This is a genomic window from Selenomonas sp. oral taxon 138 str. F0429, from assembly GCF_000318175.2.
Classification (GTDB): Bacteria; Bacillota; Negativicutes; order Selenomonadales; family Selenomonadaceae; genus Centipeda; species Centipeda timonae.
This window is the reverse complement of record NZ_KB290930.1, coordinates 210,631-254,580: the sequence shown is the minus strand read 5'-3', so window position 1 is coordinate 254,580 and position 43,950 is coordinate 210,631. Positions and strand designations below refer to the sequence as shown.

Annotated in this window: 37 protein-coding genes and 1 pseudogene; 6 read left to right on the top strand and 32 right to left on the bottom strand. The window is 55.3% G+C overall.

Features of this window, described 5'->3' with window-relative positions; translation table 11 throughout:
* From HMPREF9163_RS02730 to smc, 11 genes are all read right to left on the bottom strand, one after another.
* Positions 1-530 (bottom strand): YebC/PmpR family DNA-binding transcriptional regulator (locus HMPREF9163_RS02730; protein WP_009440118.1); only part of this gene is annotated, 530 nt, incomplete at its 3' end.
* A 39-nt stretch (positions 531-569) separates the two neighbouring features.
* The gene (gene tyrS / locus HMPREF9163_RS02725) at positions 570-1,775 is read right to left on the bottom strand and encodes a tyrosine--tRNA ligase (RefSeq protein ID WP_009440117.1); all 1,206 of its coding nucleotides are present in this window, start codon (positions 1,773-1,775) and stop codon (positions 570-572) included.
* A gap of 15 nt (positions 1,776-1,790) precedes the next feature.
* A complete protein-coding gene (locus tag HMPREF9163_RS02720) occupies positions 1,791-3,881 on the bottom strand; it encodes a transglycosylase domain-containing protein (RefSeq protein ID WP_009440116.1) in 2,091 nt (696 codons plus the stop codon).
* Between the two features lie 126 nt (positions 3,882-4,007).
* Complete coding sequence (locus tag HMPREF9163_RS02715) at positions 4,008-6,365, bottom strand: endonuclease MutS2 (RefSeq protein ID WP_009440115.1); 2,358 nt, start codon at positions 6,363-6,365, stop codon at positions 4,008-4,010.
* Positions 6,366-6,374: 9 nt separating this feature from the next.
* Positions 6,375-8,873: a DUF3656 domain-containing protein gene (locus tag HMPREF9163_RS02710; RefSeq protein WP_037345772.1), complete on the bottom strand. Its 2,499-nt coding sequence runs from the start codon at positions 8,871-8,873 to the stop codon at positions 6,375-6,377.
* Between the two features lie 5 nt (positions 8,874-8,878).
* On the bottom strand, positions 8,879-9,538 hold the full coding sequence (gene scpB / locus HMPREF9163_RS02705) for an SMC-Scp complex subunit ScpB (protein ID WP_009440113.1): 660 nt from the start codon (positions 9,536-9,538) through the stop codon (positions 8,879-8,881).
* On the bottom strand, positions 9,525-10,253 hold the full coding sequence (locus tag HMPREF9163_RS02700) for a ScpA family protein (RefSeq protein ID WP_009440111.1): 729 nt from the start codon (positions 10,251-10,253) through the stop codon (positions 9,525-9,527). The genes scpB and HMPREF9163_RS02700 overlap by 14 nt, the downstream gene beginning before the upstream one ends.
* 8 nt (positions 10,254-10,261) lie before the next feature.
* On the bottom strand, positions 10,262-10,891 hold the full coding sequence (locus HMPREF9163_RS02695; protein ID WP_009440110.1) for a site-2 protease family protein: 630 nt from the start codon (positions 10,889-10,891) through the stop codon (positions 10,262-10,264).
* A gap of 16 nt (positions 10,892-10,907) precedes the next feature.
* Entirely contained in the window at positions 10,908-11,453 is a 546-nt protein-coding gene (locus HMPREF9163_RS02690; protein ID WP_037345770.1) for an NUDIX domain-containing protein, read from the bottom strand.
* A 34-nt stretch (positions 11,454-11,487) separates the two neighbouring features.
* Positions 11,488-12,423, bottom strand: coding sequence for a signal recognition particle-docking protein FtsY (gene ftsY / locus HMPREF9163_RS02685; RefSeq protein ID WP_037345767.1), 936 nt, complete (start codon positions 12,421-12,423; stop codon positions 11,488-11,490).
* A 19-nt stretch (positions 12,424-12,442) separates the two neighbouring features.
* A complete protein-coding gene (smc, locus tag HMPREF9163_RS02680) occupies positions 12,443-16,003 on the bottom strand; it encodes a chromosome segregation protein SMC (protein ID WP_009440107.1) in 3,561 nt (1,186 codons plus the stop codon).
* A 143-nt stretch (positions 16,004-16,146) separates the two neighbouring features.
* Here smc and fba point away from each other — a divergent pair, with 143 nt between their 5' ends.
* The 6 genes from fba (at position 16,147) to HMPREF9163_RS02650 (ending at position 21,513) form a co-directional block, all read left to right on the top strand.
* Positions 16,147-17,139, top strand: a complete 993-nt coding sequence (fba, locus tag HMPREF9163_RS02675; protein WP_009440106.1) for a class II fructose-1,6-bisphosphate aldolase — start codon at positions 16,147-16,149, stop codon at positions 17,137-17,139.
* Positions 17,140-17,333: 194 nt separating this feature from the next.
* The gene (locus tag HMPREF9163_RS02670; RefSeq protein ID WP_009440105.1) at positions 17,334-18,563 is read left to right on the top strand and encodes an aspartate kinase; all 1,230 of its coding nucleotides are present in this window, start codon (positions 17,334-17,336) and stop codon (positions 18,561-18,563) included.
* 155 nt (positions 18,564-18,718) lie between these two features.
* Positions 18,719-19,960: an aminotransferase class I/II-fold pyridoxal phosphate-dependent enzyme gene (locus HMPREF9163_RS02665; RefSeq protein WP_037345764.1), complete on the top strand. Its 1,242-nt coding sequence runs from the start codon at positions 18,719-18,721 to the stop codon at positions 19,958-19,960.
* Positions 19,961-20,105: 145 nt separating this feature from the next.
* The gene (rplM, locus tag HMPREF9163_RS02660) at positions 20,106-20,531 is read left to right on the top strand and encodes a 50S ribosomal protein L13 (RefSeq protein WP_009440103.1); all 426 of its coding nucleotides are present in this window, start codon (positions 20,106-20,108) and stop codon (positions 20,529-20,531) included.
* Positions 20,532-20,557: 26 nt separating this feature from the next.
* Entirely contained in the window at positions 20,558-20,950 is a 393-nt protein-coding gene (gene rpsI, locus HMPREF9163_RS02655) for a 30S ribosomal protein S9 (RefSeq protein ID WP_009440102.1), read from the top strand.
* A gap of 119 nt (positions 20,951-21,069) precedes the next feature.
* The gene (locus HMPREF9163_RS02650) at positions 21,070-21,513 is read left to right on the top strand and encodes an Rrf2 family transcriptional regulator (protein WP_009440101.1); all 444 of its coding nucleotides are present in this window, start codon (positions 21,070-21,072) and stop codon (positions 21,511-21,513) included.
* Here the strand turns inward: HMPREF9163_RS02650 and HMPREF9163_RS02645 are convergent.
* The 21 genes and pseudogenes from HMPREF9163_RS02645 to argC form a co-directional block, all read right to left on the bottom strand.
* The gene (locus HMPREF9163_RS02645) at positions 21,506-22,795 is read right to left on the bottom strand and encodes a DUF445 domain-containing protein (RefSeq protein WP_009440100.1); all 1,290 of its coding nucleotides are present in this window, start codon (positions 22,793-22,795) and stop codon (positions 21,506-21,508) included. The genes HMPREF9163_RS02650 and HMPREF9163_RS02645 overlap by 8 nt on opposite strands.
* Positions 22,792-24,021 (bottom strand): DUF445 domain-containing protein, encoded by a 1,230-nt coding sequence (locus HMPREF9163_RS02640; protein ID WP_009440099.1) that lies wholly within the window; start codon positions 24,019-24,021, stop codon positions 22,792-22,794. Before HMPREF9163_RS02640 ends, HMPREF9163_RS02645 begins: the two co-directional genes overlap by 4 nt.
* Positions 24,022-24,031: 10 nt before the next feature.
* The gene (gene galU, locus HMPREF9163_RS02635; protein ID WP_037345758.1) at positions 24,032-24,916 is read right to left on the bottom strand and encodes a UTP--glucose-1-phosphate uridylyltransferase GalU; all 885 of its coding nucleotides are present in this window, start codon (positions 24,914-24,916) and stop codon (positions 24,032-24,034) included.
* Positions 24,917-24,998: 82 nt separating this feature from the next.
* A pseudogene (locus HMPREF9163_RS12720) lies at positions 24,999-25,106 on the bottom strand (secretion protein HlyD); the annotation flags it as partial.
* Between the two features lie 47 nt (positions 25,107-25,153).
* On the bottom strand, positions 25,154-26,221 hold the full coding sequence (locus tag HMPREF9163_RS02630) for a tartrate dehydrogenase (RefSeq protein WP_009440097.1): 1,068 nt from the start codon (positions 26,219-26,221) through the stop codon (positions 25,154-25,156).
* Between the two features lie 34 nt (positions 26,222-26,255).
* Positions 26,256-27,461, bottom strand: a complete 1,206-nt coding sequence (locus HMPREF9163_RS02625; RefSeq protein WP_009440096.1) for a hypothetical protein — start codon at positions 27,459-27,461, stop codon at positions 26,256-26,258.
* 43 nt (positions 27,462-27,504) lie between these two features.
* The gene (locus HMPREF9163_RS02620) at positions 27,505-28,152 is read right to left on the bottom strand and encodes a hypothetical protein (protein ID WP_009440095.1); all 648 of its coding nucleotides are present in this window, start codon (positions 28,150-28,152) and stop codon (positions 27,505-27,507) included.
* Positions 28,149-28,640: a CinA family protein gene (locus HMPREF9163_RS02615; protein WP_009440094.1), complete on the bottom strand. Its 492-nt coding sequence runs from the start codon at positions 28,638-28,640 to the stop codon at positions 28,149-28,151. The genes HMPREF9163_RS02620 and HMPREF9163_RS02615 overlap by 4 nt, the downstream gene beginning before the upstream one ends.
* Entirely contained in the window at positions 28,640-29,968 is a 1,329-nt protein-coding gene (gene rimO / locus HMPREF9163_RS02610; protein ID WP_009440093.1) for a 30S ribosomal protein S12 methylthiotransferase RimO, read from the bottom strand. The genes HMPREF9163_RS02615 and rimO overlap by 1 nt, the downstream gene beginning before the upstream one ends.
* Positions 29,969-29,995: 27 nt before the next feature.
* The gene (locus tag HMPREF9163_RS02605) at positions 29,996-31,042 is read right to left on the bottom strand and encodes an ABC transporter substrate-binding protein (RefSeq protein WP_009440092.1); all 1,047 of its coding nucleotides are present in this window, start codon (positions 31,040-31,042) and stop codon (positions 29,996-29,998) included.
* Between the two features lie 157 nt (positions 31,043-31,199).
* On the bottom strand, positions 31,200-32,141 hold the full coding sequence (locus HMPREF9163_RS02600) for a transketolase family protein (protein WP_037345755.1): 942 nt from the start codon (positions 32,139-32,141) through the stop codon (positions 31,200-31,202).
* Positions 32,142-32,143: 2 nt separating this feature from the next.
* Positions 32,144-32,995, bottom strand: a complete 852-nt coding sequence (locus HMPREF9163_RS02595; protein ID WP_037345753.1) for a transketolase — start codon at positions 32,993-32,995, stop codon at positions 32,144-32,146.
* Positions 32,996-33,149: 154 nt separating this feature from the next.
* A complete protein-coding gene (locus HMPREF9163_RS02590) occupies positions 33,150-34,853 on the bottom strand; it encodes a ribonuclease J (RefSeq protein ID WP_037345751.1) in 1,704 nt (567 codons plus the stop codon).
* Between the two features lie 321 nt (positions 34,854-35,174).
* On the bottom strand, positions 35,175-35,678 hold the full coding sequence (locus HMPREF9163_RS02585) for a hypothetical protein (protein WP_009440087.1): 504 nt from the start codon (positions 35,676-35,678) through the stop codon (positions 35,175-35,177).
* Between the two features lie 112 nt (positions 35,679-35,790).
* Positions 35,791-37,215 carry an argininosuccinate lyase gene (gene argH / locus HMPREF9163_RS02580; RefSeq protein WP_009440086.1) on the bottom strand — a complete coding sequence of 475 codons (1,425 nt, stop codon included), beginning with the start codon at positions 37,213-37,215 and terminating at the stop codon, positions 35,791-35,793.
* Entirely contained in the window at positions 37,215-38,426 is a 1,212-nt protein-coding gene (locus tag HMPREF9163_RS02575; protein WP_009440085.1) for an argininosuccinate synthase, read from the bottom strand. The genes argH and HMPREF9163_RS02575 overlap by 1 nt, the downstream gene beginning before the upstream one ends.
* A gap of 24 nt (positions 38,427-38,450) precedes the next feature.
* Positions 38,451-39,386 carry an ornithine carbamoyltransferase gene (gene argF, locus HMPREF9163_RS02570; RefSeq protein ID WP_037345749.1) on the bottom strand — a complete coding sequence of 312 codons (936 nt, stop codon included), beginning with the start codon at positions 39,384-39,386 and terminating at the stop codon, positions 38,451-38,453.
* On the bottom strand, positions 39,386-40,603 hold the full coding sequence (locus tag HMPREF9163_RS02565) for an acetylornithine transaminase (protein ID WP_037345747.1): 1,218 nt from the start codon (positions 40,601-40,603) through the stop codon (positions 39,386-39,388). Before HMPREF9163_RS02565 ends, argF begins: the two co-directional genes overlap by 1 nt.
* A gap of 12 nt (positions 40,604-40,615) precedes the next feature.
* Entirely contained in the window at positions 40,616-41,500 is an 885-nt protein-coding gene (gene argB, locus HMPREF9163_RS02560) for an acetylglutamate kinase (RefSeq protein ID WP_009440082.1), read from the bottom strand.
* A 13-nt stretch (positions 41,501-41,513) separates the two neighbouring features.
* On the bottom strand, positions 41,514-42,725 hold the full coding sequence (argJ, locus tag HMPREF9163_RS02555; RefSeq protein ID WP_009440081.1) for a bifunctional glutamate N-acetyltransferase/amino-acid acetyltransferase ArgJ: 1,212 nt from the start codon (positions 42,723-42,725) through the stop codon (positions 41,514-41,516).
* 26 nt (positions 42,726-42,751) lie between these two features.
* Complete coding sequence (gene argC / locus HMPREF9163_RS02550) at positions 42,752-43,786, bottom strand: N-acetyl-gamma-glutamyl-phosphate reductase (RefSeq protein ID WP_009440080.1); 1,035 nt, start codon at positions 43,784-43,786, stop codon at positions 42,752-42,754.
* Positions 43,787-43,950: the final 164 nt, after the last annotated feature.

The following is a 43,950-nucleotide window of genomic DNA, read 5'->3' as shown; positions in this document are numbered from 1 at the left end:
TCGGCAATGATCTCAAAGACATCATCCTCCGCGCGCATATCCTCTGCGCCGGCCTCCAATACGATCTCAAGGAGGGCATCCTCATCGTCGAATGCCTCACACTCTACAATAAAGACCGCCTTCTTCTTGAACATCCATGCAACGCAGCCATCCTGACCGAGGTTTCCGCCATACTTGGAAAAGAGGTGGCGCACATCCGCCGCCGTACGGTTGCGGTTGTCCGTCAGGATATCGAGCATGACCGCAGTACCGCCCGGGCCGTAGCCCTCGTAGAGAACCTCCTCGTAATTGCTACCCTCTGTCGCACCAAGTCCCTTCTGGATCGCGCGATTGATATTGTCCTTTGGGATATTGTTCGCCTTGGCCTTGGAAAGCGCCAGTTTCAGGCGCATATTGCCCGTCGGATCACCACCGCCCATACGGACGGCAATCGTGATCTCACGTCCAATCTTCGTTGTGATCTTTCCGCGAATGGCGTCATTTGCGCCCTTCTTACGCTTTATATTTGCCCATTTTGAATGTCCTGACATCGTTCGATCTCCTTCCAGACCTGCTCCGCATGGAGGAGGTCATCTATATACAAGCTGATAGTGCTTTTTCTTTCCCTTTTTGACAAGTGCGGTGCCGTCGGTGAAATCCGACTCCTGCAATACGTAGTGTTCGTCCGCAACACGGACATCATTCAGCGTAAGCCCGCCCTGCTGAATCATACGGCGTGCCTCAGCCTTCGAGGGGAATACGCCGCCGCACGTGAGCGCATCCACGAGTTTTTCGCCGATCTCCACATGAATCTGCGGGAGCTCAGCCGTCATGCCGCCGCCAAAGAGGGTCTTCGCGGTCTCCTGCGCCTTCCGCGCCTCCTCTTCGCCATGAACGATCTTGGTCGCCTCATAGGCAAGGATTTCCTTGGAGCGGTTGATCTCCCGCCCCTCGGCAGCCGCAAGACGGCGCACTTCCTCCATTGGGAGATAGGTGAGCAGGGAGAGACAGATCTCTACATCGGCATCATCGATATTGCGCCAGTACTGGTAGAAGTCATAGGGCGAGGTCTTTTCTGCGTCGAGCCAAAGCGCGCCGCCTGCCGTCTTGCCCATCTTCGTACCGTCGCTCTTCGTGAGCAGCTTGTTCGTGAGTCCGAATACCGTGAGATTTTTCTTGCGGCGGCAGAGCTCCACCCCAGCGATGATATTCGACCACTGATCATCTCCGCCCATTTGCAGCTTGCAGCCATAGCGTTTGTTGAGCTCGAGGAAGTCATACGCCTGCATGATCATATAGTTGAACTCGAGGAAGGTCAGCCCCTTCTCCCAGCGCTGCTTATAACTCTCGGCAGCAAGCATGCGGTTGACGGTAAAATGTGCGCCGACATCACGCAGCAGCTCGATGTAGTTGAGCTTGCGCAGCCAGTCCCCATTGTCCACCATGATTGCACGATCATCCGAGAAGTCAATGAAGCGAGAGATCTGTTTACGGAAGCAGTCGCAATTATGGCGGATGGTCTCGTCCGTCATCACCTTGCGCATGTCCGTGCGCCCCGAGGGATCACCAACGGTTCCGGTGCCGCCTCCCACGAGACAGATCGGACGGTGTCCCGCGCGCTGCATGTGGGACATCGCCATGAGCGCGATCAAATGGCCTGCATGGAGACTGTCTGCCGTCGGATCGAATCCCGTGTAAAAGGAAATGTGTTCCTGACCGAGCAGCTCGCGCAGCCCGTCCTCATCGGTACATTGTGCAAGAAATCCGCGCTCTTTGAGTATATCAATAGCATTCAATCTATTACCTCTTTCTCAGTTCTGCCCTTTTTCTACGCCCATCCCGGGTTCTGGTGCTTCTGCAGACGCAGGAGATGCTGTGCGCGACGGTGCAGATGTGGAGCGATCCGCTCCGCTCTTATTTGAGTTTGAAGACGTCGACTTCCCTGCATCCTTCCCCTTATCATCTGTTTTCTTCTTCACGTCTTTGTCTTTTTCCGGATCTTCAATCGAAACATCCGAATCAGACGAGGCGGAAAATGCGGGTGAACCCTCGAAATTTCGTATGGGAAGTCCCGCATGGGCTTTCAGCATGAAGGCCTGCCATATAACGGCGGGTGTGGTTCCGCCTGCCATGCCGTGCAAATCTCCTACGCTGTCATTGCCGATCCAGACACCTGCCACGAGATCCGGCGTATAGCCGACGAACCATGCGTCATGATAATCGCTCGTCGTTCCTGTCTTGCCCGCCGCAGGTCTCCCGATGTTGGCGCGCGTTCCCGTACCGCGTCGGATGACCTCTTCCATCATCGCCGTCATTGTGGCGGCATTCGCTGCAGAGATGACACTTTTTTCCTTCCGCTCCGCCTCCTCGAGCACCTTGCCCGTGCGCGAGATGACGCGGAGGATGGCAACCGGCTGGACATGAATGCCGCGATTCGCAAACGTACCATATGCGCTCGTGAGCTCCAGCGGTGTGACACCGCGCGTCATACCCCCCAGTGCGATGGCAAGATTGCGGTCATTCGTCGCGCCGTCGAGCACAAACGTCGATATACCCATCTCCTGTGCATAATAGATTGCCTTATCGATGCCGATGTCCTGTGCGATGCGCACCGTCGGGACATTCAGCGACCAACGCACGACATCGCGCAGCCGCACCTTGCCCGAGAAGTTGCGGCTGTAGTTCTGCGGTTCCCATCCACCAATCTTCAGTGGCTTGTCGTCAATGATGGAATCCGGCGTATACTTATTCTCGAGTGCCGCAGCAAAGACAAAAGGCTTGAACGCAGAACCGGGCTGACGCACTGCTTGCGTCGCACGATTGAACTGATCCGTGCCGCGTCCGCCGACCATTGCGCGAATATATCCCGTATGCGGATCGATGGCGACCAAAGCCCCCTGCGGCTGAACGATGCCATTTGCATCCGTAAAGTACGTAGGAAGATTCTGCATGGCGCTTTCCGCAGCGGCTTGGAGATCCATATCGATCGTGGTATAGATCTTGAGGCCATCCTTATAGATGGCATCATCGCCATATTTCTCCGCAAGCTGCTGCAGCACATAGTCGACAAAATATGAGGGTCCGTTTCCGCCGTCGTTATTGCTCTTTGCGATGGAGAGCGATTCCTTCTTTGCAGTGTTTGCTTCGCTCTCCGTGATATAGCCATACTTGACCATCTGATCGAGAACCACAGCTTTGCGCTCGGTTGCGGCTTCGATGTTGTTGATCGGAGAATAGTAGTTCGGACTCTTGGGAATGCCCGCCAGCATGGCGCATTCATTCAGCGTCAGATCCTTGACGTCCTTGCCGAAATACGTGCGTGCCGCAGCCTGAACACCATACGCTCCCTGACCGAAATAGATCTGGTTCATATAGAGCTCGAGGATTTCCTGCTTGGTATACTGACGTTCGAGCTGGAGTGCAAGAAACACTTCCTGAATCTTTCGTTTCAGCGTCCTATCCTGAGTCAGATAGGCATTCTTGGCAAGCTGCTGCGTGATCGTAGAGCCGCCTTCCGTGACCGTGCGGCCACGAATATTTGCCCAAACGGCGCGGACAATGCCGCGGGGATCGATGCCGATGTGCTCGTAGAACCGATTATCCTCAACGGCAATGAACGCATTCTGAAGATCCTTCGGAATCTCATTGATCCCGACTGGTCTGCGGTTCTCAGCCGCATGGATATTGGCGATTTCATTGCCATGGATATCGTAGATCTGAGACGATGCCGGCGGCATAATATCCTCCGCGAGATTTGGTCTGGTATTCAGACTTGCCGTGAGGAATCCGCAGCCGACGCCGATGATCATGACAAACAGGATCAGACCCATGGCGAGAATTGCTTTTCCAAGAACGGAGCCGTTATTTGACTTCTTTGTTGCTTTTTTTTCGCTTTTCTGCATAGATACCTTCCTGTCTGGATGTCTCTCCACTGCGCATACTGTGTCCAATTCTCCTTATTTTAACACAAACCGCAAATTTTGTAAGGATATTTTGTCAAAAATGGAGCTGCACGCTGTCAGAATCGCCTATTTCAGTTCCACAACAGTCGCTCCGGTGCCACCTTCGGAAATATCCGCAAACGCAAATGACAGTACGGAGCGATGATGTTTCAGATACTCCTGCAGCCCTTGCCGCAGGGCACCCGTACCCTTCCCGTGAATCAGAAGGATCTTGGAGAGCCCCGTGAAAACAGCGTCATCGATAAATTTTCCAAGCACGGATTCCGCTTCGGACACGGTCATGCCGCGCACATCGATCTGCGGTCGGATCTCCGCCGCTTTTCTGGAAATCGATGCCGCAATGCGCACCTTCTCCACACGCGGCTTTGGTGCTTTCCGTTTGACAAATCTGCATGCGCTCATCTTGACAATCGTGCGCAGTCCGCCCACTTGAACAGCAAGCTCGTGCCCCTGAACGGAGAGCACCGTCCCCTCCTGTGCGAGGCTGTCAATATAGACAATATCGCCGGTCTGAATGTCATCGGGGCGCACGGGTTTGCCGACCGGAGTACTGCGCACTGTATGTGCCGGAACGTACGCCTCATCCAGTCTGTTTCGGGCTTCCTGAATCGCCTTGCGGCGCTCCTTGACACCGTGATCATCGAACTGATCCTTGAGTGACTTGATCGTTTCCTCTGCGCTGCGCCGTGCCTCGCGCACGATGTTATTTGCCTCCTCGCGCGCCTTGTGCAGGAGCTCCTGCCGAGAAGCGGCAAGTGTTTCACGTTCGCTGCGCAGGCGTGCCTCGACAGCTGTTATTTCACGCTCTTTGTCATACAGTACACGATTCCTTGCCTCATAGTCCTTCTTTTCCTGTTCGAGTTCATTGACAACACGTTCGAAATGCGTATGCTCCTCATTGACATAGATTTCTGCACGCGCAACAATCTCCTGCGGCAAACCGAGCTGCCGACTGATCGAAAAGGCATTGCTTGCTCCCGGAATTCCAATCAGGAGGCGATAGGTCGGACGCAGCGTCTTTAAGTCGAATTCCACCGAGGCATTCTCCACGCCCGTTTGTGTGTAGGCGTAGGTCTTCAGCGCCGCATAATGCGTCGTTGCAAGAACTGCAATATCACGCTGCAAGAAGTGCTCGATAATGCTGCGCGCAAGAGCAGCACCCTCATCGGGATCGGTGCCCGCCCCGACCTCATCCAGCAGGATCAGGTCGCCCTGCTGCGCCTTGTCGATGATGCGGACGATGTTCCTCGTATGCGCCGAGAAGGTGGAAAGGCTCTGTTCAATGCTCTGCTCGTCTCCGATATCCGCATAGATATTGGGATAGACGGGAAGTTCCGAATCCGGCGCCGTCGGCAGGAAGCAGCCGGACTGCGCCAGAAGTGCCAAGAGTCCGAGCGTCTTCATGCTCACGGTTTTGCCGCCCGTATTTGGTCCCGTAATGAGGAGTATGGAAAAGTTCTTGCCGAGCTCGATATCAATTGGTACGACCTTATCCTTTGAAAGCAGCGGATGCCGCGCCCGCTTTAATCGGACAACACCGTCCCGATTCAGCGTCGGCTGATATGCCTCCATCTCGCGCGCAAGACCCGCACGGGCAAAGATAAGGTCAATCTCCGCGAGAATCTCACAATTTTCCGCGAGAATCGCGGCGGACTGTGCAATCTCCCCCGAGAGCTTCTGCAAGATGCGCTGAATCTCCTGCTCTCGTGCAAGCCCCATCTGCCGCACGGTATTATTCAGCTCTACCGTCGCCAACGGCTCCACGAAAAGCGTTGCACCGCTTGACGATTGATCGTGAATCACACCAGGGAAATAATTGCGGTATTCCTGTTTGACGGGAATAACGTAGCGCTCATCGCGCACGGTGACAATCGCTTCCTGAAAATATTTCTGATTCGCCGCATCGTGCAGGATGGCGGACAGCCGATCCTTTACACGTGCCTGCGCCGTATGGAGTTCGCGCGTGATCCTGCGCAGCTCAGGGCTGGCATCATCGCGAAAATTCCCGTGCTCATCAATCGTATCCTTGAGATGACGCTCCAATGTGCCAAGGATTTCAATCGGTCTTGCCATATCCTTGAGGAGCGAAACATCCTGCACGAGATCGCGAAAAAAATATTTCACATTCCGCATGCCGCCCATTGTACTCATAATGGAACGAAGTTCATCGAGCTCGAGAACGGAGCTCATTGTCGCCTTTTTCAAGATTGCACGCAGATCGTAGATCCCGCCGAAGGGCGGCGACTGCATCTGCTGAATCTGTACCGCCTCCGCCGTTTCCGCATGGAGTCGCACGACCGCATCGTAGTCGCCGGACGGTATGACGCTGCGGCAGCGCTCCTTACCGCGTACGGAGGCGGCAAATGATGCCAGCCAATTTGTGATTTTCTCGTACTCCAAGACCTTGAATGACTCAGTGTCCATAGATACCTCTTATAAGATTCCACGGAAATAGTGACCGCGTGTAATATCATTGCCCTCCTGCATACGCAGATACTGCTCATCTTCTTCCCTGAGCGGGCCTTTGTGCCGCATTGCAGCCCGATACATCCGAATAATGCCCGCCAGCTCATTGACCGGCATCCCGCGCCCCTCAATCCGCAGCGTTGCCACGCCCATATGGAGAAGCTGATGCACATAGGGCAGCAGGGATAATTGCTTGCTGTTCAAGATGTGCATACGGCAAAATTGATCGGTCTTCACGGGGAAATCCACGCCCTTGCGGTCACGGAGGTAAAAGTCCTGTCTACGGCAGGGCATCGAGCATTTCCCCGTATCGAGATTCCCAAGAAAACTGCCCAGGACGCAGTACTCCGAGATCATAAGCGGGAGACGTCCGCTGACAAGAGCCGTGAGGGGCATGGGACTTGCCTTTACAAGGCGCTCCATCTGTCTGCCGTTGAGTTCGGGCGAGAGCGTTGCTTCGCCGAATCCATATGAATAGAGAAAATCCAGTGCAGACGGATTATAGGAGATCATCGAATAATCCGCATGGAGCGTAACGTGAACGCGCTCGCGTGCAAGGAATGCCGTACCGATGTGATGGACGTGCAGCGCCGACGGCAGCTTCTCTCCAAAGCCCTCAAAGATACGGATCAGAGCCGCCTGCTCGTCCCCGCGCACAATGCGGGGCGTATTGTAGTCGATCCGCACACCGCACTCCTGTGCATAATCCCAAGCAGCCTCATAGTCCTTCGACTGCAATGAAATACCGCGGAGAGATTCTCCTCCATAGAGAATGCCGTCCGCACCAGCGGCAACAGCCGCCTTCATCGCCGCCAGATCATCGACCGCAATCATCAGCGCGGCAGGAGGCGGCAGCTCTGTTTTGTGTCTTACCGACATTGCACTATTTTTCGCGGCAAGTCGCACGATATCGCTTCGCTTTTGCTGAAAACGCTGTGTGCGAAGCTCCTCAAGCGAGGCAATGGCAGAGCGGCGCAGATTATTCAATTCGCTGACAGGCACCATCACAGCATCGTCCATCTCACAGGACAGTTCCGCAAGGGAAAACAGTGTTGTTCCAAGTCGTCCCATCTGTTTCTGCACAGTCTCGATGGTGAGAGGGCGGTTATTCGCTCGCGCGACAACATAGTCACTCTCGCTGTCCACAGCATTCCCCGCATCATCCTCGACATGGAGACGCAGCTTTTCTCCGAGCCTTGCATAAAGAACAGCACAAAGCGGGATTTTTTCGCTGTGCACGGGATCATAGGAATGTCTTGCCGTATCCATGAGGTTCGCATCATAGACCTTGAATACGCGGTCATTCATATGCACCTTGCCGCGGATGACGAATGACACTGTATCTCCCGCAGCCGCTTCACTGCACTCTTTTCCCTGTGCATCGTATAGATGCTCGATCTCAGCACTGACACGGCCGCCGACCTTCACCCAAAAATCCACCTGATCTCCGATGGCGAGTTTTCTGGACAGCTTCACCGTGACGCGGTGCGAACTGCGGTCATACCCAGAAACGCGCCCGATCAGGAGACCGCGGTTGTTCGGTCGCCGATCGCTCATCATATATTTGCCTTGGCGTTTTTCCATATAGGCCGTTGTAAAGTCACGGTTGAACACCTGCGCCAGATGATCGAGATCCTCCGCGTCAACGGGGGCACTCTCGCGATGGAGATAATGGTCGATCGCCTTGCGATAGGTATGCACAATCGTTGCGACATACTCGGGGCGCTTCATGCGTCCCTCGATTTTCAGCGAATCAATGCCCGCATCAAGCAGCTCAGGGATGAGTTCGATCGTATTCAGATCGCGCGGCGAGAGAAGGAAGTTCCCTGCCGACTCCCCAAGTACATCCTTTCCATGGGCATCGACCAATGTATAGGGCAGACGACAGGGCTGCGCACAGCGCCCGCGATTGCCGCTGCGGCCGCCGATCATGCTGCTCATCAGACATTGCCCCGAGTAGCAGACGCAGAGCGCGCCATGCACGAACGACTCAATCTCAGCGCGGCTCTCTGCGCAGATGTGGCGAATCTCTGCAATGGAAAGCTCGCGCGCCAGTACGACACGCGAAAATCCAAGTTCCTCCAGCGCCCGAACACCAGCGAGATTATGTACCGTCATCTGGGTACTCGCATGCAGCGGAAGCTGCGGAACGACCTCCTTCGCGACGCGTACAGCACCGAGATCCTGTAATAGCACAGCATCTGCGCCCACATCGTAGAGAAAGGCGAGATATTCTTTTAACCGCGGAAGTTCATCACTGTCGACAATCGTATTGACAGCAACATGTACCTGCACATTTTTGAGATGTGCGTGCCGAATGACCTCCGCCATCTCATCCTCATCAAAATTAGAGGCATGGGCGCGTGCGCCGAACATCTTTCCGGCAAGATAAACTGCATTTGCTCCGTTTTCTACGGCAGCGAGAAATGCTTCCTTCGTTCCCGCAGGAGCGAGTAATTCAACCAATGACTTCAATCCTTTGCATCGTGTGAGAACACAGAGACATTCTCTCCATCCGTCCCGCCATCGTCGTCCCCGTCTTCATGCTCGATGACATCCGCTGCAGCGCGCATTTCCTCGAAGAGGCGCAGCTGGTCATCGTCCAGCGTATCCTTGACATCGTCCATCTCCGGGAGTTCAGGAAGATCCGCAATCTGCTCGAGCCCGAATGCGCGCAGGAACAAATCCGTCGTTCCGTAGAGAATCGGACGCCCGATCACCTGCTTGCGCCCCATTTCACAGATCAGCTCGAGTTCGAGCAGCCGTCCAATGGAACGCTCAGCGCGCACCCCACGGATATGCTCCACTTCCTGCTTTGTGATCGGCTGCTTATACGCAATGATGGAAAGCGTCTCCATTGCCGAAGACGAGAGTGTCGGCTGCACCTTTTCGGACAGCTTCTTCACCCACGGAAAGGCGTTTGGATGTGTCACGAGCTGATAGCCACCTGCCGATCTGCGCAGAAAGATGCCGCTCCCGCGCTCCGAAAGGATATGTTCCAGCTCGGTTAGTGTTTCCTGCACTTCCCACTCGGGTGTCTCTATGATTTCAGCGAGTTTCGGTACGGAGAGCGGAATTCCAGCAGCGAACAGAACGGCTTCCAATATGCCCGCCCGATTAAGAGACTGCACGGCTCCCCTCCTTTGCCGAAATGACGATTTCATAGTAGAGATGTTCCTGGGAGATATAGACCATCTGCATTTTTGCAAGTTCCAAAAGTGCCAAAAAGGCGGACAGAAGCTCCTCGCGCGTTCCCGTTGGAAACGCCTCATTCAATTTGATTCTGCCGTTCCTGTGCCTGAGCAGCTCGAGAATATCCGTCATCTTGTCCTGCACGCGATATTCCTCTGCGGATACAACAACGGCGGGAATTACAGGCTCTTCTCGTACGCGCTGCACATCCGCAAAGATGCGCATAAGAGCCTCTGCTGAAAGCCCCATAATCGGCAGCCGATGTGCGGGGAGCGGCATTGGCGCGCGCTCCACATACGAGCTCTGGGCATCGTTCAGGGAGAATAGTATGGACGAGACCTCCTTGAACCGACGATATTCAAGCAGCCGCTCCACAAGCTCCATGCGCGGATCTTCCTCCTGATCTTCCGCTGCATCGCTCTTCGGCAGCAGCATACGCGATTTGATCCGCAGGAGCGTCGCCGCCATCACGAGAAATTCGCTTGCATATTCAATATCAAATTGATACAACGTATCGATGTGGTCCAGATATTGACGCGTCAAATCCGCAATAGGGATGTCATAGAGATCAATTTTATTCTTTTCGATCAGATGCATGAGCAGATCCATCGGTCCCTCAAACGCATCCAATTTGACAAGATAATCTGCCGCCATAGACAGTCCTAGAACAAGAGCGCACTGCCGATCGCACTGTATACGCCGTATACCAGCCGAAACAGCGGCATCAGGACAACACTCAGCAGAGGTGTTGCAATGAACACAATCATAATGAGCAGACTGTAGCGCTCGATCGCCTGATAGCGATAGGCGAGATCCGGCGGCAGAAGGTTGCGCACAATATGCGAGCCGTCCAGCGGCGGAATCGGAAGCATATTGAAGATTGCAAAGTTGACGTTGTAGACAAAGATCATCTGTATGATCCCGTATGTAATCGGTGAAACATCGATATTATGCGAGCGAATGAAGAGGATCATATAGAAGGCAATAAATCCAAGCAGCAGATTCATCGCAGGCCCGGCAACAGACACCAGAATATCATCCCGACGCGGCTGACGAAAATTGCTTGGATTCACCATGACAGGCTTTGCCCATCCAAAACGGACGAGAAAGAGCATGATGAGGCCAATGGGATCGATATGTGCGCGTGGGTCGAGTGTCAGACGCCCCATCAGGCGCGGTGTGAAGTCTCCGAGTGAGACGGCAGCACGCGCATGCGCATACTCGTGAAAGGTCATGGCAATGATGAGCCCGGGGATTCCGAGCAACATCTCTTCAAAGTTAAATCCGAACATATATTTCTCCCACTCGTCAGATGCTCAGGTGTTCTTCTGCCATCAACAAGGAAATGATGGTCTTGGAGTCGATGATCTCCCCCGTCTTCACCATTGAAAGAGCCTCGGTAAACGGCATTTGAACGACATTGACAAACTCATCCTCATCTGTATGCTGCTGTCCGACCGACAGCCCGTGCGCGAGATAGAGATGAATGTACTCGTTGGAAAAGCCGACCGTTGTTGCAATGGTCGTCAGCTTCTCATACTGCTCTGCCGTATAGCCTGTCTCCTCCGACAGCTCGCGGCGTGCACAGTGCAGGGGATCCTCCCCCTCCATATCGAGCTTTCCTGCGGGCACCTCGAGCGTGACCTTCCCGATGGGATAGCGAAACTGCCGCACCAGAATCACATTGCCGTTCGGCAGCACGGGGAGCACCGCCGCCGCGCCGGGGTGGTGAATCCACTCGCGTACGGACTCCTTCCCGTTCGGCAAACGCACCATATCACGGCGCACATGGAGCAGTGTGCCGTCAAAGATATGCTCACCGCTGCACTTTGTTTCTATAAGATCCTCATACATGGCGGATCCCCCTTTCATCCACATACCACCTGCGTTATTCTTCCGTCTCATCCGCACGCTTGACAAACAGTGCGCTCACAAAATCCTCCGCATGGAAGGGGCGCAGATCGTCCATCCCCTCTCCAACGCCGATCCACTTGATCGGGATGGACAGCTGGGACTTGATGCCGATGGTTACGCCGCCCTTTGCCGTTCCGTCGAGTTTCGTGAGCACGACGCCGGAAACAGGTGCAGCCTGCGTGAAGAGCTCTGCCTGACTAATCGCGTTCTGCCCCGTGCCGGCGTCGAGTACGAGCAGCGTCTCATGCGGTGCCCCCGGGATCTCACGTCTAATAACACGATAGATTTTCTCGAGTTCCTGCATGAGGTTGGACTTTGTCTGAAGCCTCCCCGCCGTATCAACGATGACAATGTCAATATTGCGCGCCTTTGCCGCCTGCAACGCATCAAAGACAACAGCAGCAGGATCCGATCCTTCGCCGTGCTTTATCACCTGTGCGTCCGCACGCTTGCCCCAGATCTCGAGCTGATCGATGGCGGCGGCGCGGAAGGTGTCCGCTGCCGCGAGCAGCACCGATTTCCCTTGTCTGCGGTAGTAGGCGCTCAGCTTCCCGATGGTCGTCGTCTTACCGACGCCATTCGTTCCAACAACGAGCAGCACCGTCGTCCCCTGCTCCGCCATATGGAATGTATTCTCTCCTGATTCCAGGATCTGTACGATCTCCTTTTCCAAAAAGGGGATCAGATCCTCGGGCGTGCGTATTTTCTTCTGCTTGATCCCCCTACGCACTGCTGCAATGAGCGTCTCCGTCGTCTTAACGCCGACATCCGCCATCAGCAGCGTCTCCTCGAGATCGTCGATCAGCTCATCGTCAATATCGGCATATCCGATGATGAGGCGTTCAATATTATGCGTGAAGTTCTCCCGCGTCTTCGTCAGACCTTTTTTCAGTCGATCAAAGAATCCCACAATAGCTCCTTTCTGCTTTTCAGACGGACTGCTCCGCTTCATAATCCTTCAGGCGTATGGACAGCACCTTTGATACGCCGGCATCCTCTACCGTAACGCCATACATGGTATCCGCCGCACGCATGGTTCCCTTGCGGTGTGTGACGACGATAAACTGCGTGTTCTTTGCAAACTCCTGCAGGAATTCACCGAAACGCGAGACATTCGCCTCATCGAGTGGTGCGTCGATCTCATCCAGAATGGAGAACGGCGAGGGACGATAGCGCAGGAAGGAAAAGAGCAGAGCAATGACGGTGAGTGCGCGCTCGCCACCAGAAAGCGCCGAGAGATTCTGCCGCTTCTTGTCGGGCAGGGTCACGAGGATCTCAACGCCACTGCTTAGTATATCCTCTTTGTCCGTCAGACGCAATTCCGCAATGCCGCCGCCAAAGAGACGCACGAAGATTTCGTTAAAGTATTCCTGAATCTGATGGAACGCATCGCGAAATGTGCGCGTCATATCCTGATCGATTTTCTGAATGATTTGCTCTATATCCTGTTTGGCAGCACTCAAGTCGGCAATCTGTGCCTCTTCCTCCTCGTAACGTGCCTTCTTCTCGGCATACTCCTCGACAGCATTCGGGTTCACAGAGCCGAGCGCCTGAATGTCATTCTCCAATGTGCGCAGACGCTTCTCCAACGATTCCTCGTCCACGTCCAGAATATCTGCTGCCGCCGCCTCCGGCGTCAGGCCAAAGTCGGATAGGAGACGCGTACGGCAGTCCTCCATGCGTATATGAATGCGCTCCAACTGCTTATCACAGTCATGTTGCTTTGTGCGGATGGCTTCTATGCGCGAAACGGCGCTCTTGACGGCAGCGTCAAGGACACGGCTCTCCGCCTCATGTGCCAGTCGCTGATCCTTGAGTACGGCGCTGCGCTTTTCATGTTCTTGGAACGCGGTATCCTGGTGCTCAATATTGCCCTCGAGTTCCGAGAGCCGCTGATCATCGACTCGCAGTTCATCCGCAAGCTGCGTCGCCTGATCCATGACTGCGTTCAGTGAACGGTGCGCCTCCGCATGTTCGAGTTCGCGCGATTTGCGATTGCGCTCTCCCGTCTCGATCTCTGCGGAGAGCGCAGCGACTGCAACATCCAGTGTATGCAGGCGCTCGTGCTGCTCCCTGCGCGCGCCGCGCAGCTCTTCGCAGCGTTCATTCAGCTGCGCGATCGCCTCGTTAAAGCGCACCTCGTGATCTGTGCATACGGCAATATGGCGCTCGATCCGCGTGCGTCTCGCAGCGAGCTGCGCTCCGCGCGCCAGACGCGCATCCTCCGCCCGCTCCATCTCCTGCAGCGTCGCCATCTGATCTGCGATGCGCTCCTCTAACACACGGCGTTTCCCGCGCTCATCCACGAGCTCCTGTGAGAGCCGATCTGCTGCCGTCCGATTCTCTGTATAACGATTGCTCGTCTCCTTGAGCTCCTGTTTCTTCTGCTCCAACGAGACGCGCATTTCCCTATGGGCTTCCTCCTGCGCGCGCAGAGTGTCGCTCAACGTCTCGATCTCCGCACGCCGATTCAGCAGTGCGGACGACTGCTTGCACCGTCCGCCGCCTGACAGTGAGCCGCCGGGATTCAACAGTTCGCCCGTCAGTGTCACGATGCGTAGGCGATACCCCTCCTGTTTTGCAACAATCAGGGCATCATCCAAATTCTCCATCACGAGCGTGTGTGCAAGCAGATGATCGGCGACCTTCTGAAATCTCCCCTCCGCCTGCACGAGTGTATTCGCCCAGCCGATTACCCCGTGACACCTCCGCAGGTCGACTGCTCGCGGTTGGCGCACCGTGATCGTCGTCAGCGGCAGGAATGTGACACGTCCGCCATTTTTGCGCTTCAAATAGGAGATGGCAGCCTTTGCTGTATCCGTATCCTCCGTGACGATATTGCGCACGCTCCCGCCGAGCGCTACGTCGATTGCCGTGAGATAGCGCTCAGGGATGCGGATGAGGTCGGCGACCGTTCCGGAGACATTTTTGCGCCAACCCTCCTGTGCCTGCAGGACAATCTGCACATCCCGCCCGAAGCCTTCATAGCTGTCCTGCATGCGCCGCTGAAAATCAAGGCTCTGCCGTATGCGCAGGAGCTCCGCATCCGACTGCCGCAGCTGCGCCTCATCACGATCAATCGTACGACGAAGGTCTCCAATCTCTGTATGAAGCTGATCTCCTTCCTGAGAGAACTGCTGCATCTTCTTCTCAGAGAGGTCGATAGCGTGATTGATGTGCGCGAGTTCGCCCTGCGCCGCCGCAAGGAGATCCTGACGCCGTGCACGCTCCTCCTCTTGCTGCCTGTTCTCCTCCTCCGTATGTGCCGCATTCCGAGCGACGGCAAGCTCCTCCCGCAGACGAGCCAGTACCCGCTGTACAGCATGACGGAAGTGCTCCTCCTGCGCCATGTGCTGCTCCTCGCCCGCAATGATCTCATCCAGCCGCTCGGACGCGACCTGAGCCGCCGTCTGCTGCGCATTTTTTTCCGCAATCTCAGCGCGTTTGCGTTCTAACTGTGCTTGGATCTGGACGATTTCCTGATCGGTCGCGTCAATCTTGGCAGACGCAGATACACGCATGCGCTCGATATCCTCTTCGCGCTTCTTCCCCTGATCCTGCCGCCCCTTGATGAGCGCCGCCTCCTGTCGGAGTGTGTCCAGCTTCTCCTGCACACTGCGCCCCACCTGCTCCTCGGCTTGCATACGGTGGTCGATGGCGCTGATGTCAGCCTCAAGCGCGTTCTTTTTCCCCTCTGCATCCATACGCGCACGCATTTCGCGCGCCTCTTCATCACGATGTGTGCGCAGCGTCTGATCCAAAGCATCCTGTTCCTGCATGAGACGCCCGTGCTGCTGTACGAGCGCCGTCATCTGATACTGGCGCCGCTCGGCATCGAGACTGCGGAACTTCATGGTCTTTTCCGACTGCACGGCGAGCGGCTCAAGCTCTGCCGCATGAGCGTACATGATATCATTCAGACGTACGAGGTCGCCCTCATTTTCACGCAGCTTGCGCAGAGCCTCCTGCTTGCGCGTGCGGTACTTCGTGATGCCCGCAGTTTCCTCAAAGAATACGCGGCGATCCTCGGGGCGACTGTCGAGGATATCGTTCAATCGGTTCTGTCCGATGATGCTCATGCCGTCATGGCCGATGCCCGTATCCGCAAAGAGCTGGTAGATGTCCTTGATGCGGCAGCGAGAATCATTGAGATACACCTCGCTGTCGCCATTGCGGTACAGGCGGCGCTTGACAACGACCTCGTCATAGTCAATCGGCAGCATCTTGTCCGTATTGTCAAAGACAAGCACAACCTCTGCCACACTCAGCGCACGACGCGCGACAGAGCCGGCAAAGATGATGTCCTCGGAGCGCAGGCCGCGCAGCATGCGAATATTCTGCTCGCCGAGCACCCAGCGAACAGCGTCCGTGATATTGCTTTTGCCACTGCCATTCGGCCCCACTACGGCGGTAATCCCCTGATCGAACTGCACAACAATCCGCTCTGCGAATGACTTGAATCCGTACGCTTCCAAGCGCTTTAGCTGCACGCAACGCACCAGCCTTTCCCCATTAGTTTACCCATTATAACAGAACGGATGGGAAATTTCAAAAAACGGTATCTTCCGTAAATAAACTATGCTATAATGAAATCGTTCGTGGAATATTTTTAGCTTTAATAGGGGGTAATCACATGCCACTTGTCGGAACCAAGGAAATGTTTAAGAAAGCCTATGAGGGCGGCTACGCCATCGGTGCTTTCAACGTCAACAACATGGAGATCGTTCAGGGCATTACGGATGCTGCGGGAGAGCTCAAGTCCCCTCTGATCCTGCAGGTCTCCGCAGGCGCACGCAAGTATGCGCGCCATGAGTACCTTGTCCATCTTGTCAAAGCTGCACTCGAAATCAACGATATTCCCATTGCTCTGCACCTCGACCACGGCGCAGACTTCGATATCTGCAAGTCCTGCATCGACGGCGGCTTCACCTCCGTCATGATCGACGGCTCGCATCTGCCGTACGATGAGAACGTCGCTCTTGCAAAGCGCGTCGCAGAGTATGCGCACGCACATGGCGTCGTCGTTGAGGCAGAGCTCGGGCAGCTCGCCGGCATTGAGGACGATGTCAACGTCTCTGCAGAGGATGCATCCTATACGAAGCCCGAGGAGGTTCAGGACTTCGTCGAAAAGACGGGCGTTGACTCCCTCGCGATTGCAATCGGCACCTCGCACGGCGCGTTCAAGTTCACGCCGGAGCAGTGCACCCGCAATGCAGACGGTGTCCTCGTACCGCCGCCGCTCCGCTTCGACATCCTCGAGGAGATTGAGAAGCGCATTCCGGGCTTCCCCATCGTGCTGCACGGCGCTTCTTCCGTCATTCCGAAGTATGTGAAGATCATCAACGAGAACGGCGGACATATGCCGGATGCAGTCGGCATTCCCGAGGATCAGCTGCGCCGCGCGGCAAAGTCCTCCGTCTGCAAGATCAACATCGACTCCGACCTCCGTCTTGCAATGACGGCCGGCATCCGCGAGCACTTCAAGAAGGAGCCGTCCCACTTCGACCCGCGTCAGTATCTGACCGACGGCCGCAGCTACATCAAGGAGCTCGTCACCCACAAGATCAAAGAGGTGCTCGGCTCTGACGGCAAGGCTTCTGAAATCCAGGCGCTCCTCAACAAGTAAGATCGCCTCGTTCGCATAACGGAGTGAAAGCAATATGACCTTATTTCGTGTATGACATGAGATAAGGTCATATTTTTATTCCCGTATCCTCCCCATTCGGCTTCTGCTGTCTGGACAGTGCTCTGTTTTTACGCTATAATGCGTTCAGCATTCACCGTTATGGGAATCATATCAATACCATAGGGGGACATTATATGGCACTAATTGTAAAGAAATTTGGCGGAAGCTCCGTAGCGACGCCTGAAAAGATCAAGAATGTAGCAAAGCGGATTCTGAGCGAGAAAGCCCCCGACGACCGCATTGTCATGGTGGTATCGGCCATGGGCGATACGACGGACGATCTCATTGCGCTCGCGGGAGAAGTGGCAGAGAGCCCCTATCAGTACGCACGCGAGATGGATATGCTCATGACGACGGGTGAGCAGGTTTCCATCGCCCTCCTTGCGATGGCATTCCGCTCGATGGGGCAGCCTGCTGTCTCCCTCACGGGCGCGATGGCGGGCATGAAAACCGACAGTGCCCACACGAAGGGACGCATCCTCGGACTTCATCCGGAGCGAGTCCACGAGGAGCTTGACAAGGGCAATATCGTCGTGATCGCAGGATTTCAGGGAACGGATGAAAAGGGCAATCCCGTAACCCTCGGGCGCGGCGGCTCGGATACATCTGCGGTCGCAATTGCAGGCGCAATCGGCGCAGATGCCTGCGAGATCTATACAGATGTTGACGGCATATACTCTGCCGACCCGCGTATTGCGAAGGGCGCACGCCGCATGCGCGAGATCACCTACAACGAGATGCTCGAGATGGCACGCCTCGGCGCCGGCGTCATGCAGCCGCGTTCCGTGGAGATGGGACAGCTCTACGGCATCCCCATCCACGTCCGCTCGACCTTTACTTCGGAACCGGGAACCATCATTAGGGAGGAATACACAGTGGAAGAAAAGTCCTTTATCATTCGCGGCGTTACCCATGACGAGCATGTCTCGAAGATCACCGTACTCGGCGTATCCAATATCCCCGGTGTTGCGCACAAGATTTTCTCCGCGCTTGCAGAGGCAAACATTGACGTGGACATGATCGTGCAGAGCATTCGCAGCGCAGAGTCGAATATGACGGATATGGTCTTCACCGTCGCCACGATTGATGCCGAGGAGGCACGTCAGGTGGTCGAGGGGATCTCGGCTGAGATCAAGGCTTCTGCGGTTGCCATCGACAACGATGTGGCAAAGATCTCCATCGTCGGTGCGGGCATGCTCGGCAATCCTGGGATTGCCTCACGTATGTTCGGCGCACTCTCGCGTGCCGACATCAACATCGAGATCATCAGCACGTCTGAGATCAGTATTTCCTGCCTCATCAAGGGCGGCAGTGTAAAGGATGCAGTCAACCGCATTCACGACGAGTTCTTCCCCGAAGGCTAAGAATACTTGTATACACCCGCCCCTTCGGTGGACAGGGGCGGAACAAAACGATATCATCATAATGAATCCAAAGAAAGCACGGATGAATGAAGATCTGCCGCTTGGCGGACTTCATGATGTCCGTGCTTTCAAAACGAAAAGGAGAGCGTATTACAATGGCAATTCAGATGGCGGCATCCCACGCGGCTTCGAGGAGACTGAAGGACGCGATTTTCGGTGCCAATGCAGCGTGCCGCGCTGCAATCGCAGAGCATGGTGCGGAACGTGTGACGAATGCAACAATCGGCGCAGTCATGGATGACGAGGGCAAACTCGCCCACCTCCCCACTGTCGAGCGCGTCTTTCGCTCGCTGCCCGTTGAGGACTATATTGCCTATGCACCGATCTCGGGACTTCCGGAGTATCTGGAGGCGGCAATCGACATCACGTTTGCAGGCAATCGCCCGGACGGCTACCTCGCTGCGATTGCCACTGCAGGCGGAACAGGTGCGCTACGCACAGCCATAGACAACTATGTGGAAAAGGGCGATCAGGTACTCACCTCGGACTGGTTCTGGGGGACGTACAATGTCATCTGTCAGGAGCTCGGCTGCTCCGTGACGAATTTCCAGCTCTTTGACGCGGCAAACAATTTCAACCATGCGGCATTTTCCACAGCGGTCGATGCCCTCTTCAAGAAGCAGGACAGCCTCCTCATCATCCTCAACACACCGGCACACAACCCGACGGGCTACAGCCTCTCCTCGGAGGACTGGGCTCATGTACTCGACTGCGTGAAGAAGCACGCAGCCGCGGGCAAGAAGGTACACCTGCTCGTCGACATTGCCTACATCGACTTCGCAGGAGAAAAGCATGAAACGCGCGCCTTCATGCAGAAATTCGCCAATCTACCTGAAAATATCCTGACGCTTTTTGCCTTCTCCATGTCCAAGGCGTATACGTTCTACGGACAGCGCTGCGGCGCTCTCATTGCACTCTCTGCGAGTAAAGCGGTCATCGATGAGTTCGGCGAGATCAGCAAATATGCGGCACGCGCCACATGGTCAAACATCAACCGCGGCGCAATGACCCTCCTGACGCGCATTCAGCAGGATGCGGCCGCCTATGCCTCCTACGAGGCGGAGCGCAATGCCCTCTATCGTCTCGTCCAGGAACGTGGCGACATCTTCATGAAAGAGGCAGCGGCATGCGGTCTCCCCGCCCTCCCCTACAAGGGCGGCTTCTTCCTCGCCATCCCGGCAGCAGATCCGCAGGCAGTCTGCGATCTGCTCCACGAGGATCTGATCTTTGCCGTACCGCTCAAAATGGGCGTGCGCATTGCAGCGTGCTCCGTCCCAAGCACAAAAATGCACGGGATTGCAGAAAAAGTCAAGCGCGCAATGGATAAAATGCCTTGACATTCCGCTCAAAATCTCATAGAATAGCGACGTGTGATATTTTTCATGTAGCCATTAGCCCCGGAGACATGAGTGGATATTGCATCAACTCATAATCATTGAATGCTCTTACTCTCTAGGGGGGAATTACGTGAAAACCACGGTTATGGCAAAAGCCGCCGATATTGAACGCAAGTGGTATGTTGTAGACGCCGAGAACCAGACGGTCGGACGTCTTGCAGCAGAGATCGCGAAAATTCTACGCGGCAAGAATAAGCCCATCTATACGCCGCACGTCGATACTGGCGATTACGTCATTGTTATCAATGCTGAGAAAGTGAAGTTCACGGGAAAGAAGCTGACGGACAAGACCTACTTCCGTCATTCCGGCTATCAGGGCGGCACGACCTTTACGACCGCCGGCGATATGCTCCGCCGCTTCCCGACCCGTGTCATCGAGCACGCTGTCAAGGGTATGCTGCCGAAGAACAGCCTCGGCGCTCAGATCTTCCGTAAGCTCAATGTCTACGTTGGCCCGGAGCATCCCCACGCAGCACAGAAGCCTGAACCGCTGGCGTTTGATATTCGCTGAGTTTCATAAAAGGAGGAATCTGTTCGATGGCACAAGTCACTTACTACGGCACAGGTCGCCGCAAGACCTCAGTCGCACGCGTCCGCCTCGTCCCCGGCGACGGCAAGGTTACGATCAACGGTCGTGAGATGGCGGAATACTTCGGTCTCAAGACGCTCGAGCTGATTGTTCGTCAGCCGCTCAACCTGACCGAAACGGTTGATAAATACGATGTCATTGCCAATGTATCCGGCGGCGGTGCATCCGGTCAGGCCGGTGCAATCCGTCACGGCATCACGCGCGCACTCATCGAGATGGATGTAGAGCTGCGCCCTGCCCTCAAGAAGGCAGGCTTCGTCACGCGTGACCCGCGTGAGAAGGAGCGCCGCAAGTACGGTCTCAAGAAGGCACGTAAGGCGTCCCAGTTCTCGAAGCGCTAATATCGCATTGCAATACAAAATCCCTTCTTCAGCGAAGAAGGGATTTTTATTTGACATTTTCTCAGTTTTAACATATTATATTGCTATAAAAACTATGTTTTACTGAAAGAAGTGAGTTCATGAAAATCTCTGCAAAAGGTCGCTACGGAATCGCGGCCATGGTATTTCTCGCACGCAACTACGATGCGTCCTCCCCCATCACGATCATCAGTATATCGGATCATCTCGGTATCTCAAAGATCTACCTTGAGCAGGTCTTTTCCCTGCTCAAGCGCAGCAAGCTCGTCAACTCAATCAAAGGCTCTCAGGGCGGCTATCAGCTCTCGCGTCATCCGCGCGAGATCACGGCATACGACGTTCTCTCCTCCATCGAAATCTCTCTCATCGAAAAGACCGGATTGGCTTCTGAGAAAATGGATCAGCTGAATCATGTTCTCTCGCGCAATGTCTTCGATGTGTTGGATAAGAGCATTTACGAGACACTGAACGCGATCACATTGGAGGAACTCCTTACCGCTCTGAACCACGAGGAGAGCAGCGAAAACCTCATGTACTTTATCTGAGAATGTTCATGCAGACAAAGAGCAAAAGTCCGATACATCCACCCACGAGAGAGCCGTTGACGCGAATCCAAAGAAGATCCTCCTCCAACTTGTCGTAGATGAGATGATTGAGCTCATCGTCTGTGAGACGGGACAACACGTTATTGACAATGACACCAACGAGGGTCTGCGCATGGAGCGCAGAGCGCGCCAAGAGATCATAGAGTACCTTGGCGATGATCTTCTGCAGCTCCGTCCGCTCCTCTACGAGGAAGAGCATGTGCTGATATTCGAGGTGAAGGATGTTCTGCAGTTGTGTGTAAAAGGCGGGCATATGTTCCTCGATTGGATCGACCGCCCGATTCAAATCCATCTGAAAGTGCCTGCGCATCCCCTGAAAGAGTCGCGCGAGCGTTTCGTCAATCGGAAGCTCCTGTGCCAATCGCTCCTGCAGTTCGCGGGCAAGGTGCAACAGTTCATCATCCTGACGCAGGTCTGATATGCAATCGTGGAGAAGTGCCACGGCATTTTTCTGCAGGGGTGAGCCATCTCGCCCAAGCTCCTCCAGAACATTGCAGGTATGCCGCTGGATCAGCTCTGCTCCCTCGTCGAGGTTGACCGTATTCGTCACCTCAAGCAGACGTGATAAGAAGCCATCGCCGATCTTCTCGCGCTCGAGCTCTGCCAATGTCTCCCGAATCGAATGACGCGTTTCCTCCGCAGATACCTCTCGTGCAAGAAGCTGCGCGATCCGTGAGAGCGCCTGCCGATCCCATCCATTCTCTGCAGACAGCGTATCAAATCGGCGCATCGACTCCGACGGATCTTCACGCAGAATCAAAGCCTTGAGGCGCTCCGATAAATAGGCAATCGCTTTCTTATTGTTCTTCCGCAGAAATGAGGCGCGGATAAAATGCATGACTGTTCCTGTCAGCTGCTCCTCGGTTTCTTTTTTATGCAGAAATTCCTGCAGCATCGGGAGCAGATGAATCTTTTCGATGTGGCGGAAAATCTTGCGCCGCGAGAAGAACTCCTTCTGCACCATGACAACGATTGCATGGATGAAGCTGTCCCGCCTGCGCGGCAGGATTGCCGTGTGATACGGAAATCCGAGGGGCTTGCGAAAGAGCGCCGTGACAGCAAACCAGTCTGCAACGCCGCCGACCAGAGCCGCCTCACTGACCATGAGCAGCCCCTCCGTCCAAAGCGTCTGCGGGAAATGCAGATGCAATCCGAGGGAGAGCAGAAAGAACAGAAAAGAGCCCAAAAGAGCCGTATCGGCCTTGTTCCATGTGCGCGTCACAGGCCCCACATCCTTTCTGCAAATGTCACAATGAGCGACAGCCCCATACCGACGAATGCACCGACGATGGCGCCGTTCACGCGGATCATCTGCAGATCAGTATGCACCTTCCCTTCGACGAAGGTGATGAGCTCATCATCCGACTTCTGATTCAGATACTCCCGCACAAAGTCCGCAATCATCGCGTGATGCTTTTCCACCTCTCCGGCCGCGAGATCCTTCATCCAGCGATCTGCACGATTCTGCCACGCCTCCGAATGGACAAAGATGTCTATTTTTTCATTGAGGAGTTCCTTGACATACGGAACCCAAAAGGGATGGCTGCCCTTCATGCGATGTTCGATAAAGTCGGTGAGAATGGTCTCAATCTCGAGCTGCTCGATCACGTGAATCTTGTACCGATGAAGCTCCTCATACAGCTTCGGATTCGCACGCAGCCCGGTCACAAAGGAGACCAGAGCCTGAACACCATCCCGATGGCGGCGGTCATCCAACGCCGTTGCACAGGTCAGAATCTCCTCCAAGCGTACGGTCAGCCACTCCGCAATCATTGCATCGTCGAAAAAGAACAGGACAAAGGCACGTATCATCCCATCGCGTTCATATTCCGTGCGTATGGATGCGATGTTCTCATGGAGCATATCCTGAAAGACCTGCGTCCGCACGAGCCGCAGCCCCATGCGGATCAGCATATTGAAAATGCGATCTGCATGGGGCTCTTCTGTCAGCACGTCAAGGAGCTCTGCAAAGCTCTCCTCCAAAGGAAGTGCATGGAGTGCCTGAATCACGTATGGAGTCAGTTCCTTTGCGATGCTGCGACTGTCCACATCCGAGGAAACATGGCGGAGAATGTCCACTGCAGCCTCGACGAGGCGCTCACGTCCACCGCGATGCTGCAGATACTCTACGAGGAGCGCCCCGATTTTCTCGCGCTCAACAACATCCATGATATTCTCTTTGCTGAGCAGATCATCGGCAGAGAACCGCACAAGAGAGTCCATGATACGGGCGCGGTTGCGCCGAAGAATATCCGTGCGATGGGAGATGCCGAGCGGACGGCCGAAGATCGCCTTGACTGCAAACCAATCCGCCAGCCCGCCGATCGTCGCCGCCAGAAAACCGTGATGAATGGTTGTCAGTGCGAGCGAGCCTCCCTGCCCTGCCGTCCCGATGGCACCGATGACACTCAGCGCAAGCGCAAGATTTGCCTGATTTTCCTTCTGCAAGCCAATCGCCTCACAGTGTCTTTACGAGATCTTGCAGATAAGACTTAAAATCCGCACCGAGATCTTCGCGGCGCAGTGCAAATTCAACGGTCGCCTGCAAAAACCCCAGCTTATCTCCGAGATCGTAGCGCTTCCCTTTGAAATCGTAGGCATAGACAGCTTCTCGCTGCGCCAGCACCTTGAGCGCATCCGTCAGCTGGATCTCCCCGCCCTTGCCCGGCTTCGTTTCGCCGAGAATAGAAAATATCTCCGGGCTGATGATATAGCGCCCAAGCACAGCCATGCGGCTTGGCGCCTCCTCCAGAGACGGTTTCTCCACCATGTCGGAAACGCGCATGAGGCGCGGATTCTCCAAAGTCTCCCCCGCAACAATACCATATGATGAGACCTGCTCATCCGAAACCACCTGACAGCCCAGAACAGAGGCGCCGGTCTCCTCATAGACATCAATCAGCTGTCCCAGAGCCGAACGCTCGGGATGGTAGACAACATCATCACCGAGCAGGACAGCAAAAGGCTCATGCCCAACAAAACTGCGCGCGCAGAGGATGGCGTCGCCCAATCCGCGCATATATTTCTGCCGTACATAGTGAACGTTCACATCGGTGGTCTCGCGAACGAGGTTCAACAGATCATCTTTTCCCTTGCGCGCCAGCTCGTGCTCGAGTGCAGGCGCGGAGTCGAAGTGATCCTCGATGGCACGCTTTCCATGACCACTGATGATGAGGATGTCCTCGATACCGCTCGCGAGTGCCTCCTCCACAATATACTGGATGGTCGGCTTGTCTACAATGGGCAGCATTTCCTTCGGCGTTGCCTTCGTCGCAGGGAGGAACCGCGTTCCGTAGCCTGCGGCGGGAATAACGGCTTTGCGTATGCGCTGTTTCTCTTTCATCTTATGTACTCCATCCATCATGTAAATAGAGCGCGAGGCGCACAGCTCCCCGCGCTTTTCATACAAATTTTCAATTAGCGTTTTAAGGAAGCACTGATAAATTCAGCACCGTCATCTTAACGCATCTTTTTTGCCCGCACTTCGTCGGCAAATCCTCCACATAGCCCTCGCTATGCGTCCGGTTTGCCTCCTAGTTCGGACGAAAAAATCTACGCCAATCTGACGGACTTCATTTTATCAGCAATTCCTTAATATCTCAAGGACGGCGTCGCCGATCTCCGCGGTCTTGGCATGCCCACCAAGATCGGGCGTCAATATCCTTCGCTCCACGAGCAGTGTCTCAATCGCAGTGAGCAGACGCTCTGCCCATACTGGCTCTCCAAGGAATTCCAACATCTGACTGACCGACCAGATGGATGCCAGAGGGTTTGCAATCCCCTGTCCCGCAATATCCGGTGCACTTCCGTGGATCGGCTCGAACATCGACGGATACTTCCGTTCGGGATTGAGATTCGCACCAGCTGCGAGTCCCATGCCGCCTGCAATCGCCGCACCGAGATCCGTCAGGATGTCGCCAAAGAGATTGCTTGTCACGACAATCTCGAAGCGCCCCGGATCTTTGACAAAGAACATACTCGCCGCATCGACAAGAAGACTGTGTATCTCAACATCGGAATACTCTTTGCCGATCTCCGCGAAAATTTCATCCCAGAACACCATGGAGTAACGGAGTGCATTCCCCTTGGAGATCGAGGTAAGCGAGCGTTTTTCACGACGTGCGAGCTCGTAGGCATAACGTATGACACGTTCGCAGCCATGACGTGAGAAGACGCCTGTCTGCAGTGCCACCTCACGCTCCGTTCCCGTGTAGAGATGTGCGCCAACATTCGCATACTCCCCCTCGCTGTTCTCGCGCACAACAATCATATTGATGTCATCCGCTGAGACATCGGCAAGCGGACACGGAGCTCCCTTCAGGAGACGTACGGGACGAAGGTTGATGTATTCATCGAATCCACGGCGAATCCGAAGTAGGAGGTCCCCTAGGGATATGTGATCCGGTACCCCGGGGTAGCCAACGGCTCCAAGATAGATGGCATCAAAATCCTTGAGGCGATCCAGACCATCCTCCGGCATCATTTCTCCCGTCTTCAGATAGTATTCACAGCCCCACGGGAAATCCTCAAAGGAAACGGAGAATCCCCCATCCATCTGAGCGATGCCGGAAAACACCTTCTTCCCTTCAGCAATGACCTCGGGGCCTATGCCATCCCCCGCAATGACTGCGATATCAAAGTACTTCATGGATTTCCCTCCCGATCAATTTCCATAAAATTGATTAGAACGCGTCCGCAATCGTCTTGATCAGCAGAGCTTCCTGCTGGCGCGGCAACCCACTCTGATGCAGTGCACGTCCGAAACCAATGAGGAAGTCGATCTTCTGAAGCCGCGTCAGCGTTGTATTCTCACGCAGCACCTTCGTAATCGCCCGCATTCCCGCAACGCTCGGATCCCGCTGCAGCTGAACCTCCATCGCAAGCTGACCTGCAAGGATGTGGCGGCGTACCTCATCCGAAATACCCGCGAGATCTGCCTCCGAGTTCTGAGGAATCTGTCTTGGTGCCAGCTCCGGAATCCCATCGGGACGCACAGAGTGCTCCACGGCAGGTGTGTGATCCTTTACGGGGGCGACGGCAGGACGCTGTGCATTTGTACTGTCCAGAGCCTCGAAGCGCTCCGGCTGTTTCGCTGCAGCTCCGTTCTCGGCGGGAGGTGTCAGAGAGAATTCCCTATGAGGAAGCTGTGGATAGCGCTGACGCTCGGGACGCTGTTCTGCCTCGGGCGCAGAGACAGGGGGGCTTGTCGGCAATACAGAGGCATTCTGCCCTGTCTTTTCTGCCTGCCGCTCCATGACGGGAGGCGGCGCAATCGGCTGTACGGCGGCAGAGTCTTGCCGCATCGCATGCTGCTGCCCCGACGCAGGCGGCACATTCGTCTGTGGAGGCACGGATGCATCTGCTGCGTGGGGATTCATCACAGGCCGCTCACTGCTTGGGACAAGCAGTCTTTTCGGCTTTAGCGGCGGCGTCGGACGATTCATATTCACGTCCCCAACCAGCTCCTGCACAGGGCGCCCTTCTTTTGCCGCCAGCTTCTCCTCGCGCTTGATGTCCTCCGCCGTAATGATGACAGGCTTCGCCTTTTGTGCGGAAAGACTAAAGGACGGATCCCCATTTCGTGCGGCAAGACGTGCATCTACGCTGTCCCAACGAAGGCGTGCCGGCTGGGATGCCGCTTTTGCCACAGGCGGTGCCGTCGCGGCAGTCACCGATTCTTTCTTCTGCGCCGATATGGATGCTTCATAGCGATTCGGAGCCGCGGTCTCCTCGACCGCAGGCTTTTGTGCAGGATCTGTCACCAATCGATTGGCGTGAAATAGTTCCTGCGAATCCACAGTACCCGGTGTAGCAGCATATGCCGTACCCGATGAGAGCGTAAGAAGCACCGCAGCGGTGAGCATTGTTCTCTTCGATGACATCTTCATTGATATTTCTCCTTCAATTCTCTCACTCTATGAAAGCAACTGCTTACTGCAGTGCCTGCATCGTACGTGCGCCCGCCAAAAAGGCAGAGACAGAGGAGGCACGCAGCTCCGGATTGTCGATGAGCTCGAGTCCATAACGCATACCGTTTGCACCGCGGAAGAAGAGCACCGCCATCTGGCTGTCCGCCTTTGCCGTTGCATCCGGTGTGCCATCGCCATCCTCATCAATCTCGATCTCCTTGGCAGTCGTTGCAAAGATCGCCTTGTTATCCTCTGTCAGATTGATGAGCATAATCCCTTCATATCCGTTGCTGCCCATAATCCCCTTGAGAAGCTCTACCGACTCCTCCGGGCTGATCGCATTGAGGTTAGGGACGCCGTCCTCCGGGAATGCATTCACGTGAATAACCCACGCGTGTTTGATATAGTAATCCTCGTTCTCGAAAATCAAAACCTCACCTTCGTGCCCATCAAGCTCGACTGAGGGGATAACGAAAGCAGGTTGTTTGGGGCACATAATGCGATAGCCGTATGATCTGCTCTCATATGCATAGGGCAGTTCGGAAGGCGCGGTCTCGCCTGCGCTCTCTTGAACAGCCTGCACCGTCTCTTCCGCAAAGGCATGAGGTACAGCAGAGAGAACTACCATGGCACCAATGGCTACGGCTATTTTTCGGTATCTCTTTATCATAGGAAACTCCTTATCAGATCGTGTATCATAGAAAGTGCTTTTTCGACAGCTGCACGCTTATTCTCTAGCCGTGTTCCGGAGAAATTGTTTTTTGCGACAATCGTATGCATTCGATCGGCTATGGCAATATAAACTAGACCGACCGGCTTTTCCTCCGATCCGCCGTCGGGGCCTGCAATGCCCGTAATGCCGACGCCAATATCAGTCTGCATGAGCTGTCGCACCCCCTCCGCCATCTCCCGTGCCGTCTCCTCAGAGACAGCACCGTATTGTGAAAGAGTCTCCTCGGAAACACCAAGAACACGCGACTTCACATCATTTGAGTAGGAAACGACGCTGCCCATGACGTAGTAGGAGCTGCCTGGAATATCCGTCAGCGTACTCGTGAGGAGTCCTCCGGTACAGGACTCAGCACAGGCAATCGTAAGTCCGCGCGCGTACAGATCCCTCCCCAACTTATCAGAGAGCATTTCATATGCAGACTCCATCAATGCACCCTCTCACCCACAATATCGTAGGTAAATCCCTGCAGCAGACGGACGCGGACAATCTCACCAACTTGGCTCTCGGCATCTCCCTCGATATAGATCTGTCCGTCCACCTCGGGTGCCTCCCGATAGGAGCGTCCGACAGCGATCGCCTGCTGCTCCGCATCGCGCCCTTCGATCAGAACATCCATCTCCTGATCTTCAAGGCCGATATTGATCTCTTCGGAGATCTTGCTCTGCAGGCTCATGAGGTCATGATAACGCTCCTGCATGACCTCCTCGGAGACCTTCTGCGCCATCGTGGCTGCAGGCGTATCCTCCTCCTCGGAGTAGGTAAAGATTCCCACCTTATCAAAGCGCTGCTCCTCCACAAAGGAGCGGAGTGCTTGATAGTGCGTGTCCGTCTCTCCGGGGAATCCGACGATGAACGTCGAGCGGATTGCAACGCCGGGGATGCGCTCACGCAGCTTTTTAATCAGCTTCTCTACGCCCTCACGCGTATCGGGGCGATTCATTGAACGCAGCAATGCATTATGTGCGTGCTGCAGAGGGAGGTCGACGTATTTTACAACCTTGGGCTCGCTTGCAAACACTTCAATGAGCTCATCCGTGAAGTACTTTGGATAGCTGTAGAGTACGCGAATCCATGCAATTTTCTCAATCTTCGCCAGCTCCCGCAAAAGTGCAGGAAGCATCGGCTTTCGATAGCGATCGAGACCATAGTTTGCGCTGTCCTGCGCGATCAGGACGATCTCACGCACGCCACTCTCTGCGAGTCCGCGTGCCTCTGAGAGAATATCCTCCATCTCCCTACTGCGAAAGCTGCCACGAATGAGTGGAATCGCACAGAACGCACAGCGATGATCGCAGCCCTCGGCGATCTTGACATAGGCGGTATATTGGGGCGTCGTGCGCAGACGCGGCGTCTTGGCATCATAGATGGTCTCGTCCTTGCCTGAGATCAGAAGACGCCGCCCTTTCAGCGTCTCTTGGATGACCTCCATGATACGCCCCCATGCCCCTGTCCCAATGATGGCGTTCGCCTCTGGGATCTCATCGAGCAACTGCTGTCCATAGCGCTGCCCGAGGCATCCTGCAACAATCAGGCTCCGACAGCGCCCCGTCTCCTTATAGTCCGCCATGCCAAGCACGGTTGTGATGGATTCTTCCTTCGCGGACTGGATGAAGGCGCAGGTGTTGACGATCAGGATATCCGCCTCCGCAGGCTCATTGGTGATCTCAATCCCGTGCTCCTGCATGATGCCGAGCATGACCTCCGTATCAACGAGATTCTTTGCACAACCGAGACTGATAAAACCTGCTTTCACTGATAAACTCTCCTCCGGCTTTCGTTATTATTCGTAGAACCGCACCTCTTTGATCCAGCGATCCAGGAGGATCTCCTTTTCCTCCTTGCTGAAATACGGCCTGTTTCTAAAAATGTTGATATTCTTCCCTGCAAACATCTGATAGGAAAGCGTCATTGGATTCGTGGTGAGGAAGTAGAACCGATGCTGTTCCAGCGAGAGCTGCGCCTCATCCGTCAGCAGCCAGTCTGCAAAGACCTCTGCCGCGCGTGCATCGCGCTCCGACGCACGAAAGGCAATGCCCGTCCCATAGATGACCGCCGACGTGCCGTCCACGGGATAGAGAATGCGGATGGGGTACTCGTCATGCACATAACGGAGTGTCTCGCTCAGAACCGCCACCGAGAGATCTACCTCCCCCATCCCCGCCTGCCGTACCGGCGTGTGCAGGTATTTGGAATACTGTATGATCTTCGGCTGAATCCTGCGCCAAATCTCAAATGCGCGCTGATCACCGTACTCGGCAATCATGCTGTAGAGCAGATTCGACGAGGCATCTGCCGCCATGAAATCCGTGGTTCCGATGCGGATGTCACGCTGCTGTGTGAGCTGCTGCCAAGAGTTCGGCAGATCGAGATGCGTCCGCAGATAGTCCTGATTTACGGCAAAGACGACAGGATCATACCAGACTCCTGTCCAATAGCGGTTCGGATGGCGGAATGAGTCCGCAACCTGATCGCTCTTCTCCGAGATATAGGGTACAAGATAGCCTGCTGCAGCAGCGCGGTCAAGCGTCTCACGATCCGTCAGGACAAGCGCAGCCTTTCCATCCCCCTCCTCACGGGATTGGTCATTGAGACGCTTTAGAATCTGTTCGGAGGACAGCTGAACGAAATTGACACGGATATTATGCTCTTTTTCATACTCCTCGGACAGAACCGCCGCAATCTCTGCGGGGAGTGATGTATATGCTGTCAGTTCCTGCATGGGATGGCGTTTCACCGTAGGCGAACCGGACGAGAGAAATGCCGACCCTGCAGCAATTATTGTCACGAGAAGAGCAATCACGACAATAAATAGCGTATACCGCTTCATGAGGCTTCTCTTTCTTTACATTGAAGAATCTAAACTCTCTCCATTATAAACAATTCGCCGAAAATCCACAAGGTATTTTATCCATCCCCCACTGCGGCGTTATTTTCGAAATAAAAAAGACGCCTCTACAAATGTAAAAGCGTCTTCCCATGTTCGTTTACTTCCCGACAAAGGTCTTCGTCTGCGCCACAATGTGCTCTGCCGTCAGTCCGAACTGCTTGAGCAGCTCCGCCGCAGGGCCAGAGTGCCCGAACTCGTCACGAACGCCGATGCGGTGGACGGGAACGGGGGCATGCTCGGTAACAACGCCTGCAACTGCCTCGCCAAGTCCGCCGAGGATATTGTGCTCCTCGACGGTCACAATCCTGCCGCATTCCTGCGCCGCACGAATGACAAGCTCCTCATCGAGCGGCTTGATTGTCGCCATATTGATGACGCGCGCCTTGATCCCCTCAGCAGCGAGGAGCTTGCCTGCCTTGATTGCCTCGGGGACGAGAATGCCCGTCGCGATGATGGCGACATCTGTACCGTCCTGAGTGACCTCGCCCTTTCCAATGGCGAATTCATATGACTCGTCATGATAGACCGGCGTCGCCGCACGCCCGAAGCGGATGTATACAGGGCCCTCCATCTCGTACGCGGCGCGCACCATCTTGCGTGCCTCCACATCATCCGAGGGGCACATGACCGTCATGCCCGGAATCGTACGCATGAGGGCAAAGTCCTCACAGCACTGATGGGATGCACCGTCCTCACCGACGGAGATGCCGCCGTGCGTCGCACAGATCTTGACGTTCAGATGCGGATAGCCGATCGTGTTGCGCACCTGCTCGTAGGCACGCCCCGCCGCAAACATGGCAAAGGTGGACACGAACGGCACGAGCCCCATCGTCGAGAGTCCCGCACCGACGCCGACCATATCACACTCTGCAATGCCGCAGTTAAAGTGACGGTCAGGAAATGCCTTCTTGAATGTTCCGCTCTTCGTCGCCCCTGCGAGATCCGCATCCAGAACAACAATATTTTCATGTTCTTTGCCGAGCTCTACAAGTCCGTTTCCGTAGCTGTCACGTGTTGCAACTTTCTTTACGTCTGCCATGCTCATGCCTCCTCAATCTGCTTGCGAATCGCAGCCAGTTCCTCAAGGCCTCGTGCGAGTTCGTCATCATTGGGTGCCTTGCCATGCCAGCCAGCATTGTTCTCCATAAAGGAGATGTCCTTGCCCTTCACCGTCTTCATAAGGATCGCGGTTGGCTTTCCTGTCCCCTTGTTTGCATGGAACGCCTTGAACGCCTCTTCCAGTGCATTGTAGTCATGCCCGTCAATCCAAATAACCGCACAGCCGAACGCCTCAAACTTCGCGTCGATCGGTGCTGTATTCATGACATCTGCCGTTGCGCCGTCGATCTGGAGGCCGTTGACATCCACTGCGATGCAGAGGTTATCCAGCTTGTAGTGCGCCGAGAACATGAGCGCCTCCCAGACCTGCCCCTCGGCAAGCTCACCGTCGCCGAGCAGCGTGTAGACATTGATGTCCTTGCCGAGATACTTTGCACCCTTTGCCATGCCCGCCGCCGTCGAAATGCCCTGCCCGAGCGAGCCCGTAGACATATCCACGCCCGGCGTAAGGTTCATATTCGGATGTCCCTGCAGACGTGAGCCGATATGGCGCAGTGTCAGCAGCTCCTCCACGGGAAAGAAACCGCGATTGGCAAGCGTCGCATAGAGTCCGGGTGCGACATGTCCCTTCGAGAGAACGAAGCGATCGCGGATCGGATCGTTCGGATTCTTCGGGTCAACGCGGATTTCCTTATTGTAGAGATAGGTAAAATACTCCGTCGATGAAAGTGAGCCGCCAGGATGCCCGCTCTTTGCTGCATGTGTGCTGCGCAAAATACCCTCGCGTACCTTCACCGCGAAAAGCTGGAGCTCCTTCTCTTCAGCTGCCGTCATAAAACTCCTCCTCGCCCCAATCAATACATTACCATACGGGTTCATTCTACCCCTTTTTCTACTTGCCCGCAATATACACAAGGCTACAATTTTTCCGATATATTTACAAATAAAAAAGTCACCCTAAATGGGCGACCTCTTTGTATCCGCTTTGTCAGATCTCCATAATGATGGGCAGTATCATCGGGCGGCGGCGCGTCTTATCGAAGAGATAGCGGCTGAGTGCGTCGCGCACATTCGACTTGATCGCCGACCACTCGCGCACATTCTCATCCTCACAGCGATCGAGCGCCTGCTGGACACGCGCACGTGCCTCCTCCATCAGCGCCTCCGACTCACGCACGTAGACAAAGCCGCGTGAGACGATGTCGGGTCCCGATACAACGCGGTTGTTCTGGCGATCCATCGTCACAACGATGATGAGGATGCCGTCCTGCGACAGCTGACGGCGGTCACGCAGGACGATATTGCCCACATCGCCGACACCGAGACCATCGACCATGACCATGCCGGACTGCACGCGTCCGACAACCTGTCCCTTCTCCTTCGTGAACTCGAGAATCTGTCCGTTCTCACTGATGAAGATATTTTCCTTCGGCATACCGAGTTCGCGTGCAAGGCTTGCGTGCTGCACGAGGTGATGGTATTCGCCGTGCACGGGCATAAAAAACTTCGGACGCACGAGATTGTGCATGAGCTTGAGTTCCTCGCGGCTGCCGTGCCCCGAGACGTGAATGCCCTTGTCACGCCCATAGATGACGTTCGCACCGAGCTTCATCAGATTGTCCACCGTCTTAGAGACGAGCTTCTCGTTGCCCGGGATCGGCGTCGCCGAGATAATAACTGTATCGCCCGGCACAATCGTAATCTTACGGTGATCGGATGCCGCCATGCGCGAGAGCGCAGACATCGGCTCACCCTGACTGCCCGTCGTCACGATGACGATCTGCTCGGGACGGAAGTTGTTCACCTCATCGATGCCGATGATCGTCCCCTCGGGTGCTGTCAGATAGCCCAAATCGAGAGAGATACCAACGACATTCTCCATGCTGCGCCCGAGGACGGCAACGCGCCGCTTGTATTTCACCGCCGTGTCGATGACCTGCTGGATGCGGTGGACATTCGAAGAGAACGTCGCGACGATAATGCGCCCGCGCACATTATGGAAGGCCTTGTCGAATGCCGCGCCGACCGTGCGCTCGCTCGCCGTATGCCCCTCCCTCTCCGCATTCGTGCTGTCGGCGAGGAGGAGCAGAACCCCCTTGTTGCCGAGATCGGAGAAGCGGCGGAAATCCGTCATCTGTCCGTCGACCGGCGTATAGTCCAGCTTGAAATCCCCCGTGTGGACAATCATGCCCACAGGCGTCTTGATCGAGAGTCCGACCGCGTCGGGAATCGAGTGGTTCACGCGGATGAATCCGACGCTGAAGCAGCCGATGTTGATGATGTCTCCCGCCATCACGGAGTGCAGATTGCTTGAATCCACCCCGTTTTCCTTCAGGCGCCCCTCAAGAATACCAAGCGTCAGCCGCGTCCCATAGACAGGTACGGGAATCTGCTTCATCACATAGGGCAACGCGCCGATGTGATCCTCATGACCATGCGTCAGGACGATTGCCTTGACCTTGTCCCTGTTTTCGATCAGATAGGTAATATCGGGAATGACGAGGTCGATGCCGAGCATGTCCTCCTCCGGGAACATGAGCCCGGAGTCCACAACGAGAATCTCATCATCCACACGGATGGCAGTCATGTTCTTTCCGATCTCGCCAAGACCGCCAAGCGGTATGACCTGTACCTTCTGCACATTTTTCCCATGATTGCCATTACGATTTAACGACAAAAAACACACCTCCATAGATATGGGACATCTTCACCGTGTCCCTATTCCTTAAATAATTGCTCATCCATTCGATCATGAAATCAGAATTCATCCACACGAAAATACAGCGACCGGAGGAGATTCCCTCCATCGTCGCCATATGGGAAAGCGCCGTCTTCGCTGTCATTGCTGTGAAAAAATACGACCGCACAGCAACGCGAAAACCGCAAGAAAAATGATCCGATCCATTCACTTGAGGCTATTTTACCATTCCATTACCAACAATGCAAATAAATTTTGTGCAGATACACAAAAGGCACTCCCAACCGAGTGCAGGGAGTGCCTTATATCGTGCGCTCAGAAGCGCATGGTGAGACCGACACCGACGCCGTTCTCACGGCTGCCGTGATCCGGCTTGAAGTTGTGATAGTTTACATTGAGATCCAGATTTGCGATCAGGGACTTGTTCAGCCCGACCTGCGACTCGTTGAAATCCTTGCCCGCAATATAGGACGCATAGGCATTGAAGCCGAGTACTGTCGGTGTGCTGAGCGCCAAACCACCATAGAGATTGTTCTCGTCTGTCTGCCCCATATCCCAACGATAACCGCCGAGGAGGCGAACGTTCTGTCCAACAACATTGTACTGCATGTAGACATCCTTTGGATTGCCGTACTCATTGCGGTCATTCCGCCCTATGCCAACGGCGATCTCGTCCGTTGCCTTGTACTCGATATAGGCCTCTTTCGTACCGATGCCGACAGCCGTATCATGTGTGCTGAGATGGTTGATCGGCGCTGCCGAAGCCGCCGTCGAAATGGAAAGACCAAGCACAGCAGCCAGAATTGCAATTTTCTTCATCGTAATTTCTCCTTTCCGATGTGGGTATATTATCCCTGTGCAGCGTTTGATATAACTTAACACGGGATTATTCTTTGATAAATCTTTAGCACCTGACGCTAAAAGAAGTGGCTCACAGGATCTGCTGCTTCGTCTCCAACGCCGAGAGTATGCGCTTCTCCTCCGCCATCAGTTCCTCTGCCGCAGTGAGCTGCATTGCGACCTGCTCGTACGAGGTACCGCCATAGGAGTTCCGTCCCGCAACGCAGGTCTCGGGGCGAATCGCCTCGTATACATCCTCTGCAAAGAGGTTCGACAGCTTCTGATAGTCCGCAAGCGGCAGATCTATAAGCCAGATGCCACGCTCGATGCAGAGTGCGACCGCCTGTCCGGAGACGCTATGTGCCTGACGGAAGGGCATTCCCTTCCGAACGAGGTAGTCTGCAAGATCTGTTGCATTCGAGAAGTCCGCCTCGACGGCGTGGCGCATGACATCCGCGCGCACCTTCATCCCACGGATCAGCTGCGCGTAGACGGCAAGGCTGAAGTTCACCGTGTCGATGGCGTCAAACAACCCCTCTTTGTCCTCCTGCAGATCCTTGTTGTACGCAAGCGGAAGTCCCTTGACCGCAGTGAGCATCGCCATGAGATGACCGACCACGCGCCCCGTCTTACCGCGCACGAGCTCGGAGACATCGGGATTCTTCTTCTGCGGCATCATGGACGAGCCTGTGCAGTGCGCGTCGTCCAGTTCCACAAAGGAGAACTCACGCGAGCACCAGAGGATGATCTCCTCCGAGAGCCGCGAGAGATGCACCATGAGGATGGACGCCGCCGAGAGGAATTCGAGGATGTAGTCACGGTCACTGACCGCATCCAAACTGTTCGTATAGATGCGCTCAAAGTTCAGCTTCTGCGCGACAAATGCACGATCAATCGGCAGCGTCGTGCCCGCGAGTGCCCCTGCGCCGAGCGGCATGATGTCCGTCCGCGCATAGACGCCTTGAAAGCGCTCAAAGTCGCGCGTAAGCATACCGAAGTATGCCATAAGATGATGCGCGAAAAGGATGGGCTGGGCGCGCTGCAAATGCGTGTAGCCCGGCATGATGACATCCTTATTGGCTTGTGCGGATTCCACCAGCGCGTGTTGGAGCTCGGCGATGTGACCGAGCACCTCCACGACGGAGCGGCGCACGAACATATGGGTATCGAGCGCCACCTGATCATTGCGGCTGCGCGCCGTATGCAGACGGCTGCCCGCATCTCCAATCGCATCGGTCAGACGCTTTTCGATATTCATATGAATATCTTCGAGCTCGACGCTGAATTCAAATGCGCCGCTCTCGATCTGTCCGAGGATATCTCGCAGCCCCTTGTCGATTGCCGCACGATCCTCCTCCGAGAGAATCCCCACCTTTGCAAGCATAGCAGAGTGCGCAAGCGATCCTGCAATATCCTCGCGGTACATGCGCCGATCAAAGGCGATGGACGCCTGAAACTCGTTGATCATCTCGTCCGTCGTCTTGGAGAAGCGTCCGCCCCAGAGCTTTTCGCTCATTACTTCTGCCCCTCCTGCATGAGTGCGCGCACCTTGAGCGGCAGGCCAAAGAGGTTGATGAAGCCCGTTGCATCCGCCTGGTTGTAGACATCGTCATGCTCGAAGGTGACGAACTCCTGACTGTAGAGCGAATATGGCGACGTTGCGCCCGCAGAGATGATGTTGCCCTTGTAGAGCTTGAGGCGCACCTCACCCGTCACAGTCTCCTGCGTGCTGTCCACGAATGCGGCAAGCGCCTCGCGCAGCTGGCAGAACCACATGCCATCGTAGACGAGCTCGCCGTAGCGGATGGCAAGGCCTTCCTTGTAGTGGAAGGTGGCGCGGTCGAGGCAGAGATACTCGAGCTCACGGTGCGCGTAGTAGAGGATCGATCCGCCCGGATTCTCGTAGACGCCGCGCGACTTCATGCCGACGAGGCGGTTCTCGCAGATGTCGACGATACCGACGCCGTTGCGTGCACCGATCTCGTTGAGCTTCGTCAGTAGTTCGACCGCCCCCAGCTTCTCCCCGTTGACAGCGACAGGAACACCCTGCTCGAACGAGATGGAGACATACTCGGGTGCATCCGGCGCATCCTCAGGCGCACAGGAGATAAGGAACATGGAGTTCTTCGGCTCATTCGCGGGATCCTCGAGATCGGAGCCCTCATGCGAGAGATGCCAGATATTGCGATCCATGCTGTAGGTCTTGTTCTCCGTTGCAACGGGGATGCCATGCTTCTTTGCATACTCGATCTCCGCCGTACGGGAGTCGAGATCCCACTCGCGCCACGGCGCAATGATCTGGAGATTTGGTGCAAGCGCCTTGACCGTCAGCTCAAAGCGCACCTGATCGTTGCCCTTTCCCGTCGCGCCGTGTGCAATCGCATCTGCACCCTCGCTCTTTGCGATGTCGACGAGAGCCTTTGCAATCACAGGGCGCGCAAACGATGTGCCGAGCAGATACTTCCCCTCGTAGACTGCGCCCGCCTTGAGTGTCGGCCAGACGTACTCCTCAAGGAATTCCTTCGTCAGATCGACGATATGCACCTTCGATGCGCCTGAGGCAAGAGCCTTGTCATGTACGGGCTCAAGCTCCTCGCCCTGCCCGACATCCGCGCAGACGGCGATGACCTCGCAGTTGTCATAGTGCTCCTTCAGCCACGGAATGATGACCGAGGTATCCAGACCGCCGGAATACGCAAGGACTACTTTTTTGATCTGCTTTGCCATGTTTGAAACAACTCCTTAGTAAATTCAGTCGCCCATTACGAGCGCCATGATTGCCTTTTGGACGTGGAGACGGTTCTCCGCCTCGTCAAAGATCACATCGGCGAAGTTCTCAAAGACCTCCTCCGTGATCTCCTCACCGCGATACGCGGGCAGACAGTGCATGACAATGCAGCGTGCCTCCCCCGAGGCGGCAACGAGTTCGCGGTTGACCTGATAGGGACGGAAACATGCAATCCGCGCATCGTGCTCATCCTCCTGCCCCATACTCGCCCACGTGTCCGTGACGATGACATCTGCGCCCTGCACCGCCTCTTTCGGATCGGTGGTGATCGTCACCGTTGCGCCCGATGCCGCTGCATCTGCCTTTGCATTTGCCACAACCGCCGCATTCGGCGCATAGCCCTCGGGCGTTGCCGCAGCGAAGTGCATGCCGACCTTTGCCGCCGCATACATGAGCGAATGTGTCATATTGTTGCCGTCGCCGACATATGCCATCTTCAATCCCGCGAGATTCTTGCCCTTGTACTCACGGATTGTGAGGAGATCCGTGAGTGCCTGACATGGGTGCAGAAGATCGCTGAGCGCGTTGATGACGGGGACATCCGCCCAGCGCGCCAGCTCCTCGATGCGGTCATGCCCATAGGTGCGGATCATAATGCCGTCGAGATAGCGTGAGAGCACGCGCGCTGTGTCCTTGATCGGCTCGCCGCGCCCAAGCTGCAGGTCGCGGCTGCTGAGAAAGAGCGCCTGCCCACCGAGCTGGTACATCCCCACCTCGAAGGAGACGCGCGTCCGAGTCGAGGACTTCTCGAAGATCATGCCGAGCGTCTTGCCCGCAAGCAGAGGATGCGGAATGCCCGCCTTCTGCTTTGCCTTGAGATCAGCCGCAAGCGTCAGTATCTCCTCTACGTCATCTGCACTGAGTTCGTGGATGGAGAGCAAATCCATTCCCTTGTTCATCATAGTCCTCCTCGGTCACATATGTCAAGGATGCAGCGATCCAAAACAGCAATCAGTTCATCCACTTCAGTCTTCGAGAAAATCAGCGGCGGGATAAAGCGCAGAACATTCCCAGCCGTACAGTTGATGATAACGCCCTGCTCCAACATCCGTCGGGCGATTGCCGCCGCATCCTCATTCCTCTGCATCTCCATGCCGAGAATCAGCCCCGTGCCGCGCACCTCTCTGATATGCGCAGGATATTTCTCCTGCAAGCCGCGCAGTGCTTCTTTGAAATATGTGCCGACCGACTGTACTTCACGCAGGAAAGTCTCGTCTGCAATCGTATCAAGGACGACGTTTGCCGCCGCACACACAAGCGGATTCCCGCCGAAGGTGGAGCCATGGTCGCCCGCGTGAAATGCAACGGCGACCTTCTCCGTGACGACGAACGCCCCAATCGGTACACCGCCCGCAAGCCCCTTGGCGAGCGTGACAATATCCGGCATTACGCCCTGCGCTTCATAGGCGTAAAACGTCCCTGTGCGCCCCATCCCCGTCTGAATCTCGTCAAAGATCAGGAGGGCATCGTGCTTGTCACAGAGTTCCCGCACCTCTTTCAGATAGCCGTCCGACGGCATGCGCACGCCGCCCTCGCCCTGAATCGGTTCGAGCATGACGGCCGCCGTGCGTGCGCTCATCATGGCTTCGAGCGCCGCGATATCGTTGAACGGCACATAGTCGAACCCCCCCGGCAGCGGCTCGAAGCCCTTGTGGAATTTCTCCTGTCCCGTCGCCGTCAGCGTCGCGAGTGTACGGCCGTGGAAGCTGCCGAGCGCCGTGATGATCTGCGATTTGTCGGGAGAGATTGTATGCGCGTATTTGCGCGCAGCCTTGATTGCGCCCTCATTCGCCTCTGCACCCGAGTTGCCGAAGAACACCTTGCCGCCCGCCGTGAGCTGCGACAGCTTTGCCGCAGCATCCGCCTGCGCCTCGGTGTAGTAGAGGTTCGATACATGGATGAGACGCGCTGCCTGCGCGGCAATCGCGTTTACGAGCGGCGCGTAATTATGTCCGAGCACATTCACCGCAATTCCGCCGAGCGCATCGAGGTATTTTCGCCCATTGACATCCCACACATACGAACCGTCCCCGTGGTCGAGCACAATCGGATAGCGTGCGAACACGGGCAGATAGCTCGCCGTATCCCTTGTAATAATTTCATTCTCGTTCTTCATCATATCTCCTGCCTACGGAAGCACCATCGTTCCGATACCGCGCGAGGTGAAGATCTCCAAGATGATGGAGTGTGCAAGCCGCCCGTCGATGATATGGGTCTTGTGCGCCCCCGCCTCAAGTGCCCTAAGACACGCCTCCACCTTCGGAATCATGCCGCCCGCAATGACGCCGCTGCGTATGTATTCCTTCGCCTCGTCCATGTGCAGCTGCGAGAGGAAACTGCTCTTGTCGCCAAAATCCTTGTAGACGCCTTCCACATCCGTAAGGAGCAGGAATTTCTCTGCATGCAGTGCTCCCGCAATCTCCGCTGCAACATAGTCCGCATTGATATTGTAGCTCTCTCCCTCAGCCCCCATGCCGATGGGGGCAATGACGGGTACATAGCCCTGATTGAGGAGATCGACGATGATGCCCGTATCGATCTCCGTGACCTCCCCGACGTAGCCGATGTCCACCGTACGCGCCTCGTCGTTTTCATAGACAGTCGCGTGCTTCTTCTTCGCCTTGATGAGCCCTGCGTCCTTGCCGCTGAGCCCGACCGCACGCACGCCGCGCAGATTGAGCAGTCCCACAATCTCTGAGTTCAGCTTACCGTCGAGAACCATCTCGGCGATCTCGACAGTCTCCTCGTCGGTCACACGGAGCCCCGAGACAAACTCACTCTCCTTGCCGACCTTCTTGAGAAAGCCCGTGATCTCGGGTCCTCCCCCGTGCACGAGGATCGGACGGATGCCGACAAACTTCATCAGCGCCACGTCGCGCATGACATTTTCCTTCAGTGCGTCGTTGATCATCGCGTTGCCGCCGTATTTGATGACGACCGTTTTCCCGTAGAACTCCTGAATGTATGGGAGTGCGTCTACAAGAATTTCCGCCTTGTCATGATCGGAGTACATCGCCGTCCCCCTCTCAGGTATGATACTCGCCGTTGATCTTCACATATTCATAGGAGAAATCGCAGGTCCAGACCGTGGCTTCCGCAGCGCCATCGTCAAGGTCGATATCAATGACGATATCATGCGCTGTCATCACTGCACGCAGTGCATCCGCATCGTATGCCGCACCCACGCCTTCCGCATAGACGGGAATGCCGCCGAACTTCACAGTCGTCCGATTCGGATCCATAGGGACGCCCGCATAGCCAACCGCACAGATCACGCGTCCCCAGTTCGGATCCTCACCAAAGAACGCAGTCTTGACGAGCGGACTGTTTGCCACACTCATGCCAACCGTCTTGGCATCAGCAAAATTCTTTGCCCCCTTGACGTGAATGGTGATGAATTTCGTCGCCCCCTCGCCGTCTGCTGCGATCTTCTCCGAGATCCCCTGACAGAGCGCGAGGAGTGCTCCTTTGAACGCCTCGTAGTCCGCATTCTTCTCCGTGATCTTCGGATTTCCTGCAGCCCCGTTCGCAAGCACAATTGCCATATCGTTCGTGCTCATGTCGCCGTCGATCGAGATCATATTGAGGCTGTATTCCATAACCTCAGAAAGCGCTTCTTGCAGGAGCATGCCGTCGATATCCGCATCGGTTGTGATAAAGCAGAGCACCGTCGCCATATCGGGGCGAATCATGCCCGAGCCCTTTGCAATGATGCCGAGACGGACTTCCTTGCCGCCGAGCATAACGGAGGTCGTTCCCGCCTTGGAGTAGGTATCCGTCGTGATGATGGCGTTGCCCGCATCCATGCTTCCATGCGGTGAGAGCTCCTTTACCGCCGCATGAATGCCCTTCTCCACCTTGTCCATCGGCAGAAGCTGACCGATGATGCCCGTCGAGGCGACAATGACATCCTGCGCGCCGCAGCCGAGCGCATCGGCTGCGATTTTCTGCATTGCGGCGGCATCCGCCTCGCCCTGCGCCCCTGTGCAGGCATTGGCGCAGCCCGCATTGGCAACAATGGCGCGTGCCGTATGCGTGGCAACAACCGCCTTTGAGACATGGACGGGCGCTGCCGCAACGGCATTCTTCGTAAAGGTTCCCGCAACAGCGGCTTCCCTGTCACTGTAGATCACGGCAACATCGAGATTCCCGCTCTTCTTGATGCCCGCCTTGACGCCGGCTGCCTGAAATCCCTTCGGGTAGGTAACCCCGAGCTTCGCACTCTCTTCGCTGAACATATATTTTCCTCCATTTTCCTACAAAATCACGGATACATGGGCACGAGATCCAGCCCCGCACGCTCATCCAGACCAAATGCAATATTCATATTCTGTATTGCCTGCCCCGCCGCCCCCTTGACGAGATTGTCAATGGCAGAGAATACAATGACACGCTGCGTTCGCGGGTCGATATGCCACGCGATATCACAGAAGTTCGTGCCACGTACATATTTCGTTGCGGGATACGCACCTCTTCCAAGCAGACGGATAAAGAACTCATCCGCATACATCTCCGCAAAGGTCGCATCAATCTGCTCCGGCGTCACGCCTTCGTTCATTTTCGCATAGCAGGTTGCGAGAATGCCGCGCGAGATCGGTGCAAGATGCGGCGTGAAGTTAATCGTGACCGCAGCGCCGCCCACATTGGAAAGCGCCTGCTCGATCTCCGGCGTATGACGGTGCGATACGGCGCCGTATGCCGTAAAGCTATCATAGAACTCCGGAAAATGCGTACTTTCCTTCGGTGTGCGCCCCGCTCCCGATACACCCGACACAGCATCGACGAGGATCGAATCCATCTGCACCAGACGGGCTTTCACAAGAGGAGCAAGTGCAAGTATGCTCGCCGTCGTATAGCAGCCCGCATTTCCGATGATGTGCGCTGAACGCACCTGATCGCGATAGAGCTCGGCAAGACCATAGGCGCGATCCGCATCGGGGTCGATATGATCCACATGATACCACGCTTCATACACGGAGGTATCTGCAAACCGATAGTCTGCGCCCAGATCAATGATGCGCAGCGGCAGATCTGAAACACTCTTTGCAATCTTCATTGCATGTCCATGCGGAAGTGCGATAAAAAGAACATCACTATCTGCAGCAATGCTGCGTACATCCTCCATGGATTCGAGCTCTTTGTTATAAATATTCAATAAATGTGAATAAAGTGTGGATATGCGTTCGCCTGTATGACGCTCCGATGTCAGATGTGCAATCTCGACATTCGGATGTCCATGTAGCAGGCGAATCAGTTCTTCCCCGGCATATCCAGAAGCTCCGATAATACTTGCCTTCATTTCATCCCCTCCGTTTCATCTTCGAAAAGATTTTATAATTATACATCTTTACTGCATAAGATTTCAAGTCCTTTTTCAAAAAATAAACCGACCTCACAGATCGCCGTAAAAGAACTGTAAGGTCGGTACGAGGGAATCACTGATAATATGAAGTCCGTCAGATT

Coding starts and splice junctions, on each gene's coding strand:
- HMPREF9163_RS02720 (WP_009440116.1), bottom strand. CDS start 3,881: ATGCAGAAAAGCGAAAAAAAAGCAACAAAGAAGTCAAATAACGGCTCC.
- HMPREF9163_RS02715 (WP_009440115.1), bottom strand. CDS start 6,365: ATGGACACTGAGTCATTCAAGGTCTTGGAGTACGAGAAAATCACAAAT.
- HMPREF9163_RS02700 (WP_009440111.1), bottom strand. CDS start 10,253: ATGGCGGCAGATTATCTTGTCAAATTGGATGCGTTTGAGGGACCGATG.
- HMPREF9163_RS02695 (WP_009440110.1), bottom strand. CDS start 10,891: ATGTTCGGATTTAACTTTGAAGAGATGTTGCTCGGAATCCCCGGGCTC.
- HMPREF9163_RS02690 (WP_037345770.1), bottom strand. CDS start 11,453: ATGTATGAGGATCTTATAGAAACAAAGTGCAGCGGTGAGCATATCTTT.
- fba (WP_009440106.1), top strand. CDS start 16,147: ATGCCACTTGTCGGAACCAAGGAAATGTTTAAGAAAGCCTATGAGGGC.
- HMPREF9163_RS02670 (WP_009440105.1), top strand. CDS start 17,334: ATGGCACTAATTGTAAAGAAATTTGGCGGAAGCTCCGTAGCGACGCCT.
- HMPREF9163_RS02665 (WP_037345764.1), top strand. CDS start 18,719: ATGGCAATTCAGATGGCGGCATCCCACGCGGCTTCGAGGAGACTGAAG.
- rplM (WP_009440103.1), top strand. CDS start 20,106: ATGGCAAAAGCCGCCGATATTGAACGCAAGTGGTATGTTGTAGACGCC.
- rpsI (WP_009440102.1), top strand. CDS start 20,558: ATGGCACAAGTCACTTACTACGGCACAGGTCGCCGCAAGACCTCAGTC.
- HMPREF9163_RS02650 (WP_009440101.1), top strand. CDS start 21,070: ATGAAAATCTCTGCAAAAGGTCGCTACGGAATCGCGGCCATGGTATTT.
- galU (WP_037345758.1), bottom strand. CDS start 24,916: ATGAAAGAGAAACAGCGCATACGCAAAGCCGTTATTCCCGCCGCAGGC.
- HMPREF9163_RS02630 (WP_009440097.1), bottom strand. CDS start 26,221: ATGAAGTACTTTGATATCGCAGTCATTGCGGGGGATGGCATAGGCCCC.
- HMPREF9163_RS02625 (WP_009440096.1), bottom strand. CDS start 27,461: ATGAAGATGTCATCGAAGAGAACAATGCTCACCGCTGCGGTGCTTCTT.
- HMPREF9163_RS02620 (WP_009440095.1), bottom strand. CDS start 28,152: ATGATAAAGAGATACCGAAAAATAGCCGTAGCCATTGGTGCCATGGTA.
- HMPREF9163_RS02615 (WP_009440094.1), bottom strand. CDS start 28,640: ATGGAGTCTGCATATGAAATGCTCTCTGATAAGTTGGGGAGGGATCTG.
- HMPREF9163_RS02605 (WP_009440092.1), bottom strand. CDS start 31,042: ATGAAGCGGTATACGCTATTTATTGTCGTGATTGCTCTTCTCGTGACA.
- HMPREF9163_RS02600 (WP_037345755.1), bottom strand. CDS start 32,141: ATGGCAGACGTAAAGAAAGTTGCAACACGTGACAGCTACGGAAACGGA.
- HMPREF9163_RS02595 (WP_037345753.1), bottom strand. CDS start 32,995: ATGACGGCAGCTGAAGAGAAGGAGCTCCAGCTTTTCGCGGTGAAGGTA.
- HMPREF9163_RS02590 (WP_037345751.1), bottom strand. CDS start 34,853: ATGGAGGTGTGTTTTTTGTCGTTAAATCGTAATGGCAATCATGGGAAA.
- HMPREF9163_RS02585 (WP_009440087.1), bottom strand. CDS start 35,678: ATGAAGAAAATTGCAATTCTGGCTGCTGTGCTTGGTCTTTCCATTTCG.
- argH (WP_009440086.1), bottom strand. CDS start 37,215: ATGAGCGAAAAGCTCTGGGGCGGACGCTTCTCCAAGACGACGGACGAG.
- HMPREF9163_RS02575 (WP_009440085.1), bottom strand. CDS start 38,426: ATGGCAAAGCAGATCAAAAAAGTAGTCCTTGCGTATTCCGGCGGTCTG.
- argF (WP_037345749.1), bottom strand. CDS start 39,386: ATGAACAAGGGAATGGATTTGCTCTCCATCCACGAACTCAGTGCAGAT.
- HMPREF9163_RS02565 (WP_037345747.1), bottom strand. CDS start 40,603: ATGAAGAACGAGAATGAAATTATTACAAGGGATACGGCGAGCTATCTG.
- argB (WP_009440082.1), bottom strand. CDS start 41,500: ATGTACTCCGATCATGACAAGGCGGAAATTCTTGTAGACGCACTCCCA.
- argJ (WP_009440081.1), bottom strand. CDS start 42,725: ATGTTCAGCGAAGAGAGTGCGAAGCTCGGGGTTACCTACCCGAAGGGA.
- argC (WP_009440080.1), bottom strand. CDS start 43,786: ATGAAGGCAAGTATTATCGGAGCTTCTGGATATGCCGGGGAAGAACTG.